This is a genomic window from Pseudomonas sp. D3, assembly GCF_029320995.1.
Classification (GTDB): domain Bacteria; phylum Pseudomonadota; class Gammaproteobacteria; order Pseudomonadales; family Pseudomonadaceae; genus Aquipseudomonas; species Aquipseudomonas paraveronii.
Genome location: NZ_CP119772.1, coordinates 5,991,348 through 6,048,166, shown reverse-complemented (window position 1 = coordinate 6,048,166; position 56,819 = coordinate 5,991,348). Strand labels below are relative to the sequence as shown.

52 protein-coding genes and 1 pseudogene (2 of these 53 cut by a window edge) are annotated in these 56,819 nt (G+C 61.9%); 31 read left to right on the top strand and 22 right to left on the bottom strand.

Features of this window, described 5'->3' with window-relative positions; genetic code table 11:
• A protein-coding gene (locus P3S72_RS28095) for an NAD(P)/FAD-dependent oxidoreductase (protein ID WP_276195213.1) crosses the window boundary here: on the top strand, window positions 1–1,749 show its 3' portion. Its footprint begins 69 nt before the window's first position; the window shows 1,749 of its 1,818 coding nt (coding positions 70–1,818); its start codon lies off the left edge, out of view; its stop codon occupies window positions 1,747–1,749.
• Between the two features lie 115 nt (window positions 1,750–1,864).
• Here the strand turns inward: P3S72_RS28095 and P3S72_RS28090 are convergent, their stop codons facing one another.
• Window positions 1,865–2,905 (bottom strand): low specificity L-threonine aldolase, encoded by a 1,041-nt coding sequence (locus tag P3S72_RS28090; RefSeq protein WP_276195212.1) that lies wholly within the window; start codon window positions 2,903–2,905, stop codon window positions 1,865–1,867.
• A 90-nt stretch (window positions 2,906–2,995) separates the two neighbouring features.
• Here P3S72_RS28090 and P3S72_RS28085 point away from each other — a divergent pair, with 90 nt between their 5' ends.
• The 12 genes and pseudogenes from P3S72_RS28085 (at window position 2,996) to fdhA (ending at window position 17,185) form a co-directional block, all read left to right on the top strand.
• On the top strand, window positions 2,996–3,733 hold the full coding sequence (locus P3S72_RS28085; RefSeq protein ID WP_276195211.1) for a TraX family protein: 738 nt from the start codon (window positions 2,996–2,998) through the stop codon (window positions 3,731–3,733).
• 197 nt (window positions 3,734–3,930) lie between these two features.
• Entirely contained in the window at window positions 3,931–7,227 is a 3,297-nt protein-coding gene (locus tag P3S72_RS28080; protein WP_276195210.1) for an RHS repeat-associated core domain-containing protein, read from the top strand.
• A gap of 22 nt (window positions 7,228–7,249) precedes the next feature.
• Entirely contained in the window at window positions 7,250–7,444 is a 195-nt protein-coding gene (locus tag P3S72_RS28075) for a hypothetical protein (protein WP_276195209.1), read from the top strand.
• Between the two features lie 56 nt (window positions 7,445–7,500).
• The gene (locus P3S72_RS28070) at window positions 7,501–7,692 is read left to right on the top strand and encodes a hypothetical protein (RefSeq protein WP_276195208.1); all 192 of its coding nucleotides are present in this window, start codon (window positions 7,501–7,503) and stop codon (window positions 7,690–7,692) included.
• A gap of 57 nt (window positions 7,693–7,749) precedes the next feature.
• Window positions 7,750–7,905: pseudogene (locus tag P3S72_RS28065) on the top strand (hypothetical protein); the annotation flags it as partial.
• A 413-nt stretch (window positions 7,906–8,318) separates the two neighbouring features.
• Window positions 8,319–9,572 (top strand): serine hydroxymethyltransferase, encoded by a 1,254-nt coding sequence (locus P3S72_RS28060; protein WP_247403722.1) that lies wholly within the window; start codon window positions 8,319–8,321, stop codon window positions 9,570–9,572.
• 22 nt (window positions 9,573–9,594) lie between these two features.
• Entirely contained in the window at window positions 9,595–10,845 is a 1,251-nt protein-coding gene (locus P3S72_RS28055; protein WP_003176546.1) for a sarcosine oxidase subunit beta, read from the top strand.
• Between the two features lie 15 nt (window positions 10,846–10,860).
• Entirely contained in the window at window positions 10,861–11,163 is a 303-nt protein-coding gene (locus P3S72_RS28050) for a sarcosine oxidase subunit delta (RefSeq protein WP_276195207.1), read from the top strand.
• Window positions 11,160–14,177, top strand: a complete 3,018-nt coding sequence (locus P3S72_RS28045) for a sarcosine oxidase subunit alpha (protein ID WP_276195206.1) — start codon at window positions 11,160–11,162, stop codon at window positions 14,175–14,177. The genes P3S72_RS28050 and P3S72_RS28045 overlap by 4 nt, the downstream gene beginning before the upstream one ends.
• A 122-nt stretch (window positions 14,178–14,299) precedes the next feature.
• Entirely contained in the window at window positions 14,300–14,932 is a 633-nt protein-coding gene (soxG, locus tag P3S72_RS28040; RefSeq protein WP_276195205.1) for a sarcosine oxidase subunit gamma family protein, read from the top strand.
• Window positions 14,933–14,942: 10 nt separating this feature from the next.
• Entirely contained in the window at window positions 14,943–15,800 is an 858-nt protein-coding gene (purU, locus tag P3S72_RS28035; protein ID WP_276195204.1) for a formyltetrahydrofolate deformylase, read from the top strand.
• Between the two features lie 185 nt (window positions 15,801–15,985).
• Window positions 15,986–17,185, top strand: a complete 1,200-nt coding sequence (gene fdhA / locus P3S72_RS28030) for a formaldehyde dehydrogenase, glutathione-independent (protein WP_048722231.1) — start codon at window positions 15,986–15,988, stop codon at window positions 17,183–17,185.
• 46 nt (window positions 17,186–17,231) lie between these two features.
• On the opposite strand, the gene P3S72_RS28025 is transcribed toward fdhA, so the two are convergent.
• The 4 genes from P3S72_RS28025 to P3S72_RS28010 form a co-directional block, all read right to left on the bottom strand.
• Window positions 17,232–17,648 (bottom strand): hypothetical protein, encoded by a 417-nt coding sequence (locus P3S72_RS28025; RefSeq protein ID WP_276195203.1) that lies wholly within the window; start codon window positions 17,646–17,648, stop codon window positions 17,232–17,234.
• 186 nt (window positions 17,649–17,834) lie between these two features.
• Window positions 17,835–18,197, bottom strand: coding sequence for a hypothetical protein (locus P3S72_RS28020; protein ID WP_276195202.1), 363 nt, complete (start codon window positions 18,195–18,197; stop codon window positions 17,835–17,837).
• 137 nt (window positions 18,198–18,334) lie between these two features.
• Window positions 18,335–18,595 (bottom strand): hypothetical protein, encoded by a 261-nt coding sequence (locus tag P3S72_RS28015; RefSeq protein WP_247404332.1) that lies wholly within the window; start codon window positions 18,593–18,595, stop codon window positions 18,335–18,337.
• A gap of 411 nt (window positions 18,596–19,006) precedes the next feature.
• Window positions 19,007–19,465, bottom strand: coding sequence for an anti-sigma factor (locus P3S72_RS28010; protein ID WP_276195201.1), 459 nt, complete (start codon window positions 19,463–19,465; stop codon window positions 19,007–19,009).
• Between the two features lie 136 nt (window positions 19,466–19,601).
• Between P3S72_RS28010 and P3S72_RS28005 the strand changes: the two genes are divergently transcribed.
• On the top strand, window positions 19,602–20,174 hold the full coding sequence (locus P3S72_RS28005; protein WP_276195200.1) for a DUF2780 domain-containing protein: 573 nt from the start codon (window positions 19,602–19,604) through the stop codon (window positions 20,172–20,174).
• 154 nt (window positions 20,175–20,328) lie between these two features.
• Complete coding sequence (locus tag P3S72_RS28000; protein ID WP_276195199.1) at window positions 20,329–20,535, top strand: hypothetical protein; 207 nt, start codon at window positions 20,329–20,331, stop codon at window positions 20,533–20,535.
• A gap of 15 nt (window positions 20,536–20,550) precedes the next feature.
• On the opposite strand, the gene P3S72_RS27995 is transcribed toward P3S72_RS28000, so the two are convergent.
• Window positions 20,551–21,444 carry an acyltransferase gene (locus tag P3S72_RS27995; protein ID WP_276195198.1) on the bottom strand — a complete coding sequence of 298 codons (894 nt, stop codon included), beginning with the start codon at window positions 21,442–21,444 and terminating at the stop codon, window positions 20,551–20,553.
• A gap of 172 nt (window positions 21,445–21,616) precedes the next feature.
• Between P3S72_RS27995 and P3S72_RS27990 the strand changes: the two genes are divergently transcribed.
• From P3S72_RS27990 to creD, 4 genes are read left to right on the top strand one after another with little or no spacing between them, the layout of a single operon-like run.
• Complete coding sequence (locus P3S72_RS27990; RefSeq protein ID WP_276195197.1) at window positions 21,617–22,117, top strand: ATP-dependent zinc protease; 501 nt, start codon at window positions 21,617–21,619, stop codon at window positions 22,115–22,117.
• Window positions 22,118–22,126: 9 nt separating this feature from the next.
• On the top strand, window positions 22,127–22,795 hold the full coding sequence (gene creB / locus P3S72_RS27985) for a two-component system response regulator CreB (protein WP_276195196.1): 669 nt from the start codon (window positions 22,127–22,129) through the stop codon (window positions 22,793–22,795).
• A complete protein-coding gene (gene creC / locus P3S72_RS27980; protein ID WP_276195195.1) occupies window positions 22,795–24,234 on the top strand; it encodes a two-component system sensor histidine kinase CreC in 1,440 nt (479 codons plus the stop codon). The genes creB and creC overlap by 1 nt, the downstream gene beginning before the upstream one ends.
• Before the next feature lie 51 nt (window positions 24,235–24,285).
• Window positions 24,286–25,659 carry a cell envelope integrity protein CreD gene (gene creD / locus P3S72_RS27975; protein WP_276195194.1) on the top strand — a complete coding sequence of 458 codons (1,374 nt, stop codon included), beginning with the start codon at window positions 24,286–24,288 and terminating at the stop codon, window positions 25,657–25,659.
• Between the two features lie 153 nt (window positions 25,660–25,812).
• On the opposite strand, the gene P3S72_RS27970 is transcribed toward creD, so the two are convergent.
• From P3S72_RS27970 to P3S72_RS27925, 10 genes are all read right to left on the bottom strand, one after another.
• Entirely contained in the window at window positions 25,813–26,442 is a 630-nt protein-coding gene (locus P3S72_RS27970) for a glutathione S-transferase (RefSeq protein WP_276195193.1), read from the bottom strand.
• Window positions 26,443–26,616: 174 nt separating this feature from the next.
• A complete protein-coding gene (locus P3S72_RS27965) occupies window positions 26,617–26,799 on the bottom strand; it encodes a hypothetical protein (RefSeq protein WP_276195192.1) in 183 nt (60 codons plus the stop codon).
• A gap of 203 nt (window positions 26,800–27,002) precedes the next feature.
• A complete protein-coding gene (locus P3S72_RS27960; protein WP_276195192.1) occupies window positions 27,003–27,185 on the bottom strand; it encodes a hypothetical protein in 183 nt (60 codons plus the stop codon).
• A gap of 203 nt (window positions 27,186–27,388) precedes the next feature.
• Window positions 27,389–27,571, bottom strand: a complete 183-nt coding sequence (locus P3S72_RS27955) for a hypothetical protein (protein ID WP_276195192.1) — start codon at window positions 27,569–27,571, stop codon at window positions 27,389–27,391.
• Window positions 27,568–28,671, bottom strand: coding sequence for a PepSY-associated TM helix domain-containing protein (locus tag P3S72_RS27950; protein ID WP_276195191.1), 1,104 nt, complete (start codon window positions 28,669–28,671; stop codon window positions 27,568–27,570). The genes P3S72_RS27955 and P3S72_RS27950 overlap by 4 nt, the downstream gene beginning before the upstream one ends.
• Before the next feature lie 62 nt (window positions 28,672–28,733).
• Window positions 28,734–31,160: a TonB-dependent siderophore receptor gene (locus P3S72_RS27945; protein ID WP_276195190.1), complete on the bottom strand. Its 2,427-nt coding sequence runs from the start codon at window positions 31,158–31,160 to the stop codon at window positions 28,734–28,736.
• 228 nt (window positions 31,161–31,388) lie between these two features.
• Complete coding sequence (locus P3S72_RS27940) at window positions 31,389–32,357, bottom strand: FecR family protein (protein WP_276195189.1); 969 nt, start codon at window positions 32,355–32,357, stop codon at window positions 31,389–31,391.
• Window positions 32,354–32,872, bottom strand: a complete 519-nt coding sequence (locus tag P3S72_RS27935) for an RNA polymerase sigma factor (RefSeq protein ID WP_253399741.1) — start codon at window positions 32,870–32,872, stop codon at window positions 32,354–32,356. The genes P3S72_RS27940 and P3S72_RS27935 overlap by 4 nt, the downstream gene beginning before the upstream one ends.
• Before the next feature lie 97 nt (window positions 32,873–32,969).
• Window positions 32,970–33,677 carry a 3'-5' exonuclease gene (locus tag P3S72_RS27930; protein WP_276195188.1) on the bottom strand — a complete coding sequence of 236 codons (708 nt, stop codon included), beginning with the start codon at window positions 33,675–33,677 and terminating at the stop codon, window positions 32,970–32,972.
• On the bottom strand, window positions 33,674–35,596 hold the full coding sequence (locus tag P3S72_RS27925; RefSeq protein WP_276195187.1) for a DUF294 nucleotidyltransferase-like domain-containing protein: 1,923 nt from the start codon (window positions 35,594–35,596) through the stop codon (window positions 33,674–33,676). The genes P3S72_RS27930 and P3S72_RS27925 overlap by 4 nt, the downstream gene beginning before the upstream one ends.
• Window positions 35,597–35,843: 247 nt before the next feature.
• Here P3S72_RS27925 and P3S72_RS27920 point away from each other — a divergent pair, with 247 nt between their 5' ends.
• Window positions 35,844–36,290, top strand: coding sequence for a response regulator (locus P3S72_RS27920; protein WP_247403154.1), 447 nt, complete (start codon window positions 35,844–35,846; stop codon window positions 36,288–36,290).
• Between the two features lie 174 nt (window positions 36,291–36,464).
• Here the strand turns inward: P3S72_RS27920 and P3S72_RS27915 are convergent, their stop codons facing one another.
• Window positions 36,465–38,642: a malate synthase G gene (locus P3S72_RS27915; protein WP_276195186.1), complete on the bottom strand. Its 2,178-nt coding sequence runs from the start codon at window positions 38,640–38,642 to the stop codon at window positions 36,465–36,467.
• A gap of 389 nt (window positions 38,643–39,031) precedes the next feature.
• On the opposite strand from P3S72_RS27915, the gene P3S72_RS27910 reads away from it, so the two are divergent.
• Window positions 39,032–39,550: an ACT domain-containing protein gene (locus tag P3S72_RS27910; RefSeq protein ID WP_276195185.1), complete on the top strand. Its 519-nt coding sequence runs from the start codon at window positions 39,032–39,034 to the stop codon at window positions 39,548–39,550.
• Window positions 39,551–39,772: 222 nt separating this feature from the next.
• Here P3S72_RS27910 and rarD read toward each other — a convergent pair whose 3' ends face one another.
• From rarD to P3S72_RS27885, 5 genes are all read right to left on the bottom strand, one after another.
• Window positions 39,773–40,657, bottom strand: a complete 885-nt coding sequence (gene rarD, locus P3S72_RS27905) for an EamA family transporter RarD (RefSeq protein WP_276195184.1) — start codon at window positions 40,655–40,657, stop codon at window positions 39,773–39,775.
• A 180-nt stretch (window positions 40,658–40,837) separates the two neighbouring features.
• The gene (locus P3S72_RS27900; protein WP_276195183.1) at window positions 40,838–41,812 is read right to left on the bottom strand and encodes a serine/threonine protein kinase; all 975 of its coding nucleotides are present in this window, start codon (window positions 41,810–41,812) and stop codon (window positions 40,838–40,840) included.
• Window positions 41,813–41,980: 168 nt separating this feature from the next.
• Window positions 41,981–43,879, bottom strand: a complete 1,899-nt coding sequence (locus P3S72_RS27895) for a PhoX family phosphatase (RefSeq protein WP_276195182.1) — start codon at window positions 43,877–43,879, stop codon at window positions 41,981–41,983.
• A 90-nt stretch (window positions 43,880–43,969) separates the two neighbouring features.
• Entirely contained in the window at window positions 43,970–44,734 is a 765-nt protein-coding gene (locus P3S72_RS27890) for a TOBE domain-containing protein (RefSeq protein ID WP_276195181.1), read from the bottom strand.
• 58 nt (window positions 44,735–44,792) lie between these two features.
• On the bottom strand, window positions 44,793–45,530 hold the full coding sequence (locus P3S72_RS27885) for a ComF family protein (RefSeq protein WP_276195180.1): 738 nt from the start codon (window positions 45,528–45,530) through the stop codon (window positions 44,793–44,795).
• A gap of 92 nt (window positions 45,531–45,622) precedes the next feature.
• Between P3S72_RS27885 and bioB the strand changes: the two genes are divergently transcribed.
• The 10 genes from bioB to P3S72_RS27835 all read left to right on the top strand — a co-directional run.
• Window positions 45,623–46,678 carry a biotin synthase BioB gene (bioB, locus tag P3S72_RS27880; protein WP_276195179.1) on the top strand — a complete coding sequence of 352 codons (1,056 nt, stop codon included), beginning with the start codon at window positions 45,623–45,625 and terminating at the stop codon, window positions 46,676–46,678.
• A gap of 144 nt (window positions 46,679–46,822) precedes the next feature.
• Complete coding sequence (gene bioF, locus P3S72_RS27875; protein WP_276195178.1) at window positions 46,823–48,004, top strand: 8-amino-7-oxononanoate synthase; 1,182 nt, start codon at window positions 46,823–46,825, stop codon at window positions 48,002–48,004.
• On the top strand, window positions 47,997–48,728 hold the full coding sequence (locus P3S72_RS27870) for an alpha/beta fold hydrolase (protein WP_276195177.1): 732 nt from the start codon (window positions 47,997–47,999) through the stop codon (window positions 48,726–48,728). The genes bioF and P3S72_RS27870 overlap by 8 nt, the downstream gene beginning before the upstream one ends.
• Window positions 48,721–49,533, top strand: a complete 813-nt coding sequence (bioC, locus tag P3S72_RS27865) for a malonyl-ACP O-methyltransferase BioC (protein ID WP_276195176.1) — start codon at window positions 48,721–48,723, stop codon at window positions 49,531–49,533. The genes P3S72_RS27870 and bioC overlap by 8 nt, the downstream gene beginning before the upstream one ends.
• A complete protein-coding gene (gene bioD / locus P3S72_RS27860; RefSeq protein ID WP_276195175.1) occupies window positions 49,530–50,210 on the top strand; it encodes a dethiobiotin synthase in 681 nt (226 codons plus the stop codon). Before bioC ends, bioD begins: the two co-directional genes overlap by 4 nt.
• A gap of 104 nt (window positions 50,211–50,314) precedes the next feature.
• A complete protein-coding gene (locus P3S72_RS27855; RefSeq protein ID WP_276195174.1) occupies window positions 50,315–50,596 on the top strand; it encodes a pyrroloquinoline quinone biosynthesis protein PqqE in 282 nt (93 codons plus the stop codon).
• Between the two features lie 249 nt (window positions 50,597–50,845).
• A complete protein-coding gene (locus P3S72_RS27850; protein WP_276195173.1) occupies window positions 50,846–52,651 on the top strand; it encodes a phenylacyl-CoA dehydrogenase in 1,806 nt (601 codons plus the stop codon).
• A 204-nt stretch (window positions 52,652–52,855) separates the two neighbouring features.
• Window positions 52,856–54,145 (top strand): GGDEF domain-containing protein, encoded by a 1,290-nt coding sequence (locus P3S72_RS27845; protein WP_276195172.1) that lies wholly within the window; start codon window positions 52,856–52,858, stop codon window positions 54,143–54,145.
• Between the two features lie 90 nt (window positions 54,146–54,235).
• A complete protein-coding gene (locus P3S72_RS27840) occupies window positions 54,236–56,005 on the top strand; it encodes an acyl-CoA dehydrogenase C-terminal domain-containing protein (RefSeq protein ID WP_276195171.1) in 1,770 nt (589 codons plus the stop codon).
• 122 nt (window positions 56,006–56,127) lie between these two features.
• On the top strand, window positions 56,128–56,819 hold the beginning of the coding sequence (locus P3S72_RS27835) for an acyl-CoA dehydrogenase C-terminal domain-containing protein (protein WP_276195170.1). The gene runs 1,087 nt beyond the window's last position; 692 of the gene's 1,779 nt are visible here — the first part of the coding sequence; it begins with the start codon at window positions 56,128–56,130; its stop codon lies beyond the right edge, outside the window.

Sequence of the window (56,819 nt, the reverse complement as noted above, 5' to 3'; positions counted from 1 at the left end):
CCAGACTTTCCTTTTCATTACGCCCGGTTTCTCGATACGGCCGCCCGTAACGGCACGCCGTTGGCGCAGGTATCCCGCCTGGCATATGGCAGCCAGGTATTGATCGTCGGCGCCGGAGTCGCTGGAATGGTGGCGGCGTATGAAGCCATGCGCATGGGGTTGCACCCGGTGGTGGTAGAGGCCAGTGACCGCATCGGTGGGCGACTGTATTCCTATGTGGTGGGTGATCCGCAAGATTCTACGAACAGTGTTATCTGCGAAATGGGTGCCATGCGCTTTCCTGTTTCAGGCAAGGCGTTGATGCACTATTTCGACAAAGTTGGCATGCGGGAAAACTCGACGGAGTTTCCCAATCCGGGGTCGCCTTCTACCCCCAGCACGGTCGTCGACTACCAGCAAAAACAGGTTTATTACGAAGGCGATAATCTGCCGGTTGATTACGCTGAGATCGAGCGCAAGCTATTCGAAGTATTTCTTGAGCAGGACCCGATCAAGTTCACCGAGATGGAAGCGGCAATGTCCGAGGGCAGCCTTGATCAGGCCCGGATCAAAGCCTTGTGGAACGCGATCCTTGATGCGGGTTGGGACAACCTCAGTTTTTTTGCCGCGATGGTCGAGCAGGCGGGTTGGAGTCGCGAAGATATCGATCTGTTCGGCCAGATCGGCTTCGGCACTGGCGGTTGGAACACCGATTACCCGAACTGCTTCCTGGAGGTGTTACGGGTGCTGTATACCGGGTTGGATACCAACCACAAGCTGATGTATGACGGTTCCAGCGAGCTGCCAAACCGGCTGTGGACGCGTGCCCCGGATATCTTCGGCGACGCGATGGTCCATTGGCCTGCGGGCACCACCGTCCAAGGCCTGACTACCCAGGTCATCGCTCAGCCTTTGAAGCAGGAAGTGCGGCAGATCCTGCGGCGGCCGGATGGCGAGTTCGACGTGTGGGTGTTTGATCACAACCTGGGAAGCGACCGCCAATACACCTTTCCTGCCGTGGTCTATACCCCGCACAAACGGGTCCTCGACAAATTCCGTTATATGGATGGCGCTGCCCGCTTCAACGCGATGAATGACCTGTTATCCGGCAAGGAATGGGAAGCGGTGATGTACACCCATTACATGCAGTCGGCAAAAATCTTCGCGCAAACCAAACGACCGTTCTGGACCGACAGGGAGGCTGATTCGCAGTACAGGATGAGTGTGACGTTGTCGGATCGAATCACCCGCGGCACCTACCTGCTGGACTATGGCGATAGCCCGGGACCTCACAACGGCAGTGGCCTGTTTTTGTCTTACACCTGGAATGATGACGCCCTCAAATTCCTGGGTGATCGCAGTGCGCCGCTGCCGTCCCACGTGCAGTTATGCACAACCCTGCTGGATAGCGTGTATGCCCCTCATCAGTTGAATCTGGCCGCTGAGTTCGGCATGACCAACCCGTTTGTTGAAATCAACTGGGAAGAGCAGCCGTTTTTCCTGTGCGCGTTCAAAATGAACCTGCCGGGACAGTACGAGTACCAGCGCTTGTTGTTTTCTCAGTTCATGAACGGTGTGTCGAGCGCGAACCCCGATGGCTTCATTCTCGCGGGTGACGACGTTTCGTGGACGGGAGGCTGGGCGGAAGGGGCGGTGACGACGGCCTTGAACGCCGTCAATAAACTGGCGGTGAAATTCAACGGCGGGACCCATCTCACCAACCGCGGCCCCATTGATGAATGGCAAGCGCTTCAGCCGAAGGCCTTGTGAACATACGTGGGTGAGCCAGATGCGCGAGCGGTAGGCGTTGGGCGTTAAATCATGCGCCAGCCAGTTGCTGCAGGCCCGCGTCGCAGGTCATGAGCCTGCGACGCGGGCCGTCGTTTCAGGCGCCCATCACTTCACGAATATCCGCCGCCAGTTCGCGCACGCGTTCTTCCTCGGTGTCCCACGCACACATGAAGCGCGCGCCGCCTTTGCCGATGAAGGTGTAGAAGCGCCAGCCCTTGGCCGTCAGCGCGGCAATGGCCGGCTCCGAGAGTTGCAGGAACACGCCGTTGGCCTGCACCGGAAACATCAACTCGACCCCTGGAATATCCGCCACCAGGCTGCTCAACAACTGCGCGCAGTGGTTGGCGTGGCGCGCGTGTTTGAGCCAGGCGTCGTTTTCCAGCAGGCCCACCCACGGGGCCGAGAGGAAGCGCATCTTCGACGCGAGCTGGCCGGCCTGTTTGCAGCGGTAGTCGAAGTCTTCGGCCAGGGCGTGGTTGAAGAACAGGATCGCTTCGCCCACGGCCATGCCGTTTTTCGTGCCGCCAAAGCACAGCACGTCCACCCCGGCTTTCCAGGTCAGGTCGGCCGGTGAACAGCCGAGGAACGCGCAGGCGTTGGCAAAGCGCGCGCCGTCCATGTGCAGGTTCAGGCCGAGCTCTTTGCAGGTGGCGCTGATGGCGCGGATTTCTTCCGGGGTGTACACGCTGCCGACTTCAGTGGCCTGGGTGAGGGTCACCACGCGGGGTTTGGGGTAGTGGATATCCTGACGCTTGAGGGCGATCTCGCGGATCGACTCCGGGGTCAGCTTGCCGTTTTCGGTGCGTGCGGTGAGCAGCTTGGAGCCGTTGGAGAAAAACTCCGGCGCGCCGCATTCGTCGGTTTCGACGTGGGCGGTTTCCGAGCAAATCACGCTATGGTAGCTCTGGCACAACGAGGACAGCGCCAGCGAGTTGGCGGCGGTGCCGTTGAAGGCGAAGAACACTTCGCAGTCGGTCTCGAACAGGTTGCGGAAACCGTCGGCGGCGCGGTGGGTCCATTCATCATCGCCATAGGCGCGTTGATGGCCGTGGTTGGCTTGTTCCATGGCGGCCCAGGCTTCCGGGCAGATGCCGGAATAGTTATCGCTGGCGAATTGTTGGCTCTTGTCGGTCATGGCCCATTCCTGTGGTCGATGTTGGTGCGCACTGTAACCAAGATTGTCGGGCGTGCGCACGCACTGTAAATGCAAAGTCACTGGGGAATTATGCACGGTACTGAAACGTTTCCTGTCGGACGCGTCCGCGATGGCGCTTTGGATTTGCTTAAGTGGCTGGCGCTGCTGAGCATGGTACTGGACCACTTGCGTTATGTCGGGTTGAGCCTGGACGGCCTGTATGTGCCGGGACGCCTGGCGTTCCCGTGGTTTTGCCTGGCGATTGCGGCGAATGTGCATCGGATGCGCAACGTAGCGCTCACCGGCCAATGGCGTTACCTGGGCTGGCTGGTGCTGTTCAGCGTGATCAGCGAAGTGCCGTACCGGCTGTTTATCGACGATGCCGATACGTTGAACGTGTTGCCCACATTGGCGCTGGGCCTGCTGGTTGCCCGAGGATGGCAGCAGAAGGCGCTTGTTGATCGAGGATTGGCACTGATTGCCCTGGCGATAGGCGCTGTATTTTCCACGCAGCTGATGTTCGGTTTCTTTGGTGTGTTGCTGCCGTTGGCGATGCTGGTGGTGTTTCGTCGGCCATGGTATTTCAGCGTGTTGCCGGGGCTGCTGTGTGTGGCTGCCAATCAATGGCAAATCCTGCTCGATAGCGGCACGCCGGTGGCGCTGATGGGATTGAGCGCCTGCCTGCTCGCGCCGCTGCTCGGCCTGGTCCTGTTGCGACACACCCAAAACACCTCGCCACCGGCCATGCGCCGCTGGGCGTATGCCTTGTATCCCGCACATTTCCTGCTGTTGCTACTGGTCCGCGAAGCCATAGCCAACCCCTTTTAGGGATCAACCCAATGCTCTATGAGCATCAAAAATCTCATGGGGCATCTGATTTCTGTCCTCGACTGGAAACGTGTTCATTTTCTTTTATGGCTATCTGCATTGGGAAAGTTCTTACGAGAATCTCGGAAAGTCTCACCTGAGCAATACCGTCACTGCGTGATTTGATCCGAGTTTTTTTCAGACACGGATCGTTACGCATGACTGACACGCCTTGGGCTGCCCGCGAGGGCGATGCGCTTCTGCACAGTTCCATGCTGGCCGACGTTTTAGGTGGAGTCCTGGAGATTGCCGCCAACGTGGCCGTGACGGCCTTGGCGACAGCGGCGGTGGTTGCGGCGGCGGGTGTCACCGTGGCGACTGGCGGTCTCGGCTGCGTGGTACTCGGCGCTGTGGTGGGTGCGGTGGTCGGCGTCGGCATGAGCAAAAACGGCGCGGATAAAGGCCTCTCGCGATTATGTGAGTATTTCGCCAATGCCCTGTTTCCTCCCGTCATCGACGCCTTCATCAGCAGCGGTTCGCCCAACGTATTCATCAACGGTAAACCCGCTGCGCGGGCGGCTGGCAAAATCTCGGATGTAATCGCAGCGCCAGGTGGTGAGCCTGCTTATCTGGATATCGCTGAAGGGTTTTTCTCTCAGCTATGGCGCCCGACTGCCGCTACTCCGGTGGCGGGCGCGGTGCCTTGTCCTGGCGATAAAGTCGACTGCCATAAACACCCGCCGATGCCAGAGCAATACATGGCCGAGGGTTCCAGTCGCGTATTTATCAACGGCCAGCCCGCCGTGCGCAGTGGGGATCGGAGCACCTGCGAGGCCAAGGTTGGGACGGTACAGATTTCGCCGAATGTGATCATCGGCGGAGCGCCCGTGGTGGTTCGCGAGATTCGCAGCGGCAAGACGCCCGGTGTCGGGCTGGCGGTGACGGCGCTGCTGACGTTGCGCGGCGGTGGCGCGAAGTTCTTCAGCACGTTGCCGTGCATGGCCGTGGGCGGGCTGGCGTCGTGGGGCAGCGGCCAGGTGAGCAATGCGTTGACCGCTGCGGCCGCAGGTTCGCCCAACCCGGTACACAGCGCCACGGGCGCGAAAGTTCTCGACGGTGAAGACGACGTGGACTTCGCCCTGCCGGGCCTGTTGCCGATCGAGTGGCAGCGTTACTACAGCAGTCGGGATGAACGCCGCGATGGCCTGTTCGGCGCCGGTTGGAGTGTGATCTACGAAGTCTTCGTCGAGACGGGTGGGCTTCCTGAGGGCGGCGAGCGCCTGGTCTACACCGACGAGCAGGCCCGGCAGATCGACATGGGCGTGATCCCCTTGGGCGGCGCGGTGTTCAGCGCGGGCGAAGGCCTGAGCGTGCGGCGCCATGCCAATGGCCAGTTGCTGATTGAGAGCGTCGACGGGCTCTATCGGCTGTTCGAACCAACGCCCGGCAACCCGTCGCACCTGCGCCTGAGCCAGTTAGGGGACCGCAACGACAACCGCATCCTCCTCGACTATGACGCCCAAGGTCGGCTGAGCCGGTTACGCGATTCCTTCAATGATGTGCGAATCGAATTGGGCTACAGCCGTCAATGGACCGGGCGCGTGGAACAGATCGAACGGCTGTTCCCCGATCAAAGCCGCGAAGTGTTAGCCAGCTACCACTACGATGCCGCTGGCGACCTGGCCGAAGTTCGCGATGCAATTGGGCATGTGCAGCGCCGCTTTGCCTACGACAGCGGCCAGCGCATGGTCGAGCACCAACGACCTACCGGTCTGCGTTGCTATTACCAATGGGCCTGTGTGGACGACTACGAATGGCGCGTAGTCCGACACTGGACCGACGAGGGCGACGACTACCAGTTCGACTATGACCTACACGCTGGGATCACGCGGATTACCGATGGTTTGCAACGGGTCAGCACCCGCCAATGTAATGACGCCCTTGGCCAGTTGCTTGCCGAACGGAGTTCAGCGGGCAATTTGCACCACCACTACGACGAACTCGGCAACCTGATCCAAACGCAACTGCCCGACGGCCGCTGGCTCAATCGCCTGTACTACGGCAGCGGCCACCTGCACCAGCTCAACCTCGACGGCCACGTCATCAGCGACTTTGAACGCGACCGTCTACACCGCGAAGTGCTGCGCACCCAAGGCCAACTCAGCACCCGCAGCGAATACGACCGCAGCGGCCGCCTGCGCGCACGCCAGCGCCGCCACGCCAGCCAGCCCTCGTTGATGCCGGCGGCCGCGCAAAAGCACTTCGAGTACGACCCCGCCGACAACCTGACCGGCAAACTCGACCAGCAACCCGCCGCGCAACACCGCCAACTGCTGCACTACGACGCCACCGGCCGCATCATCGCGACCCAGGACAACGTACAAGGCCAGCGCGAAACCTTCGCCTACGACGCCGCCGCCAACCTGCTCGACGGCCCGCAAACCTCAGGCGGCTTGGTGCGCCATAACCGATTGCTGACCTATCAGGACAAACGTTACCGCTACGACGGCTTTGGCCGAATGATCGAAAAACGCAGTGCTGCGCGAGGTGTGCAGCATTTCGCCTACGACGCTGAACACCGCTTGATCCAAGTGCGCAGCCAAAAAGGCGAGCGAGAAACGGTCGTGAACATGACCTACGACCCGCTCGGCCGACGCATCGCCAAAACCGAACACGACAGCCGAGGTTATGCGCTGGGCGAAACCCGCTTCACCTGGGATGGCCTGCGCCTGCTGCAGGAGCATCGGCATAGTCAAACCAGCCTGTATCTCTATGAGGACGATGGCTATACGCCGCTGGCCCGGGTTGATGGCGTGGGCGAACACCAGAGCGTGCGCTACTACCACAACGACTTGAACGGCTTGCCGGAGCAGTTGACCGAAGCCGACGGGCACAACGTCTGGCGCGCGACTTATTGGGTGTGGGGGAACAGGCTGGAGGAGGTGCGCGAAGCGTATTTTATTGAAGAGCAGAACCTGCGGTTTCAGGGGCAGTATCTGGATCGGGAAATCGGGCTGCACTACAACACGTTTCGATTTTACGATCCGGATATGGGGCGGTTTACGACGCCGGATCCGATTGGTCTGGCGGGCGGTCTGAGCCTATACCAATTTGCATCGAACCCAGTTGGCTGGGCTGATCCTTGGGGATGGAAGTGCTGGAGTACTGCTAGGAAAGACCACTGGAAAGAAGGGGCACGTACAGCTCCTAAGGGTAAGTACTCTGCTAAGAATCTGGCGCGGATGTCGGAAGGAAAAGCGCCCAGGATGAAAGTGGAGATCCGTTACCGTGACAGCGCGAGGAATCGAAGACTCAAGCGTGTCGGCACGAAGAGGGAGATAGATATATCGATGGAGCTGAACCATCAATACATTCCTCAGCGCTCCGGCTCGAAGGTCGCTCATGAGGATTGGAATTTGACCAAAACCCCACCTTGGGGGCATGAGTCGATGGACAAGTATCGCCATACTGGTTGGGATGTGGTGAGAGTTGTAAAAACAACCGGGCAATGGTGATACGGAACTTATAGGAGAGAACATGAATGAGTTGACGGATTTTCACGTTTTTTGGGGCGCTGCAATGGGGGGCGCACAAAAGCAATCCGCTTCCATGGATGCCGATGGCGCAGAGGAATTTGCTCGATCGTTGTATGACGATTATGTAGAGCAAGGCGCTCCAAAAAATAAAAAAAATGGCTGTCTGAGCGCCTTAAAAGTGAGTTTCTTTGTTTGAAAGAAAAACCCGTATGGGTAGGAGAGCCCGCCTGGTTGTATCACCAGGGGCGCCCCATGGCCTTTCTACATCAATTTTTAATATCACCTTCGGCGCTGCACTTAGGAGAAAAAATGTCATTGGGCGATACCGTCTATGTGTTTGGCTCAAAACACATCGTCGAAAAATCGAAAGAGAGTGGCTGGACAGTAATCTATCGAATAGCTGTGCAAACATTTGAGGGTGAAACGGTAACGGAAATTTCATAAGTTCAGTTTTGGAAAGGGAATTAAATGAACTTGTTTAATAACTCCCTATGCACAACTGGCACGCCGGCCAACTTCAATGAAATCCGCATGGAGGACAAGAAGGGGTTGGAACAGGTGTATATCCATACCGAGAGGAATCAGGGCATCGTGGTTGAGGTGGATGAGAGCCACTCCGTCGGGCATGACCGGAACAAGCATATTAGGCATGACGAGGTGGGTGAACACCTGCGACTGGTGTGCGGCAGGAGCGTGCTGGAGCTTAATGCCAGCGGGCAGATCAACCTGACGGGAGTGTAGATCAATGCCTACTCTGAGGGGAGCGCTCAAGTGAATACCTGGGGCTAGTTGAACATCAACATCGGAGGTAAAGAGCGCACGAGCCCGATGGACCAAGGGGTTAGATAGCGGTGTGTCTGCCACGGCATGTGCAAGCTGATCCACCGCTATCGGGGGCAAGTCGAACCGTCGCACCGCCCCTTCCACATTTGTTCGGCGTTGTTGTCGCCATGTCGTAAACGCACCTTTGCGTGGCGTCCGTAGGCATTTGACCTATCGGCGCCAGCCCTACCATCGCATCAAAGGGCTCTGCATGGGCCTTAACAATACGAAAAGCTGGGAGAGACGCGATGTTCAGCAAACAAGACCAGATCCAGGGATATGACGACGCACTGCTCGCGGCCATGAATGCTGAGGAGCAGCGGCAGGAAGATCATATCGAGCTGATCGCGTCGGAGAACTACACCAGCAAACGCGTGATGCAAGCCCAGGGCAGCGGCCTGACCAACAAATACGCCGAAGGCTACCCGGGCAAGCGCTACTACGGTGGCTGCGAGCACGTGGACAAGGTCGAAGCCCTGGCCATCGAACGCGCCAAGCAGTTGTTCGGCGCCGATTACGCCAACGTGCAACCGCACTCCGGCTCCTCCGCCAACAGCGCGGTGTACCTGGCGCTGTTGAACGCCGGTGACACCATCCTCGGCATGAGCCTGGCCCACGGCGGTCACCTGACCCACGGCGCTAAAGTGTCGTCCTCGGGCAAGCTGTACAACGCGGTGCAATACGGCATCAACACCGACACCGGCCTGATCGACTACGACGAAGTCGAGCGCCTGGCCGTGGAGCACCAGCCGAAGATGGTGGTGGCCGGTTTCTCCGCCTACTCAAAAACCCTGGATTTCCCACGCTTTCGTCAGATCGCCGACAAGGTCGGTGCGCTGCTGTTCGTCGACATGGCCCACGTCGCCGGCCTGGTGGCTGCCGGTTTGTACCCGAACCCGCTGCCCTACGCCGACGTGGTCACCACCACCACCCACAAGACCCTGCGCGGTCCGCGTGGCGGCCTGATTCTGGCGCGTGCCAACGAGACGATTGAAAAGAAACTCAACGCCGCCGTATTCCCCGGCGCCCAGGGCGGCCCGCTGATGCACGTCATCGCCGGCAAGGCGGTGTGCTTCAAGGAAGCCCAGGAGCCGGGCTTCAAGGTCTACCAGCAACACGTGATCGACAACGCCCAGGCCATGGCCAGCGTGTTTATCAAACGCGGCTACGATGTAGTGTCGGGCGGCACCGATAACCACCTGTTCCTGGTCAGCCTGATTCGCCAGGGCCTCACCGGTAAAGAGGCGGACGCCGCCCTCGGTCGCGCCCACATCACCGTCAACAAGAACGCCGTGCCGAATGACCCGCAGTCGCCGTTCGTGACCTCGGGCCTGCGCATCGGCACCCCGGCGGTGACCACGCGCGGTTTCAAAGTGCCGCAATGCATCGAACTGGCTGGCTGGATCTGCGACATCCTCGACAACCTCGGCGACGCCGATGTCGAGGCCGACGTGGCCAAGCACGTGTCTGCCCTGTGCGCTGATTTCCCGGTTTATCGCTGAGCGCGGTTTTGGAGTAATGACTATGCAACGCTACTCGGGCTTCGGCCTCTTCAAGCACTCACTCAGCCACCACGAAAACTGGCAGAAGATGTGGCGCACGCCGACGCCTAAAAAGGTCTACGACGTGGTCATCGTCGGCGGTGGCGGGCATGGTCTGGCGACCGCCTACTACCTGGCCAAGGAGCACGGCATCACCAACGTGGCCGTGGTCGAGAAAGGCTGGTTAGGCGGCGGTAACACCGCACGCAACACCACCATCGTGCGTTCCAACTACCTGTGGGACGAGTCGGCGCACCTGTACGAACACGCGATGAAACTGTGGGAAGGCCTGTCCCAGGACCTGAACTACAACGTGATGTTCTCCCAGCGCGGCGTCTACAACCTGTGCCACACCCTGCAGGACATCCGCGATTCCGAGCGTCGCGTCAGCGCCAACCGCCTCAACGGCGTGGACGGCGAGTTGCTCAACGCGCAACAAGTGGCAGACGAAATTCCGTACCTCGATTGCTCGAAGAACACCCGCTACCCGGTGCTCGGCGCCACCGTGCAACGGCGCGGCGGCGTAGCCCGTCACGACGCCGTGGCCTGGGGCTTTGCCCGCGCCGCCGACGCACTCGGGGTGGATTTGATCCAGCAAACCGAAGTGATCGGCTTCCGTAAGGAAAACGGCGTGTGCATCGGCGTGGAAACCAACAAGGGCTTTATCGGCGCCAAGCGCGTCGGCGTGGTCACGGCCGGTAACTCCGGGCACATGGCCTCGCTTGCCGGTTTCCGCCTGCCGATCGAATCCCACCCGCTGCAAGCGCTGGTGTCGGAGCCGATCAAGCCAATTATCGACAGCGTGATCATGTCCAACGCTGTACACGGCTACATCAGCCAGTCCGACAAGGGCGACCTGGTGATCGGCGCCGGTATTGACGGCTACAACGGCTACGGCCAGCGCGGCTCGTACCCGGTGATCGAACACACCATCCAGGCCATCGTCGAGATGTTCCCGGTGTTGTCGCGCGTGCGCATGAACCGCCAGTGGGGCGGCATCGTCGACACCACGCCGGACGCCTGCCCGATCATCTCCAAGACCCCAGTGCCGAACATGTTCTTCAACTGCGGTTGGGGCACCGGTGGCTTCAAGGCCACTCCGGGTTCAGGCAACGTATTTGCCGCGAGCCTGGCCAAGGGTGAAATGCACCCGTTGGCCGCACCTTTTTCCATCGACCGGTTCCACAACGGTGCGTTGATCGACGAACACGGCGCCGCGGCCGTCGCCCACTAACAGGAGAAATTTCCTATGTTGCATATCTTCTGTCCTCACTGTGGCGAACTACGCTCCGAAGAGGAATTCCACGCGTCCGGCCAAGCGCACATCCCGCGCCCGCTGGACCCGAACGCCTGCACCGATGAAGAGTGGGGCGACTACATGTTCTTTCGCGACAACCCCCGTGGCCTGCACCACGAGCTGTGGATTCACGCCGCCGGTTGCCGTCAGTACTTCAACGCGACCCGCGACACCGTGACTTACGAAATTCTTGAAACCTACAAGATCGGCACCACGCCGCAATTCACCGCCAAGGCTGCTGGAGCGAAGGTATGAGCCAGATCAATCGCCTGTCCAACGGTGGTCGGATCGACCGTAACAAAGTCCTGACCTTTAGCTTCAACGGCCAGAGCTACAAAGGCTTCGAAGGCGACACCCTGGCCGCCGCGCTGCTGGCCAACGGTGTCGACATCATCGGCCGCAGCTTCAAGTACTCGCGCCCCCGCGGCATCTTTGCCGCCGGTGCCGAAGAGCCGAACGCGGTGCTGCAGATCGGCGCCACCGAAGCCACCCAGATTCCCAACGTGCGCGCCACGCAACAAGCGTTGTACCAGGGGTTGGTCGCCACCAGCACCAACGGCTGGCCGAGCGTGAACAACGACGTGATGGGCATTCTCGGCAAAGTCGGCGGCAAGCTGATGCCGCCGGGTTTCTACTACAAAACCTTCATGTACCCGCAGTCGTTCTGGATGACTTACGAGAAGTACATCCGCAAGGCCGCTGGCCTGGGCCGCTCGCCGACCGAAAACGACCCGGACACCTACGACAACTTCAACCGTCACTGCGACGTGCTGGTGGTGGGCGCAGGCCCGGCTGGCCTGGCTGCCGCATTGGCCGCCGCGCGCAGCGGTGCCCGCGTGATCATCGCCGATGAACAGGAAGAGTTCGGTGGCTCGTTGCTCGATTCCCGCGAAAGCCTCGACGGCAAGCCTGCGGATCAATGGGTCGCCAGCGTGATTGCCGAACTCAAAGCCCTGCCGGACGTGGTGCTGCTGCCCCGCGCCACGGTCAACGGCTACCACGACCATAACTTCCTGACCATTCACGAGCGCCTCACCGATCACCTCGGCGACCGCGCCCCGATCGGCCAGGTGCGCCAGCGTATCCACCGCGTGCGTGCCAAGCGCGTGGTGCTGGCGACCGGTGCGTGCGAGCGTCCGCTGGTGTACGGCAACAACGACGTGCCGGGCAATATGCTCGCCGGTGCGGTCTCGACTTACGTGCGCCGTTACGGCGTGGCACCGGGTCAAAAGCTGCTGCTGTCGACCAACAACGACCACGCCTACCGCGTCGCGCTGGACTGGTTAGAGGCCGGCCTGAAGGTGGTGGCCGTGGCCGATGCCCGTCACAACCCACGCGGCGCGCTGGTGGAAGAAGCCCGCGCCAAAGGCATTCGTATCCTCACCGGCAGCGCCGTGATCGAAGCCCGTGGCAGCAAACACGTGACCGGCGCCCGCGTTGCCGCGATCGATGTCAAAGCGCATACCGTCACCAGCCCCGGCGAGTGGTTGGACTGCGATCTGGTCGCCAGCTCCGGCGGCTACAGCCCGGTGGTCCACCTGGCGTCGCACTTGGGCGGCAAGCCGACCTGGCGCGAAGACATCCTCGGTTTTGTACCGGGTGAAGCACCGCAAAAGCGCGTGTGCGTCGGCGGTATCAACGGCGTCTACGGCCTTGGCGATTCCCTGGCGGATGGTTTTGAAGGCGGCGTGCGCGCCGCCAGCGAAGCCGGTTTCGCGCCGGTGCAAGGCACGCTGCCAAAAGCCTTGAACCGCCTGGAAGAACCGACCCTGGCGCTGTTCCAGGTGCCTCACGAAAAAGCCACCGCACGGGCGCCCAAGCAATTTGTCGACCTGCAGAACGACGTCACCGCCGCGGCCATCGAGCTCGCCACCCGCGAAGGTTTCGAGTCGGTGGAGCACGTCAAACGCTACACCGCGCTGGGCTTCGGCACCGACCAGGGCAAGCTGGGTAACGTCAACGGCCTAGCCATTGCCGCGCGCTCGCTGAACGTGACCATCCCGCAGATGGGCACCACCATGTTCCGCCCCAACTACACGCCGGTGACCTTCGGCGCGGTCGCGGGCCGGCACTGTGGGCATATCTTCGAGCCCGTTCGCTACACCGCGCTGCACGCCTGGCATGTGAAGAACGGCGCCGAGTTTGAAGACGTCGGTCAGTGGAAACGCCCGTGGTACTTCCCGCGCAATGGTGAAGACCTGCACGCGGCGGTCAAACGCGAATGCCTGGCGGTGCGCGACAGCGTCGGCCTGCTGGATGCGTCGACCCTCGGCAAGATCGACATTCAAGGCCCGGATGCCCGCGAGTTCCTCAACCGCATCTACAGCAACGCCTGGACCAAGCTCGACGTGGGCAAGGCGCGCTACGGCCTGATGTGCAAGGAAGACGGCATGGTCTTCGACGACGGCGTGACCGCGTGCCTGGCCGACAACCACTTCCTGATGACCACCACCACCGGCGGCGCCGCCCGTGTGCTGCAGTGGCTGGAAATCTACCAACAGACCGAATGGCCAGACCTCAAGGTCTACTTCACCTCGGTCACCGACCACTGGGCGACCATGACCCTGTCCGGCCCCAACAGCCGCAAGCTGCTGGCCGAAGTCACCGACATCGACCTGGACAAGGACGGCTTCCCGTTCATGACCTGGAAAGAAGGCCTGGTCGGCGGTGTGCCGGCGCGGGTGTTCCGCATCTCGTTTACCGGCGAGCTGTCGTATGAAGTCAACGTGCAGGCCGACTACGCCATGGGCGTGCTCGAACAAATCGTCGCGGCGGGCAAGCAGTACAACCTGACCCCGTATGGCACTGAAACCATGCACGTATTGCGGGCCGAGAAGGGCTTCATCATCGTCGGCCAGGATACCGATGGCTCGATGACCCCGGACGACTTGAACATGGGCTGGTGCGTCGGCCGCACCAAACCGTTCTCGTGGATCGGCTGGCGCGGCATGAACCGTGAAGACTGCGTGCGCGAAGAGCGTAAGCAACTGGTGGGCTTGAAGCCGATCGATCCGACGGTGTGGCTACCAGAAGGCGCGCAACTGGTGTTCGACGCCAAGCAGACGATCCCGATGAAGATGGTCGGCCACGTCACTTCCAGCTATGCGCATAACTCCCTGGGTTATTCGTTTGCGATGGCGGTGGTCAAGGGCGGCTTGAAGCGCATCGGCGAGCGGGTGTTTTCGCCCCAGGCCGATGGCAGCGTGATCGAGGCGGAGATTGTGTCTTCGGTGTTCTTCGATCCGAAAGGCGAGCGGCAGAACATCTGACGGACCGAGTCGCCTGCATCGGGGGCAAGCCCCTCCCACATTTTGAAATGCATTCCCCTGTGGGAGGGGGCTTGCCCCCGATGAGGCCAGAACAGTCACCACAGAATTCAAACAGGTGCTTTATGACAGCAGCCAACGTTTACCCACAACGCCCCACCACCGGCGCCAAGGCCGAGTCGTCGCTGCACCATGCCGACCTCGCCAGCCTGATCGGCAAGGGCCGCAAGAATGCCGGCGTGACCGTGCGTGAAAAGAAACTCCTCGGCCACCTGACTATCCGTGGCGACGGCCATGACGCCGCGTTTGCAGCAGGCGTCCACAAAGCCCTGGGCATCGAACTGCCCGGCGCCCTGAGCGTGATCGTCAAGGGCGACACCAGCCTGCAATGGCTCGGCCCGGATGAGTGGTTGCTGGTGGTGCCGAGCGGTGAAGAATTCGCCGCCGAACAAAACCTGCGCGCCGCCCTGGGCGATCTGCACATCCAGATCGTCAACGTCAGCGGCGGTCAGCAGATCCTCGAACTGCGCGGCCCGAACGTGCGCGACGTGCTGATGAAGTCCACCAGTTATGACGTACACCCCGACAACTTCCCGGTGGGCAAGGCGGTGGGCACGGTGTTCGCCAAGTCGCAATTGGTGATCCGCCATACCGCTGAAGACACCTGGGAGCTGGTGATTCGTCGCAGCTTCTCGGATTACTGGTGGTTGTGGTTGCAGGATGCCTCGGCCGAATTCGGCCTGAGCGTTCAAGCCTGAGGAGTGACCCATGAGCCGCGCACCCGATACATGGATTTTGACCGCCGACTGCCCCAGCGTGCTCGGCACGGTGGACGCGGTCACCCGCTACCTGTTCGAGCAGGGGTGCTACGTCACTGAGCACCACTCGTTCGATGACCGGTTGTCAGCGCGCTTTTTTATCCGCGTGGAGTTTCGCCAGCCGGACGGTTTCGATGAACAAGCGTTCCGCGACGGCCTGGCCGCGCGCGGGCAAGCGTTTGGGATGATCTTCGAGCTGACGGCGCCGAACTACCGGCCCAAAGTGGTGATCATGGTGTCGAAGGCTGATCACTGCCTGAACGACTTGCTGTATCGCCAGCGTATCGGCCAACTGTCGATGGACGTGGTCGCGGTGGTGTCCAACCACGCCGATCTGAAGCCGTTGGCCGACTGGCACCAGATTCCCTACCACCACTTCGCCCTAGACCCCCACGACAAACCGTCCCAGGAGCGTCAGGTGTGGCAAGTGATTGAACAGACCGGCGCCGAACTGGTGATTCTTGCGCGCTACATGCAAGTGCTGTCGCCGGAGCTGTGCCGCAAGCTCGATGGCAAGGCGATCAATATCCACCACTCATTGTTGCCGGGGTTCAAGGGCGCCAAGCCGTATCACCAGGCGTACAACAAGGGCGTGAAGCTGGTCGGCGCGACGGCGCATTACATCAACAACGACCTGGATGAAGGCCCGATCATCGCCCAGGGTGTGGAGGTGGTGGATCACAGTCACTATCCCGAGGACTTGATTGCCAAGGGGCGCGATATTGAAGGGCTGACCCTGGCCAGGGCGGTGGGGTATCACATTGAGCTGCGGGTGTTTTTGAATGCCAATCGAACGGTGGTGCTCTGACTGACGCCATCGGGAGCAAGCCCCCTCCCACATTTTGATTTGTGAACACATTCAACTGTGGGAGGGGGCTTGCTCCCGATAGGGCCATTACTAACAACGCAAAAACAGCATCTGTACCCGAGCACTCAACGCGCTGCCCACCCACGGGCAACGCGCTTCCATAAAAACAACAGCGAGGTGAAAGCATGTCTGGTAATCGTGGTGTCGTGTATCTCGGCAACGGCAAGGTCGAAGTACAGAAAATCGACTATCCCAAAATGCAGGACCCGCGTGGCAGGAAGATTGAACACGGCGTCATCCTGCGCGTGGTCTCCACCAACATCTGCGGCTCCGATCAACACATGGTGCGCGGCCGCACCACCGCCCAGACCGGCCTGGTGCTCGGTCACGAGATCACCGGTGAAGTGATCGAGAAGGGCAGCGACGTCGAGAACCTGAAAATCGGCGATCTGGTGTCCGTGCCCTTCAACGTCGCCTGCGGCCGCTGCCGCTCCTGCAAAGAGCAACACACCGGCGTGTGCCTCACCGTCAACCCGGCCCGTGCCGGTGGCGCTTACGGCTATGTCGACATGGGCGACTGGACCGGCGGCCAGGCCGAATACGTGCTGGTGCCTTACGCCGACTTCAACCTGTTGAAACTGCCGGACCGCGACAAGGCCATGGAGAAAATCCGCGACCTGACCTGCCTCTCCGACATCCTGCCCACCGGCTACCACGGCGCCGTCACTGCCGGCGTTGGCCCAGGCAGCACCGTGTACATCGCCGGTGCCGGCCCGGTCGGCCTGGCCGCTGCCGCCTCCGCGCGCCTGCTGGGCGCGGCGGTGGTGATCATCGGCGACGTCAATTCCATCCGCCTGGCCCACGCCAAGGCGCAAGGGTTTGAAGTGGTCGACCTGTCTACCGACACCCCGCTGCACGAACAAATCGCCGCCCTGCTCGGTGAGCCGGAAGTGGACTGCGCGGTCGACTGCGTGGGCTTCGAAGCACGCGGCCACGGGCATGACGGCGCCAAGGCGGAGGCCCCGGCCACCGTGCTCAACTCACTGATGGGCGTGGTGCGCGTGGCGGGCAAGATCGGCATCCCCGGGCTGTACGTCACCGAAGACCCAGGCGCCGTCGACGCCGCTGCGAAAATGGGCAGCCTGAGCATCCGCTTTGGTTTGGGCTGGGCCAAATCCCACAGCTTCCACACCGGGCAGACGCCGGTGATGAAGTACAACCGCCAACTGATGCAGGCGATCATGTGGGACCGTATTCACATTGCCGACATCGTGGGGGTTGAGGTGATCAGCCTGGATGACGCGCCGCGTGGGTATGGCGAGTTTGATGCGGGTGTGCCGAAGAAGTTTGTGATTGATCCGCATAAGTTGTTCAGCGCGGCGTAAATGCCAGAGCAAAAAATAAGGGCGCCCCGACGGGCGCCCTTATCAATTAGAGTGGGGTCGAGAGTCTAAGGTTAGCGGTCGATTTTATAGTTTCTGGCTCGCCCTTCTCATTTGTCCACGGTACTTCAATTGTTTTTCCGCCGTAGTTGCAGAATAGTTTTCCGTTAGCCTCCTGAGCAGTCTCTGCTTTTAGTTCGTACTTGTCTTCAAGGTAAGTGTCGTTGGAACCGTGTACTTCACCTGTCCATTGTTTTCCGCCAGAGGAGGCTTTGTATTTAAATGCATTGGCAAATTCTCCTCTTACGGCGTCTTTGACTTTCTCAGTCGCGACGACGGGGTCAGTGTCTTTGAAAGGAACTGCCGTTATGTCCTCGACTTTTGGGCAGATACTGATATCCGCAGCATAAGCGCTCCCAGTAAAAGCCATGATGGCCAACATTCCCAACGTAAGTTTAGAGTTCATCTCGATGTCCCGGATTGATTTGGGAACTCAATTCTAGATAGACGGGTTGGCTGTTGATACTGTGAGAGTTGACAGTTGGCTATGGCTTTTTTGCATGGGGGATATTTCTTTTTGTTTGGTTGTATCTGTTGTTGGCGTTTCAGGCATGGGCTAAATAACTCCAGGCGGACGCTGACAATACGTTAGTCATTTGAGCGTTGTGAGGCGCAGGTGGGGGTCGACCCCCTCGCCGTTTTTTATCAAGCGCTTTGCACCGTAATCACAATGAACCTTGTCGTCCCGTTCGTTGATGGCTTCTGCCTTTAGTGCATATTCTGAGTCCAGATAGTCATCGTTGGTCCCTGCCGTTTGCCCCGACCACGTTTTGCCATTGGCATTGGCGGTGTATTGATAGCCTTCGCCATACGGTGGGGGCAGGGCGGGGTCTGTGTAGGCTTTGGATTGGATGTTGCTGGGGGCGGGGCACTGGTCTATATCGGCGGGTGTGTGTTTTTGCTGTGCGCTGAAGAGGTCGAAGCCTGAGAAAAGGTTGGGTATCAATCCGATCATGATCGTTACAGCTCCTGTCTGGGTGAGCCTGTGAGAGGCTGTTTTGAATGAGCTGTCACGATGTTCAGGTTTCGTCGAGTTGCTTACCCTAGGCAGGAGAACGGGCGACAGGGCGTCGCCCCTTTTGCCTCTGGTGTTTAAGCCTGCAAGCGCCGGCTGATCACATCCAGCAAATCGCACCCATCGCGCAACGGAATGGCACAAAGCAGGGCGAAGTCCTGTAGGACGATCGTGTCGGTTTGCAGGCCTTCGCGAAACGCCAGGTTTTCCATGACTTGGGTCACTGCGCGGATGCGGTAGACGGCGGCGTCGTGGAGGACGTCGAGGGGGACTTGGGTGTCAATGAGCAGGGAAGGGGTGGTGCTGTCGTGGCCGGTGAGCGGCATGTATCGGTTCATGTTTTAACCTTCATTTCAGAGAATGGGGCTACCACTCACACGTCGCCAAACGAATGGGTGGCAGCTGTACGCAGGTTGGCGAACCGGTGAAATGAGGCAAAGCCGGCAGACCCGAGGGTCTCCCACGCACAGCCGCCATAAAGGACAGCATCGCGGGTGCAAAAAAACCTGCAAAGGAGCAGGTGCTTTTGCATGCCTTACTTCAATCGAGTCGCCAAACCCGTATCGCCATGTGGACGACCGCCGAACTATAAGCGCCATCCTTCGCCGGGAGCAAGTCGCCTGGGCGCCGAAGATCAAATGTGGGAGTGGGCTTGCCCGCGATAGCGGTGTGACAGTCCCTGCAACATTGACTGAAACTCCGCTATCGCGGGCAAGCCCACTCCCACAGGGTTTTGTGGTGCCTGTGGCTTAGCGAGTCGCCAGCGCGCCTTGATACACCGTCGGCCCGGTCGGTTGCTTGCTCACCGACCCACCCTTGGTTTCCGAACTCACCATCAAGTCCACCGGTTTGCTGATGGACTCCTGCTGGCGTGGGTTCAAGCCGATGATGCCTTTGCCATCTTCGGGCAACAGGCCGAGGGACACCGGTGCGCCGTCTTCGGGAATCGCCCACAGTTCCAGGCTTTGATCAGGAGCGGGCGCCGTCGAGGCGATCGGCTGCACTTCCAGGTAGTCCTTGTGGGCCATGATCTGCGCCGCCGGCTGCTGGGTGGTGGTCACCAGCGTGGCGGCGGATTTGATGGTGTCCTGGGTGTAGAGCGCGGCGCCGATGCCGGCAGCCACTACCGCGCAGGCGCCGATGAACAGGCGCGGGCGGCTCCAGAATGAAGGCTTGTGATCAATCACTTGGGGTTGGATCGCAGTCATAAGTCGCTTCCTGACAAATTATGTAGTCAGTTCATGGACCGGCGTATCACAGTTGGGTTCCTGAGCGGGTTTGGAACAAGTGACGCAAAGGCCAGTCAAACGCCTGCTTTTACCCCTACATCCTGAGGTTGTTTCGATGAAGATTTCACGCGGTTTCGCCCTTTTCTGCCTGATGACCCTGGCAGCCGGCCCGGTGTTCGCCGCCGGATTCAGCCTTGGCGACGCGGCCAATGCGATTTCCGGTATGCAAGGCGGTAACAACAAAGCCGCTGCCGCCGCGCCGTCGTCCGAGACGGCCGGTTTGCTGAGTGCCCTGACCTCACAATTGAATGTCACCCCCGAGCAAGCCGTCGGCGGCACCGGTGCCATGCTCGGCCTGGCCAAGAACCAACTGAGTGGCTCCGACTATTCGCAACTGGGCAAAAGCGTGCCGGGCCTCGATCAACTGTCGGGCAGCAATGCGTTGGGCAGCCTCGGCGCCTTGAGTGGGATGCTTGGCCAGAGCGGTGGCAGCAAGACCAGCGGCTTGGACGGCCTGCTGGGTAACGTGAAGAACACCAACGACCTGAACACCGCGTTCAGCGCGCTGGGCATGGACAGCGGCATGGTCGGCCAATTTGCCCCGGTGATCCTGCAATACCTGGGCGGCCAGGGTGCCAACAGTTCGCTGCTGGGCAAACTGGCCCAGGCTTGGGGCACCGGTAGCTAAGGGCGTTGCCCGCATTTGGTCAGCACCTTTTTGGCAATACGACGCAACATCTCTCGAGGAACCGTGTGGGACGTTTCGCCACCTACGCAGACCGCTCCAGGAAAATTAACCCTCTTGGAGTGGATTCTTCAATCCAGTTAGGTAGGAATCGTCCATGAACATCGTTAACACCTTCAGCACTCTCGCTAACGCTGCATATCTCCAAGCAACTACCCATAAGCCCGCTGCTGCAGAGCAAGAAAAAGCGCCTGTCCACGCGAGCCAGGAGCAGGCTGATGCGGTGAACAATCACGACACCATCGAAAGACAGCACCAATGGCGTACCGGCGATAATTCGGCCACGTGGCCTAAACGTTCGTAACGGTTACGTTGGCAATCAGGCTTCAGCAGTTGTGCTTCGCAGTTGCTGAATCCGCTGATCCTTCTCCCTCCAGAGCTGGTTGACCCAGTTCTGCACGGCCTGGCGAAACGCCGGGTCGTTTTCGTAGTCCCCCTGCCATAACGCCGGGTCCAGTTCACGGGTGCGGATGTCGATGATCACCTTCGGCACCGCGCCGCTGATCAAGTCCCAGAACCCCGGAATCTTCGCTTGCGGATAGACCACGGTGACGTCGAGCACCGCGTCCAGTTGTTCGCCCAGCGCCGCCAATACGAACGCCACGCCACCGGCCTTGGGCTTGAGCAGGCGGGTAAACGGTGAGTGTTGCTGGGCATGCTTGGTCGCGCTGAAGCGTGTGCCTTCCAGATAGTTGACCACCGTCACTGGCTGGCGCTTGAACAGCTCGCAGGCCTGCCGGGTGATCTTCAGGTCCTGGCCCGCCAGTTCCGGGTGCTTGGCCAGGAACGCCTTGCTGTAGCGCTTCATGAACGGATAATCCAGCGCCCACCAGGCCAGGCCCAGGAAGGGTACCCAGATCAGTTCTTTCTTCAGGAAAAACTTGAAGAACGGCGTGCGGCGGTTGAGGGCCTGGATCAGCGCGGGGATATCGACCCAGGATTGGTGATTGCTGATCACCAGATAGGAGGTGTCACGACGCAGGTCGTCTGCGCCGCGAATGTCCCATTGGGTCGGGATGCACAGCGCGAAGATCAGTTTGTCGATTTCGGCCCAGGTCTCGGCGATCCACATCACGGCCCATGACGCGTCATCGCGATAGCGCCCGGGGGCGACCAGTTTGAGCAGGGCCAACACCGTCAGCGGTCCGATCAGGACCAGGGTGTTGAGCAGGAGCAGCAGTGAGACGAAACAGCCGGTGAGCAGGCGGCGCATAAGTAACTCTTGGAATCCTGTGGGCAGGCCATGATAAGAGAGCGGCGTCTAGAGGCCAAATCGCAAATCGCCCCACGAATGTTTCACAATGTGCCGGGTATGGTTGCAGAACTAACTAAGTGCTGCCTTTGCGGTCTAGAATTCGCCCACTTCTTTCCGAGGAAATCACTTCGTGAAACTGCTCCTTGCCTCGCTCGCCCTGGCGGCCTTGCCGGTCATGGCCGCCGAACCGACCCTTTACGGTCGCTACGAATACATCCAGTTGCCGGAGATCGGCGAAACCTTCAAGGCCAAGATGGACACCGGCGCGCTGACCGCCTCGCTGTCGGCCCGTGACATCGAGACCTTCACCCGTGACGGCGACGACTGGGTGCGCTTTCGCGTTGGCGGCAAGGACGCTGGCAACAAAGTCTACGAACACAAGGTGGCGCGTATCAGCAAAATCAAGAGCCGCGCCGACGAAGACGAGGACAAGGAAGAAGCCACCGTGGTCAAGCGCCCGGTGATCGACCTGGAAATGTGCCTGGGCAACGTCAAGCGCACCGTCGAGGTCAACCTCACCGACCGCAGCAGCTTCAACTACCCGCTGCTGATCGGCGCCAAGGCCCTGCGTGAGTTCGGCGCAGCGGTGAACCCGGCGCGTCGCTACACCGCTGACAAACCGGACTGCTGACGGACCGCCATGCCGCACATCCTGATTGTCGAAGACGAAGCGGCGATAGCCGACACGCTGGTCTTCGCCCTGCAAGGCGAAGGCTTCACCACCACTTGGCTGAGCCTTGGCCAGGAGGCGCTGGCCCACCAGCGCCAGACGCCGGCCGACCTGATCATCCTCGACATCGGCCTGCCCGACATCAGCGGCTTTGAAACCTGCAAGCAACTGCGGCGTTTCAGTGAAGTGCCGGTGATGTTTCTCAGTGCCCGCGATAGCGAGATCGACCGCGTGGTCGGGCTGGAAATCGGTGCCGACGATTATGTGGTCAAGCCGTTCAGCCCGCGCGAAGTGGCGGCGCGGGTCAGGGCGATCCTCAAGCGTGTCGGCCAAGGCGTCGCACCGGCGGTGTTCCAGGTCGACCTGGAGCGCATGCAGATCAGCTACCGGGGCCTGGCACTGAGCCTGACCCGCCATGAGTTCCGCCTGCTGCAAAGCCTGCTGGAGCAGCCCGAGCGTGTGTTCAGCCGCGAACAACTGCTGGACGCGGTCGGCGTGCCGGCCGATGCAGGTTACGAGCGCAATATCGACAGCCATATCAAAAGCCTGCGCAGCAAACTACGCAGCGTGGCGGCGCAGGCCGAACCGATCCAGACCCATCGCGGCCTGGGCTACAGCTACAGCCCGAGCCACAGCTGATGCGCCTGGGGCTGCGGATTTTCCTGGTCTACGCGCTGTTTATCGGCCTCACCGGTTACTTCGTGCTGAGCACCGTGATGAAGGAAATCCGCCCCGGCGTGCGCCAGTCCACCGAGGAAACCCTGGTGGACACCGCCAACCTGCTGGCGGAAATCCTGCGCAATGACGTCAAGCACGGCACCCTCGGCCAAAGCCACTGGCCGGAGCTGCTCAAGGCCTACGGCACCCGCCAGCCGGGCGCGACCATCTGGGGCCTGCCGAAAAACCAGGTCAACCACCGCATCTACGTGACCGACGCCAACGGCACGGTGTTGCTCGACTCCAGCGGCGAAGCCGTGGGCCAGGACTATTCCAAATGGAACGACGTGTACCTGACCCTGCGCGGCGAATACGGCGCACGTTCCACCCGCAGCGCACCGGATGACCCAGCCTCGTCGGTGATGCACGTGGGCGCGCCGATTCGCGACAACGGCCAGATCATCGGCGTGGTCACGGTGGCCAAGCCGAATAGCTCGTTGCAGCCCTATGTCGACCGCACTGAGCGGCGTTTGCTGTGGTACGGCACCGGGCTGGTGATCCTCGGCCTGCTGCTCGGCGCGCTGTTGTCATGGTGGTTGAGCGTGGCACTGCGTCGGCTCACCGCGTATGCCGAGGCGGTCAGCGAGGGTCGACGCGCCGAATTGCCCCATTACCGTGGCGGCGAGCTGAAGCAGTTGTCCACCGCCGTGGAGCACATGCGCACGCAACTGGAGGGCAAGGCCTACGTCGAGCATTACGTACACACCCTGACCCACGAATTGAAGAGCCCGCTGGCGGCGATTCGCGGCGCGGCGGAGCTGTTGCAGGGCGACATGAGCCGTGAGCAGCAACAGCGCTTTGTCGCCAATATCGACACTGAAAGTAAGCGCCTGCAGCAGTTGATCGAGCGCTTGCTGAACCTGGCGCAAGTCGAGCAACGTCAGGGCTTGGAGGCGCAGGCGAGTCTGTCGCTGGCCGCGTTGGTCGACGATGTGCTCAAGGCCCAATGCGCGCGCATCGAAGGCGCCGGCTTACACGTCGAACACATGATCGGCGCTGAGGTGGCGGTCTTCGGCGAACCCTTCCTGCTGCGCCAGGCCCTGGGCAACCTGCTCGACAACGCCCTGGACTTCACACCGGCGGGCGGGGTGTTGCGGTTCAGCGCACAGACCCTCCATAACGCTGTGCAGTTCACGCTGTTCAACCAGGCCGCGCCGATCCCCGACTACGCCTTGCCGCGCCTGAGCGAGCGCTTTTACTCGCTGCCCCGCCCGGCCAGCGGGCGCAAGAGCACCGGGCTGGGCCTCAACTTTGTCGAGGAAGTGATGAAGCTGCACGGCGGCACCTTGCAGATCGGCAATGTGCAAGGTGGCGTGCAAGTGGTGCTGCATCTCCATACAGTCTCCACAGTGCCCACATAAATCCCCCACACGCGCGGCTCACGCTCTGCCCATCCAAACAGGGAGAGTCCCATGAACCGCAGCCTGCTTTTCAAACTGGGCGCGATTGCGCTATTGATCCTGCTATTGCTGATTCCATTGCTGATGATCAACGGCATCATCGCCGACCGCCAATACACTCGCGACAGTGTCCTGATGGACATCGCCCGCAGCTCCAGCTACAGCCAGCGCCTCACCGGCCCGGTGATGGTGGTGCCGTACCGCAAGACCGTCCGTGAGTGGAAGCTCAATGAAAAACTCAACAAGCGCTACGAGGAAACGCGTGAAGTGCGCGGTCGTCTGTATTTCCTGCCGGAGCATTTTGAACTCGACGGCCGGGTGCAAACCGAACTGCGCGCGCGTGGCATCTACCAGGCACGGCTGTTCCACGCCGACAACCGCATCAGCGGACGCTTTGCGTTGCCCGAGCAATGGGGGATCAAGGAGGATTTCGCCGATTATCGCTTTGAGCCGGCGTTTCTGGCGGTGGGTATCAGCGATATTCGCGGCATCGAAAACGCGCTGACACTGGAGCTGGGCAGCCAGCGTCTAGAGTTCTCGCCAGGCACCCAGGTGGAGTGGCTGGGCGAGGGCGTGCATGTGGCGCTCCCCGAGCAGGACAGCAAAAAACCGGCCGCGCTGGACTTCGCCTTCGACCTGCGCCTGCAAGGCACCGAGCAACTGCAAGTGGTGCCGGTGGGCAAGACCAGCCAGGTTGCACTCGCCTCCAATTGGCCGCACCCGAGCTTTATCGGCAACTTCCTGCCGGTGCAGCGGGAAGTCACCGACAAGGGCTTCAGTGCCAACTGGCAGACCTCATTTTTCTCCACCAACCTCGAAGAGGCCCTACGCAGTTGCCTGACCGAGCGAGGCTGTGACGACTTCAACAACCGCAGCTTCGGGGTGAACTTCATCGACCCGGTGGACCAGTACCTCAAGAGCGACCGCGCGATCAAATACGCGCTGCTGTTCATCGCCCTGACCTTTGCCGGTTTCTTCCTGTTCGAAGTGCTCAAGGGCTTGGCGGTGCATCCGATCCAGTACGCCCTGGTGGGGGTTGCCCTGGCGTTTTTCTACCTGCTGTTGTTGTCGTTGTCCGAGCACCTGGGCTTTGCCTTGGCGTACCTGATCTCCGCCAGTGCCTGTGTGTTGTTGATTGGTTTCTACGTGTGCCATGTGCTGCGCAGCGTCGTCCATGGCCTGGGGTTCTCGGCAGGGTTGGCGGCGTTGTATGGCTTGTTGTACGGGCTGTTGAGTGCCGAGGACTACGCGCTGCTGATGGGCTCGCTGCTGCTGTTCGGCCTGCTGGGCACGGTGATGGTGCTGACACGCAAACTGGATTGGTACGGCGTGGGCAAGCGCAAGGCGGTCGAGCCGTTGGCATTTGATCTGGAGGCGGTGCAATGATCGGGTTGCGTGAGGATCAGCGGGCGCGAGCAGAACTGGTCGTGCGGATTAACCAGTTGTTTTGTGTGGCGAGGGCGCTTGCTCCCGTTGGACTGCAGGGGCGCTTCGCGCCCAAGCGGGAGCAAGCGCCCTCGCCACACTAGACTCGCGCAATCACACGGGTGGCTGTGTCTCAAGCATCGAAGGCCGCTGGCTGACTTCGGCGTACCAGGCGGCAAGCCGGGGGTTGGCGTCGCGCCATTGCAGGTCCGGGTGACGGAAGTCCAGGTAACCCAAGGCGCAGGCCACGCTGATCGCGGCGATATCGAAGTGGCTGGCCAGTTCGGCAATCGCATCCGCTTCCAGCTCCGCCAGGCTACGGCGGATCTTGTTGCGCTGTTCGTCGAGCCACGGGGCCCAGTGTTTTTCCGGCGGGCGCAGGGCGCTCTCGTAACGCACCAGCACGGCGGCATCCATGATGCCGTCGGCCATCGAGGCCAGGGTCAGGCGGCGCCAGCGGGCCGAGCCGTCACGGGGGATCAGCGGGTTGCCGACGTGCTGGTGGTCGAGGTAATCGAGGATCACCCGGCTGTCGTGCAGCACCGTGCCATCGGGCAGGCGCAGGGCCGGGATCTTGCCCACCGGGTTTTCGTTGACCAGTTGTACGTCCGGGTTGACGGGTGTCGGCATGCAGAGCTGCAGGGCCACACGGTCCTGCTGGCCGGTTTCAGCCAGCAACACGCGGACTTTGCGCACGAACGGCGAAGCGGGGTTGTGGAACAGGGTCATGCTGGGAGCGGACATGGGCATTCCTCTGGATGGGCAGGCGCTAGCCTAGAGGGTTGCGCCGTGGCTGGCGAGGGGGATTTTTGGGGTTCTTGAGGGCCTCATCGGGGGCAAGCCCCCTCCCACAGTTGACCGAGTTCTGCCTTTGAAATGCGGTCGAATGTGGGAGGGGGCTTGCCCCCGATGGCGTCCTCAACCGCGCCGCCTGAACAACCCCCAAGCCCCAATGACCGCAGGAACACCCAACCCGACCCAGCTCAGCGCATCCCACCACCCATCCCCCAGCAGCGCGGCAAACAAACCGGCCGCGCTGAGCAGGCCGATCCCCAGGGGAATGCCAAACACCTTCCAGAAACTCGACTGACGCGGCTTCATGCCTTGCCTGCCTTGCGTCTGACGACCCACAGGTAAACACCGCTGCCGAGCACGCTAGCCCAGAGGGTTGCGCAGTGGCTGGCGAGGGGGATTTTTGGGGTTCTTGAGGGCCTCATCGGGGGCAAGCCCCCTCCCACAGTTGACCGAGTTCTGCCTTTGAAATGCGGTCGAATGTGGGAGGGGGCTTGCCCCCGATGGCGTCCTCAACCGCGCCGCCTGAACAACCCCCAAGCCCCAATGACCGCAGGAACACCCAACCCGACCCAGCTCAGCGCATCCCACCACCCATCCCCCAGCAGCGCGGCAAACAAACCGGCCGCGCTGAGCAGGCCGATCCCCAGGGGAATGCCAAACACCTTCCAGAAACTCGACTGACGCGGCTTCATGCCTTGCCTGCCTTGCGTCTGACGACCCACAGGTAAACACCGCTGCCGAGCACGCTAGCCCAGAGGGTTGCGCAGTGGCTGGCGAGGGGGATTTTTGGGGTTCTTGAGGGCCTCATCGGGGGCAAGCCCCCTCCCACAGTTGACCGAGTTCTGCCTTTGAAATGCGGTCGAATGTGGGAGGGGGCTTGCCCCCGATGGCGTCCTCAACCGCGCCGCCTGAACAACCCCCAAGCCCCAATGACCGCAGGAACACCCAACCCGACCCAGCTCAGCGCATCCCACCACCCATCCCCCAGCAGCGCGGCAAACAAACCGGCCGCGCTGAGCAGGCCGATCCCCAGGGGAATGCCAAACACCTTCCAGAAACTCGACTGACGCGGCTTCATGCCTTGCCTGCCTTGCGTCTGACGACCCACAGGTAAACACCGCTGCCGAGCACGATGAGGGTCAGCCCATCCAGCACCGCCCAGAGGATTTTCATCGGCATGCCGCCGTAGTCGCCGAAATGCAGCGGCTGAGACATGCCCATGGCGTCCATGTACCACGGCCGTTTGGCGATGGCGGTGACGGCGAGCGTGCTGGCGTCGATCAGCACGGGGGTGAGCAGGTGCGCGGTCAGGTGCGTGCTGCCCTTCATGAACACGGCGTAATGGTATTCGCTGGAAAAGCGTGTGCCGGGAAAGGCGATGAAGTCCGGCTGCATGCCGGGCGCGGCCTCAGCGGCGATCTTGAGCAGATCGCTGGCCGGTGCGCGCTGGGTCAGCGGCGGGGCGTGCTTGTACGGTTCGACCATCGCGCTGAGGCTGTCGGTGCGCCAGGCGGCGATGATCAGGTCGGCACAGGCGCTGATCACGCCGGTCACGCCGACCACCAGCGCCCAGGTCAGGGTGACCACGCCGATGAGGTTATGCAGGTCGAGCCAGCGCAGGCGGGTGGACTTGTCCTGGCGCACGGTGGCGAATTTCAAGCGGCGCATGAACGGCAGGTACAGCACCGTGCCCGAGACAATCGCGAGCACAAACAGAAGGCCCATGAACGCCAGCAGCCACTTGCCCGGCAGGCCGGCGAACATATCCACATGCAGGCGCAGCAGGAACAGCGTAAAGCCGCCGTTGGCCGACGGCATCGCGACCGCTTCACCGGTGCGTGCATCGAGCATGAAGGTGTGGGAGGCGTTGGGTTCGGTGCCGGCGGTGGCGGCCATGATTGCGATCACGCCGTTTTTGTCGTCGTCGTCCCAGGCCAGGTACTGCATGGCTTCGCCGGGGCGATGGGCCTGGGCCTTGGCCACCAGTTGTTCAAGGTTCAGCAGTGGCGTATCGGCGGGCAGCTGCGCCAGTTGTGGCTCGTTGCCCAGCAGGTGATCGATCTCGTGGTGGAAAATCAACGGCAGGCCAGTGAGGGCGAGCAGCAGCAGGAACACCGTGCAGATCAGGCTGGCCCAGGTGTGGATAAAGGACCAGCGGCGGATGGTGGTGCTTTTCATGTTCTAGCCTTCGGACACGCCAAGGCCGCCCCTTGGGGCGGCCGGGTGGTTAACCCAGTCGGTTACCACTGGTAGGTGGCACTGGCGACGACGCTGCGTTGGTCGCCGAAGTAGCAGTAGCTGCCATCGCAGGTCGACAGGTAGTCCTTGTTGAACAGGTTGGTGGCGTTCAACTTCACCGAGGCACCTTTCAGGCTGTTGTCCAGGCGGCCCAGGTCGTAATGCACCGCGCCGTCGAACACCGTGTAGGCATTGGCCTTGCCCAGCCAGGTGTTGGCCTGGTCGCCATAGGTATTGCCGGTGTAACGGGCACCGAAGCCGATGCCGAAACCGTCGAGCACACCGGTGTGCCAGGTGTAATCGGTCCACAGCGAGGCTTGCTGATTGGGCATCAGTTGCAGGCGGTTGCCTTTGTAGATGCCTGTTTGCACCTCGGATTTGGCCAGGGTATAGGCGGCGATGACCTTGAGGTTCTCGGTCACGTCAGACACCGCTTCCAGCTCCAAGCCCTTGACCTTCACTTCGCCGGCCTGGTCGGTGATCGACTGGTTGCCCGAGCCGATTCGGGTCACCAGCACGTTTTTCTGGGTCAGGTCATAGACCGCCGCACTCAGCAGCGTCGTGGAGCCGGGCGGCTGGTACTTGATCCCCAGTTCCCATTGCTGGCCTTCGGTGGGCTTGTACGACTTGACCGGGTCGACGCTGGCGTTGCTCGCCGGCTGGAAGGATTCGGCGTAGGACAGGTACGGCACAAAGCCGGAATCGAACACATAGCTCAGCGCCGCGTTGCCGCTGAAATTCTTGCTGCGATCCGTGTTGGTCGCATCCAGTTTGTTGAAGTAGGTGGTGCCCTGGTGCACCCAGTCTTCGCGTCCGCCGAGGGTCAGGCGCCAGTTGTCCAGGGCCATCTGGTCTTGCGCGTAGAGGCCGGTCTGTACGGTTTTCTGGTTGTAGTCGTAATACGCATCGCCGGTCGGGCGGACCGTGGGCACGGTGTTGACCGGGTTGAAAATGTTGATGCTCGACGCCGTACCGTAGATCGTCCGGAAGGAGGTATCGGTGCGCTGGTGATCCAGGCCGAGCAACACGGTGTGGGTCACGTCGCCGGTGGCGAAGTCAGCCTGGAAGTGGTTGTCCAGCGCAAGCTGACCGATGTTCTCGTCAACGTTGGTGGTCGAGCGCGTGATGGTGCCTGTCGCGTCAGCCGGGGAGTAGGCATAGGAACCCACGGTCAGTTGCTGGAACGACAACTGCGACTTGGTGTAGCGCAGGTTCTGCTTGAACTGCCAGGTGTCGTTGAAGCGATGCTCGAAGGCATAGCCCAGTGCGTAGTAGGTGCGGTCGTAGAACTCGTAGTCCGGATCGCCGAGGTTCTTGTGGTGGGAGATTTCGCCCAGCGGCGATTTGATCTTGGTGCCCTGGATCGGCAGGAACTGGCTGGTGGTGCCGGTATCGTCGCGGGTGAACTGCGAGAGCAGGGTCAGCTGGGTGTCGGTGTCGATGTTCCAGGTCAGGCTGGGAGCGATGTTGTAGCGCTTGTTGTCGATATGGTCGACCTGGGTGCCGGCATCCCGTACCACGCCGCTGACGCCGTAAAGGAACTGGCCTTCATCATCGACCTTGCCGGTGCTGGCGAAATTGATCTGGCGATAGTTGTCACTGCCGTATTGCACTTGAATGGCATGGCTCGATTCCGCGCTGGGACGCCGGCTGACCATGTCCAGCAGGCCGCCCGGCGGTGTCTGGCCATACACCGACGACGCCGGGCCGCGCAGCAGGGCGATGCGGTCGAGGTTCCAGGTTTCGGCTTTCGGGTTGGCGTACACGCCGCGTGGCAACGGCAGACCGTCGAGGAATTGGGTGGGCTCGAAGCCACGCACGCGCATCCAGTCGTAGCGGGTGTCGCTGCCGTAGCTGGCGGACACGATGCCGGGCATGTATTTGACCGCGTCATCCAGGTTCTGCACGTTGCGGTCCTGCATCTGCTCGCGGGTGGCGACGGAGATCGAGCGCGGCGCTTCGACCAGCGCGGTGTCGGTCTTGGTGCCGGCGGCGGTACGCGTCGCCAGGTAGCCTTGCACCGGGCCCCAGGCACTTTCAGCGTTGCCTTGGGCAACGATGGTGGTCTGCGGCAACGCCACGACCCCTTCCGCAATCGCTACCAGCGTGTAAGTCCCCGCGCTGCTCTGCTCCACTTGCAACCCGGTGCCGCGCAGTGCCTCGCTCAGTGCGCCTTGCGCGTCGAACTGGCCCTGCACCGGCGCGGAGGTTTTGCCTGCAGCCAGTGCCGGGCTGAGGGTCAGCGCGAGGCCGGCCTGGCTGGCGATCTGGTTCAGGGTGGTGGCCAATGGCGCGGCGGGCAGGTTGTAGGCGCGCACGTTGGACGCTTGCTCGGCGGCGATCAGCACGGTGCTGGCCAGCGGGGTGCTGAGGGCAATAGCCACGGCTAACAGGCTGGGGCGCAACAAGGTGTCTAGCGTGCGGGACATGGGGCGGCTCCTGAATGGAAGTAATTCGCAATTACCCCTGTGCCGAGCGAGATTCGAAAAGTGATAGGGCCAGATGAAAATAATGTTTGCCTGGGGCTATTCGGTGTTCTTGAGGGCCTCATCGCGAGCAAGCCCGCTCCGACCTTTGATCGCGTTATGTCTGGCTGAACGCGGTCGAAGGTGGGAGCGGGCTTGCTCGCGATAGCAATCGCTCAGACACCGCTGGACCTAGGGCTTGCCCTTCACCGTCACCCACCACGGCGTGCGCTGCTCGATCTGCACCGGCAGGGTCGGCAGCAGGGCATTCAGCGCCAGAGTGGTGTCGTGCAGCGGGAAGCTGCCAGTGATGCGCAGGTCGGCCACCCGGTTATCCACACCCAGGTGGCCACGGCGATAACGGCTCAGTTCCTCGACCACATCGCCCAGGCGGGCGTTGTCCACCACCAGCATGCCGCGGGTCCAGGCGTCGGTGGCGGGGGTGACGGCCAGCAGCGGGCCGAGGCTGTCGCTGCGCATCAGCACTTGCTGGCCGGCCTTGAAGACCTGCGCCTGATGCAACGCCTCGGGTTGGGCGGCCACCGCCGATTGCAGCACGCTCAGGCGCGTGGCGTCGTCCTCGCGCTTGACGATAAACCGCGTGCCCAGCGCGCGCAGGCTGCCGTCGCGGGTTTGCACATAGAACGGGCGCGCATCGTTGTGGCCGGTTTCGACGAGGATTTCGCCTTCCTGCAACACGATCAGCCGGCGCGTTTCATCGAAACGCACATCGATGGCGCTGTGGGTGTTGAGGTTGATCTGCGTGCCGTCCGCCAGTGTCAGCGTGCGTTGCTCGCCGGTGGCGGTGCGTTGATCGGCCAGCCAATAGTCGAGCGGCCCATAACGTTCAGCGGCAAACAAGGCCAGGCCGCACACCAGCGCGATACTCGCCAGGCCGCTGCCGAGTTTGCGCACACGCTGGCGAATGCCCTCGCGTGACTGCAACAACGCCGCGCGCGCTGGGCCCGAGGCCACGCTGAAACGCTGGTCGAGCAGGCCCAGTTGGTGCCAGGCGCGGGCATGTTCGGCATCGCTGGCCAGCCACTTGGCGAATCCTTCCTGTTCCACGGCGCTGCCGTCGCCTGAGTCGAGGGACAGTTGCCAGGCAATCGCCGCATCCAGCACCCGGGCCGCCACCGGTTTGCAATTGACCGCGCTCATAACGGCTCGCCATACAGCGCGATGTAGCACTGGCGGATGCCCTGGGCCAGGTACTGGCGCACGCGCGGCACCGACACGCCGAGGCGCCGGGCGATGTCGGCGTGGCCCAGGCCGTCGATACGGTTGTAGAGGAACGCGGCGCGGGCCTTGCTCGACAGTGTGCCGAGCAGGCGGTCGATGGCCTTGAGGTCTTCGAGGATCAGTTGCTGGTCTTCTGGCGACGGGTGTTCGCTTTCCGGGATCAGCATCAATTCGCTGAGGTAGGCCTGTTCCAGGGCGGCGCGGCGGAAGTAGTCGAACAACAAGCCCTTGGCGATCGCCACCAGAAAGGCGCGCGGCTCGCGGGGTTCGCGCAACCCGTCGCGGCCGAGCAGGCGCATGAAGGTGTCCTGGCTCAGGTCTTCGGCGCGGCTCGGGCAGGCCACGTTGCGTCGCAGCCACGCCAGCAGCCAGCCGCGATGGTCGCGATACAACGCGCCAACAAGCTCACTGTGGGGGGGCTGGACCGACGACAAGGCATCACCGAATAAACAAGTTTAAAATAACGAGAATTATTCGCGATTGTGTCAGAGGCGTGGAGCCGGCGCAATTGGCGTCTGTCGGGAGATGCTATTAAAACGAGGGCGCTTGTTTACGCCGTTTCCATTGGCTCAAACGTGCTTGCAGGGCGCGTGGCGTGTCGATGTGCTGCTGGCGCGCGCGGCTGAGCAGGATGAGCATCAGTTCCGCCGTGGCCAGGGCGTCGGCGCTGGCGTGGTGGCGTTCGCCCACCTGCAGGTGGAAGTAGTTGATCCAGTCATCCAACCCGGCTTCGCGGATCGGCGCCTCGGGGCACAGCAGCGGGGCGATGTCGGCCACGTCGAGGAACGAATGGGCCAGGCGATAACCCAGGCTGTCCTTGAGCGCCCGGCCCAGCATGTGTTGATCGAACGGCGCATGGAAGGCCAGCAAGGGGCTGTCGCCGACGAAGTCCATGAAATCCAGCAGCGCGTCCACTGGGTCACTGCCGGCGGCGATTGCACTGGGGCCGAGGCCGTGGATCAGCACGGCGGGGTTCAGTTTTGTTTCGGCGCGTTGCAGCGTGCGCTCGAACATTTGCGAAAAGTCCACCGCGCCGTCCTCGATCACCACGGCACCGATGGATAACACTTGGTCGCGGTTCAGGTTCAGGCCGCTGGTTTCCAGGTCCAGCACCACCCAGCGCTGGCTGCGCAAGGCAACGTCGCCCAGCGCGATAGGCAGGGGCAATTGCTCCAGGCGCTGGCGTTGCGTTGCGTCGAGATGGGGTTTGGCCGTGCGCAACCAACCAAACAGGCTCACAACTGATACCGCACGGTCAGGCTGCTTTGCAGGCGCTGGGCCTGGCGCAGGGATTCACGCAGGATGCGCCGGTCCAGGTGGTTGAGGCTCTCGGGGTCGACGCGGTTGGAATACGGCAGGTTTTCCCGGGTTTGCAACTGGTGCTGTTGCATGCGGGTTTGCTGGATAAAGTGATACGCCTCTTCATAAGCGGCGCCATCCAGCGGCTCGATCACCTCCTTGACCACCAACTGGCGCAAGCGCTCCAGGGTGTTGATGGCGTGGACGTCGTTGGCCAGGGCCAGCAGGCGCGCGCCGTCGACAAAGGGCGTCAGGCCTTGCACCTTGAGGTCGAGGGTGGCTTTTTCGCTGCCTTTGCGCGTCAGCACGAACTCGCGGAAGCGTCCCACCGGCGGGCGTTGGCGCAAGGCGTTCTCCGCCAGCATGCGCTGGAACAGGCGGTTATCCGCGACCTGATCGAGAATGCCCTGGCGCAGTTGTTCACAACCCTGCTCATCGCCCCACACTACCCGCAGGTCGAAATAGATGGTCGACGCCAGCAGGTTGTCCGGCGTCGCTTCGCGTATAAACGCCGCAAACCGTCGCGCCCATTCGGCCCGCGACAGGCACAGCTCGGGGTTGCCGGCCATGATGTTGCCTTTGCACAGGGTGAAGCCGCACTGTGCCAGGCTCTGGTTGATCTGCTGCGCGAGGGGCAGCAGGCGCGCGCGAATCTCAGCCGCTTCGGCGGCGTCCTTGGCGTCGAACAGGATGCCGTTGTCCTGGTCGGTGTAGAGCGTCTGCTCGCGGCGGCCTTCGCTGCCGAAACACAGCCAGGTGAACGGCACGCCGGGGTCGCCTTTGTCGGCGAGGGTCAACTCGATGACCCGGCACACGGTGTGATCGTTGAGCAGCGTAATAATGTGGGTGATCTGGGTCGACGACGCGCCATGGGCGAGCATGCGCTCCACCAACTGGCCGATCTCGCCGCGTATCGCCACCAGGTTTTCCACCTTGGGCGCATTGCGGATGGTGCGGGCCAGGTGGACCAAGTCCACACGCTGCAGGGAAAACAGGTCGCGCTCGGACACCACGCCGCACAGGCGATGGTCTTTGACCAGGCACACGTGGGCGATATGCCGCTCGGTCATGGCGATGGCAGCATCGAAGGCGCTGTGGTCCGGCGTGAGGAAGAACGGCGCAGGGGTCATGTGCGCGTCGATCGCGAGGGTGAAATCGCTGGTGCCGTCGGCCACCACTTGGCGCAGATCGCGCAGGGTGAAAATCCCCAGGGGCGCCTTGTGCTCATCCACGATCACAATGCTGCCGACCTGTTGCTCGTGCATCAGCGTCACCGCTTCGCGCAGCGGCGTATCCGGGCCGCACATCACCGGGTGGCGCATGGCCAACTCGCCCAGGCGGGTATTCAAGGAGTATTGGGTGCCGAGGGTTTCCACGGCCTTTTGCTGCACTTGCTGGTTGATCTGATCGAGCAGGCTGCTGACGCCGCGCAAAGCGAAATCGCGGAACTCGCTGGACAGCGCGAACAGCTTGATAAACGCCGGCTTGTTCAGTTGCAGGCAGAAGGTGTCTTCGGCGGCCTTGTGCTCGGTGCGCGTCGCGCGTTCGCCCAGCAGTGCCGCGAGGGGGAAGCACTCGCCGGTGGCAATCTCAAAGGTGGTTTCGGCCGAATCCGGCCGCTCGCCGACAACCCGCCCCTGCTTGACGATATAGAAGTGCTCCACCGGCCCATCCGACGGCTTGAGGATGCTGTCGCCGGGGCCGTAAAAGCGCAATTGGCACTGCTCTACCAGGAACGCGAGGTGCGCGTTTTCCATTTGGTTGAACGGTGGGAAGCGTTGCAGGAACTGCAAGGTGCCGTGGATGTTCTGCAACACCGCAGTTTTCCCCGCCTGGTCGAATGCATCAGCTTTACTCATAACTAGGACCGCGATGTTTTTGTCGTTATCGTTCTGCATGGTCGACTCCTGCACGGCGGGTGCCCATTGGACGTAAGTCTAGGTCGATGAAAACGGCGCATAACTAGGGAAAAACCTTACATGACTATCGTCCAAACCCCGTAGAACGCCCACTAGGCAAACTTTCCGACGAAGTGCACATTGTTCGGCCTTCCGCAGATGTCTGACGAGTGTGCAGGGAGATTGATGAGAGCTAGCTGAGAACCGTATGTCCGACCACGATATTTTGAGTGATGCCGAGCGCGAGGCGCTGAGCGCCGTGATGCTGGAGCCTGATTTACCGCCACAACGCGTGTTGATTGTCGACGACGACAAGGACGCGCGCGAACTGCTGGCGGAGATCCTGGGCCTGGACGGTATTCGCTGCATGACCGCTGAGAGTGGTGAAACGGCGTGGAAACTGCTGGAGTCGAGCAGTTCCATTGGCTTGCTGATCACCGACCTGCGCATGGCGCCGAGCAATGGCCTCCAGTTGATTCGCCAGGTGCGCAGTTCTACCCGAGCGGCGTTGCCGATCATCATCATGTCCGGGGACGCCGAAGCGCCAGATGTGATCGATGCGATGCATTTGAGCGTGGTGGACTTTTTGCTCAAACCGATTGATAGCGTGAAGTTGGCGAAGTTGGTGAAGCGGGAGTTGGGGATGGCTTCCTGATTTTTGCGGTGTATGTAAAGGCCTCATCGGGGGCAAGCCCCCTCCCACAGTTAGCTGCATTCCTACAGGATGTACGCGGTCAACTGTGGGAGGGGGCTTGCCCCCGATAGCGCCATTGCGGTCACCACAAGCCTCAAAGAAAAAGCCCTGATCGCAAGATCAGGGCTTTTTCATTTACAGGCCGTTTTTAGCCTTGAACTCCCGACGCCTGCGGTGCAACACCGGCTCGGTATAACCATTGGGTTGCTGGGTCCCTTCAATCACCAACTCCACCGCCGCCTGGAACGCGATGTTGCTGTCGAAATCCGGTGCCAGCGGACGGTACAGCGCATCCCCGGCATTCTGACGGTCCACCACCGGCGCCATGCGCTTGAGGCTTTCCATCACCTGGTCCTGAGTGACAACGCCGTGGCGCAGCCAGTTGGCGATGTGCTGGCTGGAGATGCGCAGTGTGGCGCGGTCTTCCATCAGGCCGATGTCGTTGATGTCCGGCACTTTCGAGCAGCCGACGCCCTGGTCGATCCAGCGCACCACATAGCCGAGGATGCCCTGGGCGTTGTTGTCCAGCTCGTTGCGGATTTCTTCGTCCGACCAGTTGGGGTTGCTGGCCAATGGGATGGTCAGGATATCGTCCAGCGACGCACGCTCGCGCTTGGCCAGTTCGGCCTGGCGCGCGAACACGTCGACCTTGTGGTAGTGCAACGCGTGCAGCGCCGCCGCTGTCGGCGATGGCACCCAGGCGGTGTTGGCGCCGGCCAGTGGGTGGGCGATTTTCTGTTCGAGCATCGCCGCCATCAGGTCAGGCATGGCCCACATGCCTTTACCGATCTGCGCACGGCCTTGCAGGCCGGTGGCCAGGCCGATATCGACGTTCCAGTTTTCGTAGGCGCTGATCCATTTTTCCGTCTTCATCGCGGCCTTGCGCACCATCGCGCCGGCTTCCATGGAGGTGTGGATTTCATCGCCGGTGCGGTCGAGGAAGCCGGTGTTGATAAACACCACGCGCTCGCTGGCGGCCTTGATGCAGGCCTTGAGGTTGACCGTAGTGCGGCGTTCCTCGTCCATGATCCCGACTTTGAGCGTGTTGCGCGGCAGGTTCAGCACGTCTTCGATGCGGCCGAACAGTTCGTTGGTGAACGCGGCTTCTTCCGGGCCGTGCATCTTCGGTTTCACGATGTACACGGAACCGGTGCGGCTGTTCTTGCGGCTGCTGTTGCCGTTGAGGCTGTGGATCGCGGCCAGGCTGGTGAGCAGGCCGTCGAGAATGCCTTCGGGTACTTCGTTGCCGTTTTTGTCGAGGATCGCGTCGATGGTCATCAAGTGGCCAACGTTGCGCACGAACAGCAGCGAGCGACCGTGCAGCGTTACGTCCTGGCCATCCACGCCGGTGTAGACGCGGTCGGCGTTCATGGTGCGGGTGAAGGTCTTGCCGCCCTTGGCCATTTCTTCGGCCAGGTCGCCTTTCATCAGGCCGAGCCAGTTGCGGTAGATCACCACTTTGTCATCGGCATCGACGGCGGCGACGGAGTCTTCGCAGTCCATGATGGTGGTCAGCGCGGCTTCCATCAGCACGTCTTTGACGCCGGCCGCGTCGGTCTGGCCGACCGGGGTGCTGGCATCGATCTGGATTTCGAAATGCAGGCCGTTGTGTTTGAGCAGGACTGCAATCGGTTGGGCGCTGTCGCCCTGGAAGCCGATCAACTGGGCATCGTCGCGCAGGCCGCTGTTGCTGCCGCCTTTGAGGCTGACCACGAGTTTGCCGTCAACGATCTTGTAGCCGGTGGAATCGACGTGGCTGCCGGCGCTGAGCGGTGCGGCTTCGTCGAGGAAGGCGCGGGCGAAGGCGATGACCTTGTCGCCGCGCACCTTGTTGTAGCCCTGGCCCTTTTCGGCGCCGTCGGCTTCGCTGATGGCGTCGGTGCCATACAGCGCGTCATACAACGAGCCCCAGCGCGCATTGGAGGCGTTGAGGGCGAAACGGGCGTTCATCACCGGCACGACCAGCTGGGGGCCGGCCATGCGGGCGATTTCGTCATCGACGTTTTGGGTCGAGGCCTGGAAGTCTGCGGCTTCTGGCAGCAGGTATCCGATATCTTGCAGGAAGGCTTTGTAGGCCACCGGGTCATGCGCCTGGCCAGCGTGAGTCTGGTGCCAGGTGTCGATCCGCGCTTGGAAATCGTCGCGTTTGGCGAGTAGGGCTTTGTTCTTCGGTGCCAGGTCGTGGATGACCTTGTCGGCGCCGGCCCAGAACTGGTCGGCAGTGACGCCGGTACCGGGAATGGCTTCGTTGTTCACGAAGTCGAACAGGACTTTGGCGACCTGCAGGCCACCGACTTGAACGTGTTCAGTCATTGCTTGCCTCACTCTACGGAGCTTATGCGCTTTTCAGCTTTTCAATTTACCAATGAAGCCTCTGGCCATTTAAACCGCAGGCACGCTGCGCCGGTACATGCCTATGAAGGCGGCTGGGCAGGCTGTGTCGCGGAGCAAGGTTGCCGTGGCAGACATCGACCCAACGTTTATGTAGTGCGCGATTGCGCATACTACATGATGACTTGCGGTTGTGAAAATTAGACTAAATACGTCGTTTAGCGACCCACTTTGGTCGTATGGTCACAGTGGGGTATCGGATGTTCTCAAGAAAGCGATAGATTGTTCCAGATAAATATAAAAATGGTACACGATTTGTCTTCGTGGGCATCTGCGTCCACCTTGTAGATTGAATTCCAGAGGGCTTCGCCATGGACCATCTTGTACTCACTATCATTGCCGCCGACAAACCCGGCCTGGTTGAACGCATCGCGCAGAACATTGCGGCCCACGGCGGCAACTGGCTGGAGAGCCGCATGGCGCACATGGCCGGGCAGTTTGCCGGGATTCTGCGGGTCAGTGTCCCCGCCGAGAACCGTCAGGCCCTGGTGAATGCACTGGAGGACTTATCCACACACGGCATCCGTGTGCTCGTGGGTGATAGCAGCGCCGGGCAGGCGGCGGCGTCCAAACCGATCACCATGACGCTGGTGGGCAACGACCGGCCGGGGATCGTGCGTGAGATCACCGCGTTGTTGAGCAAGCAGGGGGTCAACCTCGAACGCCTGAGCACCGACGTGCGTCCGGCGCCGATGAGCGGCGACCCGCTGTTCCACGCCGATGCGTCACTGGCCGTGCCGGCGGGCCTGGCGCTGGACACCCTGCAAGCGGCCCTGGAAACCCTGGCCGACGACTTGATGGTGGAGTTGGAACTGCGCAGCGAGGAATAACCACCCACACGGTTATGCATGGAAATCTTGCATGAGCCTGTGGATAACCTGTAGAGACCCGGCGCCAGGCCACGCCGGCCGTGCTTCTCCGTCAACTGAGCAAAAAACGAGCAGTTTCAAGGGCTTGTACACAAATGGCGGGGATCAGGCTGTGGATAACCTTGGGGTGGATGTCTGCAAGCCAGGCAGGCTGTGGCTTGCAGAGTTTTGTACGTTATTTGATCAGCGTTTGCGCACCGTCAGCCACGCGTCCAGGCTGTAGACCACCAGGCCGGCCCAGATAAAGGCGAAGGCGATCAGTGTGCTGGGCGCCAGTTGTTCACCAAACAGCAGCACCGCTTCGAGCAGCACCAGGGTCGGCGCCACGTACTGCAAAAAGCCCAGGGCGGTGTAGGGCAAGTGCCGCGCAGCGGCGTTGAAACACACCAGCGGGATCAGCGTCACCGGGCCGGCGGCCACCAGCCACCAGGCTTCGGACGTACTCCAGAATGCCAGTTGCGCGCTGTGTGCCGAGGGGTTGAACAGCAACCAGGCGACAGCGATCGGTACCAGCATCCAGGTTTCCACCACCAGCCCCGGCAGCGCCTTGACCGGCGCCTGCTTGCGGATCAGGCCATAGAAGCCGAAGGTCAGCGCCAGCACCAGCGACACCCACGGCAAACTGCCCACCTGCCACACCTGCTGCGCCACACCCACCGCTGCCAGCCCGACGGCGACCCATTGCAGGCGGCGCAGGCGTTCGCCGAGGAGCAGCATGCCGAGCAACACGTTCACCAGTGGGTTGATGTAGTAACCCAGGCTGGCCTCGAGCATGCGTCCGCTGTTCACCGACCACACATAGGTCAGCCAGTTAGCCGCAATCAACGAGCCGCTGAGGGCCAGGATCGCCAGGCGCTGGGGGTTATCGCGCAGTTCGCGGAACCAGCCGGGGTGTTTCCAGACCATCAGCAGCAGCGTGCCGAACAGCGCTGACCACAGCACGCGATGCACGATGATTTCGGCGGCGGGGACACTGGCGATAGCTTTGAAGTAGAGCGGGAAGAGACCCCAGATGACATAGGCACTCAGGCCCAGGATGTACCCCTTGCGGGGGTTGGCGGCGTGCATTGCAGAATCCTTGCTTAGGCAGCTAACAAAGCGCGATTGTAAGGATATTTTTCCGCTCGTGGGGCCTGCAGTGTTTTATGTGGGCGGGGGCTTGCTCCCGATAGCGGTATATCAGTCGGCTCATCCGATACTGACACACCGTTATCGGGAGCAAGCCCCCTCCCACAGGAAGCAACGCCGTCAGAACAGTTTCAGCGGTTCTTCGTTGAGCGCCGACAACTGTTCGCGCAACGCCAGCACCTGATCACCCCAATACCGCTCGCTGCCGAACCACGGAAAGCTGTGCGGGAACGCCGGGTCATCCCAGCGCCGTGCCAGCCAGGCGCTGTAGTGCATCAGGCGCAAGGCGCGCAGCGGTTCGATCAGCGCCAGTTCACGCGGGTCGAAATCGTGGAATTCCTGGTAGCCGTCCATCAACTCCGACAACTGGCCCAGGCATTCCTGACGGTCGCCGGCAAGCATCATCCACAGGTCCTGCACGGCGGGGCCCATGCGGCAGTCATCGAGGTCGACGATGTGGAACATCTCATCGCGGCACATCATGTTGCCGGGGTGGCAATCGCCGTGCATGCGGATGTTCTTGTGCGGCGTGGCCTTGTACACCTCTTCCACGCGCTTGAGCAGGTCGCGGGCCACGGACTCGTAGGCCGGCAGCAGGCTTTTGGGAATGAAGTTGCCTTCGAGCAGGGTGGCCAGGGAATCGTGACCGAAGTTCTTCACACCCAGGGCTTCGCGGTGTTCGAACGGACGGGTCGCGCCGACCGCGTGCAAGCGCCCGAGTAACTGGCCAAGGCGATAGAGCTGGTCCAGATTGCCCGGCTCCGGCGCCCGGCCGCCACGGCGCGGAAACAGGGCGAAGCGGAACCCGGCGTGTTCGAACAGGCTGGCGCCGTTATGGATCATCGGCGCGACCACCGGCACATCGCACTCGGCCAGCTCGAAGGTAAAGCTGTGTTCTTCGAGGATCGCCTCGTTGGTCCAGCGCTGTGGCCGGTAGAACTTGGCGATCAGCGGTTCTGAGTCTTCGATGCCCACCTGATACACACGGTTTTCGTAGCTGTTGAGCGCCAATACGCGCGCATCGCTGAGGAAGCCGATACTTTCGACAGCGTCGAGCACCAGATCGGGGGTGAGTGTTTCAAACGGATGGGCCATGCAAACTCCTGCGCGCAGCAGGGCGCCGCGTCCGACCCGGTATGGTAACGCACCGGGCTTGAGATAGGGGGCAGCTGTGCCATTGCTATCGGGAGCAAGCCCCCTCCCACATTTTGATTTGTGAATACCTTCAACTGTGGGAGGGGGCTTGCCCCCGATGACGGTCTATCAGGCCCCGACAATCCCACCATCATCCCGCCGAATCGCCATCACCGACGACCGCGGCTTGCCATTGGGCAGATGCTCCGGCCAGGTCGAACCACCGGTTTCCCCTGGATGCTGAATCCCCACGAACAAGGTCTTCTGATCCGGCGAGAAGCTGATCCCGGTCACCTCGCACGCCACCGGCCCGACCATGAAGCGACGGATTTCCCCGGTGCTCGGGTCGGCGCAGAGCATCTGGTTATTGCCCATGCCGGCGAAGTCGCCGCTGTTGCTGTAGTCGCCGTCGGTCAGGATCCACAGGCGCCCGGCGTTGTCGAAACCCAGGCCGTCGGGGCTGTTGAACATGTTCTGCGGGTTGATGTTGGACGAGCCGCCCTTCGGCGTACCGGCATGCACGCCGGGATTGCCGGCGACCACAAACAGATCCCAGGTGAAATCGGCGGCGCCGTGGTTATCCGCGTTGGCCTTCCAGCGCAGGATCTGGCCGTAGACGTTTTTCTCGCGTGGGTTGGGGCCGCCGACGGGCTGGCCGTCTTCGCCACGCTTGGCGTTGTTGGTCAGGGTGCAATAGACCTGGCCGTCGGTGGGGCTGACCACGATCCATTCCGGGCGGTCCATGCGCGTGGCTTTCACCACACTGGCTGCCTGGCGTGCGTGGATCAGCACTTCGGCCTGGCTGGCAAAACCTGTGCTGGCGTCGATGCCGTTTTTGCCATGGGTCAGCTCGACCCACTGGCCTTTGCCCTTGGGGTGGTCGGCGTTGCCGTCGCCCGCGTCGAAGATCGCAACAAACAGGGTGCCGTGGTCGAGCAGGTCTTTGTTGGCCTTGGGGTTCTGGTGATTGATCGGGTCGCGGCTGACGAACTTGTAGATGAACTCGCCGCGCTCGTCGTCGCCCATGTACACCACGGCGCGGCCGTCGCGGGTTTCCGCTAGGGCGGCGTTTTCATGCTTGAAGCGGCCGAGGGCGGTGCGTTTGGCGGGCGTGGACTGTGGGTCGAACGGGTCGATTTCCACCACCCAGCCATGGCGATTGAGCTCGTTGGGGTGCTTGGCCATATCGAAACGCGGGTCGTGTAGGTGCCAGTTGATGTCTTTGCTGGCCGCGACCACGCCGTAGCGCTTTTGCCCGGCGTCGAAGGCTTGCTGTGGGTTGCTGCTGCCGAAACAGTCGGTGAAGTTCTCTTCGCACGTCAGATAAGTGCCCCACGGCGTCTTGCCGTTGGCGCAGTTCTGGAAGGTGCCGAGGGCTTTCTTGCCGGATTTGTCGGCGCTGGTTTTCAGCCAATCATGGCCGGCCGCCGGGCCGCTGAGGCGGATCGGCGAGTTACCGTGGATGCGCCGGTTGTAGCGCGAGTCCTGGACGAACTGCCAGGTGTCGCCCTGGCGGCGCACTTCGATCACCGACACGCCTTCGCTGGCCTGGGCCTTGCGCACGTCTTCGGCCGATTGCGGCGCGCCGCCGTGGGCGAAGAGGTAGCGGTAGTTGGTGTATTCGTTGTTGATCGCCATCAGCGCGCGGTTGTCGTCACCGGGGAAGGCGAACAGGCTCATGCCGTCGTTGTTGTCACCGAACTGCTGCTCCTGGGCCTTGGCCGTGCCGTTGCCGGACGGGTCGAACGCCGGGGCGTTCTTGTGCAGCGGCTGGCCCCAACTGATCAGCACCGAGGCGCTGTAGCCGGGCGGCAGGGTAATGCTGTCGCTGGTGGCGGCGGCGATGCTGGCGAACCCCAGCAGCGGGCTGGCGTTGGCGGCATTCACGGCCAGGGCGCTGCGGCTCAGCAGGTTGCCGCCGAGGAACATTGCGGCACCGCACAGGGCACCGGCGCCGATGAAGCGGCGGCGGGTGAGGCCGACCATCTGTTCGAGGTCGGTGGCTTGGTTTTCTTCTAATAGGCTCATGTCAGGCTCCCTGCGGTTTTTGCAAACACCTTAAGGAGCGGGCGTGACGAAATTGTTGCAGTTTAAAGGTGGGCGCAGCCGGGCCACCGCCTAGACGGGTGTGCCGAGCAACACATTGCTCGGCGCGAATTGCACCTGGATCGGTTGGCCTTCGGCGGCGCCCAGGGTCTTGAGCGCGTGGGGCTGGGCCAGGGCGCAAAGCACCTGGCCGTTGGGCAGGGCAATCCGCACCTCGCTGGGGCCGTCCTCGGCGTCGAGAATGGCGTCGACGCTGCCGATCAGGCAATTGTGTCCGGGTGTTTCGGGGTGCTCGCTGGCGCACACTTCCAGCCAGCCGGCCTTGATCAGGGCGACCACTTCAACGCCGGCTTCCAGCTCCAGCCGTTGCGTGCTGTCGTGGGTGATCTGCGCGTCCAGCGCCAGGCCGCCGGCCAGTTGCAGGCGGATCAGATCATTGCGGCCGTGGCGCTCGATGGCGACGACCTGGCCATGCAGTTGGTTGCGCGCACTGGTGCGCAGCATCAAGCGGCCCAGCAGGTTGAAGTCGCTGGCGGCTTCGTCCGAGCCGAGCACTTCGGCCTGTAACACTTGCAGGCGCTGATAGAGGCGCAGCACGCGCTCACCTTCGGCCGTCAGCTTGGCGCCGCCGCCGCCCTTGCCGCCAACGCTGCGTTCCACCAGCGGGTTTTGCGCGAGGTTGTTCAGTTCGTCGATGGCGTCCCAGGCAGCCTTGTAGCTCAAGCCGGCGCTCTTCGCCGCGCGGGTGATCGAACCCTGCTCGGCGATATGCGCCAGCAAGGCGATGCGCTGGGGGCGACGGATGATGTGTTGGCTGAGGGAGGTCGGCAGAGACATGGGACTACGCTTCGATGAGATGAACGGAACGTTGCGGGCAAGGCCGGGCGGAGTCAAGTCAGGCGCCCGGTTTGGGCGTGCGGGCCAGGCAGTACACGTCAACCTGTCGCGCCCCGGCGTCCATCAACAGGCGTGCCAGGCTGTGGGCGGTCGCGCCGGTGGTGAGCACGTCGTCGACCAGCGCAAAGTGGCGGTCGTGTACCGGTATGTCGCGCGCCAGGGCGAAGGCGCCGCGCAGGTTGCGTTGGCGGGTCTTGGCGTCGAGCGCCTGCTGCGCGACGGTTTCATGCGGGCGTAACAACAGGTGTTCATCGTAGGCAATGTGCAGCTCGGCGCTGAGCCAGCGCGCCAGCATCAGCGCCTGGTTATAGCCGCGCTCGCGCAGGCGTTTGCGCGCCATGGGCACCGGCAACAGGCAGTCGGGGCGCGGCAGTTCGGCATTGTCGAAGCGGTGTTGCAGGTGGCGTCCCAGCAAGCAGCCCAGCAGATGCCCGAGGGGCCAGCGCGCCTGATGCTTGAACCGGCTGATCAGCGTGTCGATGGGGAAGCTGTAGGTCCAGGCGGCGATGACCTGTTTAAAGGCCGGCGGGTGTTTCTGGCACTGGCCGCAGATCAGGCCGTCCATCGGCAAGGGCAGGGCGCAGACTTCGCACTGCTCCATTAGCCAGGGCAGCTCGGTTTCGCAGACGTTGCACACACAATCGGCCGACTCAGTAACTTCGTCGCAGATTAAACAGCGCTGTGTGTTTTTTAACCATATGTAAACTTGGTGTTTGTATCCAGGTTGACAGTGCATGAATCTTCCTTAAATATGCCGAGCATCCGTGTCGCGTCTGTGGGTATTGCCCTTCCCGCAGCGCTTGCCAAAGCATAATCAAGGAATCGCCCATGAGCGCCCGCACCACTGCCACCCTGCGTCACGATTGGTCTTTAGCTGAAGTCAAAGCACTGTTCGTGCAGCCGTTCAATGACCTGTTGTTCCAGGCGCAGACCGTGCACCGCGCGCATTTCGATGCGAACCGTGTGCAGGTGTCGACGCTGCTGTCGATCAAAACCGGCGCCTGCCCGGAAGATTGCAAATATTGTCCGCAGTCGGGCCACTACAACACCGGCCTGGAAAAAGAAAAGCTGATGGAAGTGCAGAAGGTCCTCGAAGAGGCAGCCCGCGCCAAGGCCATCGGTTCGACCCGCTTCTGCATGGGCGCGGCGTGGAAACATCCGTCGGCCAAAGACATGCCCTATGTGCTGCAGATGGTCGAAGGCGTGAAGGCCATGGGCCTGGAAACCTGCATGACCCTCGGCCGTCTCGACCAGGACCAGACCGAAGCCCTGGCCCAGGCCGGCCTCGACTACTACAACCACAACCTCGATACGTCGCCGGAATTCTACGGTTCGATCATCACTACCCGCACCTATGCCGAGCGTCTGCAAACCCTGGCCTACGTGCGTGATTCGGGGATGAAGATCTGCTCCGGCGGCATTCTCGGCATGGGCGAGTCCCTCGACGACCGCGCCAACCTGCTGATCCAACTGGCCAACCTGCCGGAGCATCCGGAGTCGGTGCCGATCAACATGCTGGTGAAGGTGGCCGGGACGCCGCTGGAAAACGCCGAGGACATCGACCCGTTCGACTTCATCCGCATGCTGGCGGTGGCGCGCATCCTGATGCCGCAATCGCATGTGCGCCTGTCGGCCGGCCGTGAGGCGATGAACGAGCAAATGCAGGCCCTGGCGTTCTTTGCCGGCGCCAACTCGATCTTCTACGGCGACAAACTGCTGACCACCGCCAACCCGCAGGCCGACAAGGACATGCAACTGTTCTCGCGCCTGGGCATCCTGCCGGAAGCGCGTGAAGAGCACGCCGATGAAGTGCACCAGGCGGCGATCGAGCAAGCGTTGGTTGAGCAGAAAAGCAGCGAGCAGTTCTACAACGCCGCAGTTTGATCCAAATGCGATCCAAATGTGGGAGGGAGCTTGCTCCCGATAGCGGTGGGTCAGTTAATGCATTTCATACTGATACGCCGCCATCGGGAGCAAGCTCCCTCGCACATTTTCTGACCGAGTTGAACCTGCCAATCCGAGGCCTGCATGTCTTTCGATCTCGCCGCGCGTCTCGCTGCCCGTCGTGCCGAACACCTTTACCGCCACCGCCCACTGCTGGACAGCCCGCAAGGCCCGGAAGTGGTGGTGGACGGTCAACCGTTACTGGCGTTCTGCAATAACGATTACCTGGGCCTGGCCAATCACCCGCAGGTGATCGAGGCCTGGCGTGCCGGTGCGTCCCGTTGGGGCGTGGGCGGTGGCGCTTCGCACTTGGTGGTCGGGCATGCCACGCCGCACCATGAACTGGAAGAAGCCCTGGCCGACCTTACCGGGCGCCCGCGCGCGTTGCTGTTTACCACCGGCTACATGGCCAACCTCGGCGCGGTCACGGCGTTGGTGGGGCAGGGCGATACGGTGCTGGAAGACCGTCTCAACCATGCCTCATTGCTGGATGCCGGCCTGTTGTCCGGGGCGCGCTTCAATCGCTACCTGCACAACGACGCCGCCAGCCTGGCCAAGCGCCTGGAGAAAGCCACCGGCAATACCCTGGTGGTCACCGATGGCGTGTTCAGCATGGACGGCAACCTGGCCGACTTGCCGGCGCTGGCCCGTGAAACGCGGGCCAAAGGCGCCTGGTTGATGGTGGACGACGCCCATGGCTTCGGCCCGCTGGGCGCGAACGGCGGCGGCATCGTCGAGCATTTTGGCTTGAGCCAGGAAGACGTGCCGGTGCTGGTCGGCACCCTGGGCAAAGCGTTCGGCACTGCCGGCGCTTTTGTCGCGGGCAGTGAGGAGTTGATCGAAAGCCTGATCCAGTTCGCCCGGCCCTACATCTATACCACCAGCCAACCCCCGGCCCTGGCCTGCGCCACCCTGAAAAGCCTGGAGCTGCTACGCACCGAGCATTGGCGACGCGAGCACCTCAACAGCCTGATCCGCCAGTTCCGCCAGGGCGCCGAGCAGATCGGCCTGAGGCTGATGGACAGCTTTACGCCGATTCAGCCGATCCTCATCGGCGAGAGTGCCAAGGCCATGGCGTTGTCGCGGATGTTGCGCGAGCGCGGCTTGATGGTCACGGCGATCCGCCCGCCCACCGTGCCCGCCGGCAGCGCCCGTTTGCGCGTGACGCTGACGGCGGCCCACAGCGCGGCGCAGGTGCAGCTATTGTTGAACGCATTGGAAGAGTGTTTCCGCTTGTCAGGTGCCACGGAGCCCGACCATGCGTGATCGACTGATATTGCTGCCCGGCTGGGGCCTTGGCGTTTCGCCGCTGGAGCCCTTGGCCGCCGCACTGCATGGCCTGAACGAACACCTGCGCGTACAGATCGAGCCGTTGCCAGCGTTGGGCTCCAGCGACCTGGGCGAATGGCTCGACGAACTCGACGCGACGCTGCCGGACAACGCTTGGCTCGGCGGCTGGTCTCTGGGCGGCATGCTCGCTTCCGAGCTGGCCGCACGGCGCGGCGAGCGTTGTTGTGGGTTGCTGACCCTGGCGAGCAACCCGTGTTTCGTCGCCCATGATGGCTGGCCGAACGCGATGCCTGGCGAAACCTTCGATGCGTTCCTTACCGGTTGCCATGCCGACTCCCAGGTCACCCTCAAGCGTTTCGGCCTGTTGTGTGCCAAAGGCGCCGCAGACCCGCGCGGGCTGGCGCGTTTGCTGGTCAGTGGGGCGCCGAATACGCCGTCGAACGTGTTGATGAGCGGCCTTGAGCTGCTGGCTCAACTGGACACCCGCGACGCCTTGGTGGCCTATCGCGGCCCGCAATTGCATCTGTTCGCGGGCCTGGATGAGTTGGTGCCCGCCGAAGCCGCCAGCGACCTGCTGAGCCTGCTTCCGGATGTCGAAATCGGTCTGATTGAACAGGCCGGTCACGCTTTTCTCCTGGAGGACCCCCACGGTGTAGCGGGGGCCATCCAGGCTTTTTTGCACGAGTGCGTTGATGACTGATTTAGCCCATGCCTGCCTGCCGGGCGGGTTGCCGGACAAGCGCCAGGTGGCGGCATCGTTTTCCCGTGCCGCCGCCAGTTACGACAGCGTGGCCGAGTTGCAGCGGGCGGTGGGGCATGAACTGCTGGCCCGTCTGCCGGCGGCCTGCACCGCGCAACGCTGGTTGGACATGGGCTGTGGCACCGGTTATTTCAGCCGCGTGCTGGGCGATCGGCTGCCTGCCGGCCAAGGTGTGGCGCTGGATATTGCCCAAGGCATGCTCAACCATGCGCGGCCGTTGGGCGGCGCGCAGCATTTCATCGCCGGTGATGCCGAGCGCCTGCCGTTGCAGGCGGCCAGTTGCGGGCTGATCTTCTCCAGCCTGGCGGTGCAATGGTGCGCGGATTTCGCGGCGGTGCTCAGCGAAGCCTATCGCGTGCTGCAACCGGGCGGCGTGCTGGCCTTCGCCAGCTTGTGCGTGGGCACATTGGACGAGTTGCGCGAAAGCTGGCGGGCGGCGGATGGGCTGGTCCACGTCAACCGCTTCCGCACCTTCGAGGCCTATCAACAGCTGTGCGCGGCCAGCGGCTTCCAGGTGCTGAGCCTGGAGCGGCGCGCCCATGTGTTGCATTACCCGGATGTGCGCAGCCTGACCCATGAATTGAAGGCGCTCGGTGCGCACAATCTCAACCCGGGGCGGCCGGGCGGGTTGACCGGCCGTGCGCGGGTTGTTGCATTGATCGACGCCTACGAGCAGTTCCGTCAGGCCCAGGGCCTGCCGGCCACCTACCAAGTGGTGTACGCCGTGCTGGAGAAACCGCTATGAGCGCGGCTTATTTCATCACCGGCACCGATACCGATGTCGGCAAGACCACCATCGCCGCCGGCCTGCTGCATGCCGCGCGCCTGGCCGGCAAAAGCACCGCCGCCGGCAAGCCGGTTGCCTCGGGCTGCCAGGTCACCGCCAAAGGCTTGCGCAACGCCGATGCGCTGGCGCTGCTGGCCGAGTGTTCGTTGCCGTTGAGCTACGCCGAGGTCAACCCGGTGGCGTTCGAGCCGGCCATCGCGCCGCACCTGGCTGCGCGCGAGGCGGGCGTTGCGCTGACGGTGCAATCGCTGCTCAAACCGATGCAGCAGATCCTCGACCGAAAAGCCGATTTCACCCTGATCGAAGGCGCGGGCGGCTGGCGTGTGCCGTTGGCCGATCAGGACAACCTGTCCGACCTGGCCATGGCGCTGCAATTGCCGGTGATCCTGGTGGTGGGTGTGCGCCTGGGTTGCATCAGCCATGCGCTGCTCACGGCCGAAGCCATCGCCCGCGACGGCCTGCCGCTGGCCGGTTGGGTGGCGAATATCATCGACCCGAATACCTCTCGTCTGGAAGAAAACCTCGCCACCCTGGCCGAACGCTTGCCCGCGCCGTGCCTGGGCCGGGTGCCCAAACTCAAGCACGCCGGCAGCAAAGCGGTGGCCGAGTACCTGCACTTGGACCTGCTTGACTGATTTTGGCTATCGACAAGGCATTGTGCCATTAGTGTTTTTGACGGGCCTTTTGCCAGAATGTCTGCTTCAATTCAACTTCACGATTCTCTCAGCAGGTCCACGCCATGGAAATCTCTGGCAGCAGCGCGTTTTATTCAGGCTTGAGTACGATTCAAGCCGGGCAGAGCCGCGTCGACCAGGCCGCAGGCAGGATTGCCAGCGCCGTCACTACCCAGCCGTCGGACGCCCAGAGCGACCTGCTGCGGGCCAATGACCGCGCCCAGCCTTCCAACTCGGCGAGCAATATGGTCGAAATGGCCCAAGGTAAATTTCAGGTGGAACTGGGCGCGAAAGTCGCCAAGGCTTCCGACGAAATGCTCGGCACGTTGATCGACACCTTCGCCTGACCTCCCTATGGCAATGCGGTGTACCCGGTACACCGCTAGCGCCTACATCGTCTGTTTTTTCCGATAACCCTTGTGGCACCTCGCCGCAGGCATTGTCGTGCGCGCTGTTGACCCGCGTCATGACAAACGGCAGCGGGACGACGCTTGACATCCCCAGGTCGTAAACGTATGTTTCAAACACCTGTTTGACCGCAACAACAAATCCCACGCGGTTGTTCATCCCAGATACATCAGCAGAGGTTTATCGCTATGCCTGACTACAAGGCCCCCTTGCGTGATATTCGCTTCGTTCGTGACGAACTGCTCGGCTATGAAGCGCACTATCAGAGCCTGCCGGCTTGCCAGGACGCTACTCCGGACATGGTTGACGCCATTCTCGAAGAAGGCGCCAAGTTCTGTGAGCAAGTACTGGCACCGTTGAACCGTGTGGGTGACATCGAAGGGTGTACCTGGAGCGAGTCAGGCGTTAAGACCCCTACTGGTTTCAAAGAAGCCTACAAGCAGTTCGTCGAAGGTGGCTGGCCGAGCCTGGCCCACGACGTGGAGCACGGTGGCCAAGGCCTGCCGGAATCCCTGGGCCTGGCAGTCAGCGAAATGGTCGGCGAAGCCAACTGGTCGTGGGGTATGTACCCAGGCCTGTCCCATGGTGCGATGAACACCATCTCCGAGCACGGCACCCCCGAGCAGCAAGAGGCCTACCTGACCAAACTGGTGTCGGGCGAATGGACCGGCACCATGTGCCTGACCGAGCCACACTGCGGCACCGACCTGGGCATGCTGCGCACCAAGGCCGAACCTCAGGCCGACGGTACCTATAAAGTCTCCGGCACCAAGATCTTCATCTCGGCCGGCGAACACGACATGGCCGATAACATCGTCCACATCGTATTGGCCCGCCTGCCGGACGCACCGGCCGGCACCAAAGGTATCTCGCTGTTTATCGTGCCTAAATTCCTGCCGAACGCCGATGGCTCGATCGGTGCGCGCAACGCGGTGACCTGTGGTTCCCTGGAACACAAGATGGGCATCCACGGTAACGCCACCTGCGTGATGAACTTCGACGCGGCCACCGGTTTTCTGATCGGCCCGGCGAACAAAGGCCTGAACTGCATGTTCACCTTTATGAACACCGCTCGCCTGGGCACCGCGCTGCAAGGCCTGGCCCACGCTGAAATCGGCTTCCAGGGCGGCCTGAAATATGCGCGTGACCGCCTGCAAATGCGTTCCCTGACTGGCCCGAAAGCGCCGGACAAGGCCGCCGACCCGATCATCGTCCACCCCGACGTGCGCCGCATGCTGCTGACCATGAAAGCCTTCGCTGAAGGTAACCGTGCGATGGTGTACTTCACCGCCAAGCAAGTGGACATCGTCAAGTACGGCACCGACGACGAAGCCAAGAAACAGGCCGATGGCCTGCTGGCATTCATGACCCCGATCGCCAAGGCGTTCATGACCGAAGTCGGTTTTGAATCCGCCAACCACGGCGTGCAGATCTACGGCGGTCACGGCTTCATCGCCGAGTGGGGCATGGAGCAGAACGTGCGCGACAGCCGCATTTCGATGCTGTACGAAGGCACCACCGGCATCCAGGCGCTGGACCTGCTCGGCCGTAAAGTGCTGATGACCCAAGGCGAAGCGCTCAAGGGCTTCACCAAGATCGTGCACAAGTTCTGCCAGGCCAACGAAGGCAACGAAGCGGTCCAAGAGTTCGTGACGCCGCTGGCTGCGCTGAACAAAGAGTGGGGCGAGTTGACCATGAAGGTCGGCATGGCGGCGATGAAAGACCGTGAAGAAGTCGGTGCCGCTTCGGTGGACTACCTGATGTACTCCGGTTATGCCTGCCTGGCTTACTTCTGGGCCGACATGGCGCGCCTGGCGGCCGAGAAACTGGCAGCCGGCACCAGCGAAGCGGCGTTCTACACCGCCAAGCTGCAGACCGCGCGCTTCTACTTCCAGCGCATCCTGCCGCGTACCCGTACTCACGTGGTCACCATGCTGTCGGGCGCCAACAACCTGATGGACATGAAAGAAGAGGACTTCGGCCTGGCTTACTAAGCCTCACCGAGCCCACTTGAAAAACCGTCGCTCCTTCTCGGGGCGGCGGTTTTTTTTGCGCGATAAAAAACACAGCGCAGCGCTCAGGGATTGCGATGGTCTGCCGTTACAGTGATGGCAATGTGATACAAGCCGGGCAGGGTATGTTTAACTGCCTGAACTGTGGCACAGTGCCATCATTCCTGGCGGGTCGGAGTTTTACCCTTGTCACGCGCGTCCGCTTTACGTTTCAGTCATTTCCTACCTTCACTGCTGCTGTTACTGGCCGGGCTCTCGGCTGCGTATGTCAAAGATCTCAACGTCTTCTTTACCTCGCTGTTCAACGTGTTGCCGACCCTGGTGCTGTTGCTCGGCGGTTCGTATTGCGCGGTCTATCGTCGCCAGCGCGAACTGTTCCTGATGATCACGGTGTATATCGCCTACTTCCTGCTCGATACCCAGACCGACTTCTACCGCGACAACGGCCGCGTGCGCGAAGACGCCGCCGTGGTGTTCCACTTGTGTTGCCTGTTGCTGCCGCTGCTGTTCAGCATCTATGCGCTGTGGCAGGAAAAAACCCACTTGTTCCGTGATTTTGTCGCGCGCTGTGCGGTGCTGCTGGCGATCGGCAGCGTGGCGTTGGCCCTGGAGCAAAGTTATCCCCAGGCGCTGCTGAACTGGCTGGCGGAAATCCGCTGGCCGGCGCTGCATGGCACCTGGATGAGCCTGATCCAGCTGTCATACCCGATGTTCCTGATCGGTTTTCTGACCTTGGCGGCGCAGTACTGGTACCAACCGCGTCCGTTGCACGCGGCGCAGATGGTGGGGTTGATCGGGCTGTTCTGGATGTTGCCGCAGACGTTTATCCTGCCGTTCACCCTGAACATCATGTGCAGCCAGGTGATGCTGACGATTGCGGCCGCGGTGGCTCACGAGGCGTATCAAATGGCGTTTCGCGACGAGCTGACCGGCCTGCCTGGGCGGCGCGCGCTCAACGAGCGCATGCAGCGGCTGGGACGCAACTATGTGCTCGCGATGAGCGACGTCGACCACTTCAAACGCTTCAACGACACCCATGGTCACGACGTAGGGGACCAAGTGCTGCGCCTGGTGGCCAGCAAGCTGTCGAAGGTCAATGGCGGCGGACGCGCCTACCGTTATGGCGGTGAAGAGTTCGCCGTGGTGTTTGCCGGCAAGACCCTGGATGAGTGCATGCCGCACTTGGAAGAACTCCGCGAGATCATCGCCAACTACGACATCAAGCTGCGCAACCCGGACCGCCCGCAGGATGACCTGCAAGGCCGCCAGCGGCGCGCGGGCAGCGGTGCGTCGAGTGTGTCGGTGACCGTCAGCATCGGCGTGGCCGAGCGCCAGGCCGAGCACCGCACGTCCGAAGAGGTGCTCAAATCCGCCGACCAGGCGCTGTATGCCGCCAAGGGCGCCGGGCGTAACTGCGTGGTCGCGGCCGGGCAAACCCGCCGTGGCGCGGTGCGCACGCAGAGTGCTGCCGGTTGAGTGATAGCGCTGTATTCAGCGGCTCTACAGTAATTGTTCGCGGCGGCGGCCGGCAGTAGGTTGAAACCATCTGCTGCCGGAGACATTGCCATGCCTGAGTACAAAGCTCCCCTGCGCGACATGCGCTTTCTGATCGACAACGTGTTTGATTTCCACGCTCACTACGCCGCCCTCGGCGCGACAGACGCCAGCCCGGACATGGTCAGCGCGATCCTCGAAGAAGGTGCGAAATTTTGCGAGAACGTACTCGCGCCACTCAACCGCAGCGGCGATGAAGAAGGCTGCCATTTCGACAAAGGTGTGGTGACCACGCCCAAGGGCTTCAAGGAAGCGTTCGCCCAGTATGTGCAAGGTGGCTGGCACGGCGTGGCGGCCGACCCGGCCTACGGTGGCCAAGGCTTGCCGCAATCTCTCGGGCTGGTGCTCAGCGAGATGATCGGCTCCAGCAACACGTCCTGGGGCATGTACCCAGGGCTGACGCACGGCGCGATGTCGGCGATCCACGCCCACGGCACCGACGAACAGAAAGCCACCTACCTGAGCAAACTCACCGCCGGCGAATGGACCGGCACCATGTGCCTGACCGAAGCCCATTGCGGCACCGACCTGGGCCTGATCAAGACCCGCGCCGTGCCCCAGGCGGATGGCAGCTATGCGGTCAGCGGCAGCAAGATCTTCATCTCCGCCGGTGAGCACGACCTGAGCGCCAACATCATCCACCTGGTGCTGGCCAAGCTGCCGGATGCCCCGGCCGGCACCAAAGGCATCTCGCTGTTTATCGTGCCCAAGTTCCATGCGGATTCGGGCGAGCGCAACGCGGTACATTGCGGCTCCATCGAGCACAAGATGGGGATCAAGGCCTCGGCCACCTGCGTGCTGAACTTCGACGCTGCCAAGGGCTTTTTGATCGGCGAGGCGAACAAAGGCCTCAACTGCATGTTCACCATGATGAACCACGCGCGCCTCGGCACCGGGATGCAAGGGCTGTGCAATGGCGAAGCGAGCTTTCAGGGCGCGGTCAAATACGCCAACGACCGCTTGCAAATGCGCGCGCTGACCGGCGCCAAGGCCCCGGAAAAAGCTGCCGACCCGATCATCGTCCACCCCGACGTGCGGCGCATGCTGCTGACCATGAAGGCGTTCAACGAAGGCAACCGGGCGCTGACCTATTTCACCGCGCAACTGCTCGACACCGCGCACTTGAGCCGCGACGCCGGCCAGCGCCAGGAAGCCGAAGACCTGCTGGCGTTCCTTACGCCGATCTGCAAAGCCTTTATGACCGACACCGGGCTGGAGGTGACCAACCACGGCATGCAGGTGTTCGGCGGCCATGGTTTTATTCGCGAGTGGGGCATGGAGCAGTTGGTGCGCGATTGCCGGATTGCGCCGATCTACGAAGGCACCAACGGCATTCAGGCGCTCGACTTGCTGGGGCGCAAGGTGCTGGGCAGCCAGGGCAAGCTGCTGCGCGGTTTTACGCGGATTGTGCATAAGTTCTGCGAGGCGAATGCCGAGCATGCGCAGCTCAAGGCGTATGTGGCGCAACTCGATCAACTGAACCAGCAATGGGGTGAGCTGACAACCAAGGTCGGGCTGGCCGCGATGAAAAACCCTGACGAAGTGGGCGCTGCTGCGGTGGACTACTTGATGTACAGCGGCTACATCATCCTCGCCTATCTGTGGCTGCGCATGGCGATCGCGGCGCAGACGCATGATGATGCCGAGTTTGCCAAGGCCAAGCTGGCCACCTGCGACTTTTACTTCAAGCGCTTATTGCCACGCACCGCCACCCATCGGGCCGCCGTGGAGGCGGGCAGCGAGTGCCTGATGAGTCTGCCCGCGGAGGCATTTGGCTTGTGATGACCTAAAAATACCAATCGGTCACAAGTGGACCCTATGTGTCTGAAAAGTTGTTCGGGTACACTCGGCGCCTGTAAAACCGACCCTATCGAATCACTTTTTACGTTCTCACGAGGTTTGCCATGGCTGATTACAAAGCGCCGCTGCGTGATATGCGCTTCGTCCTCAACGAAGTGTTTGAGGTCGCCACACTTTGGGCCCAATTGCCGGCATTGGCAGACACGGTCGACGTCGAAACCGTTGAGGCAATCCTCGAAGAAGCCGGCAAAGTCACCGCCAAATCCATCGCCCCGCTCAGCCGCAGCGGCGATGAACAGGGCTGCCGCTGGGCAGACACCGTTGTCAGCACCCCGGACGGTTTTCCACAGGCCTACACCACCTACGCCGAAGGCGGTTGGGTGGGCGTGGGCGGTGATCCGGCCTTTGGCGGCATGGGCATGCCCAAGGCGGTCTCGGCGCAGGTTGAAGAGATGATCAACTCGTCGAGCCTGGCCTTCGGCCTGTACCCGATGCTGACCTCCGGCGCTTGTGTATCGATCAACACCCACGCGAGTGAAGTACTCAAGGCAACCTACTTGCCGAATATGTACTCCGGCAAGTGGGCCGGCTCCATGTGCCTGACCGAGGCCCATGCCGGTACTGATCTGGGGATTATCCGCACCAAGGCCGAGCCGCAGGCTGACGGTTCCTACACCATCAGCGGCACCAAGATCTTCATCACCGGCGGTGAACACGACCTCACCGAGAACATCATCCACCTGGTGCTGGCCAAACTGCCGGATGCCCCGGCCGGTCCCAAGGGCATCTCGTTGTT

What these genes read in the sequence shown, in the direction of transcription:
- bioF (WP_276195178.1), top strand. Translation starts at nt 46,823, where the DNA reads ATGTCTTTCGATCTCGCCGCGCGTCTCGCTGCCCGTCGTGCCGAACAC.
- P3S72_RS27840 (WP_276195171.1), top strand. Translation starts at nt 54,236, where the DNA reads ATGCCTGAGTACAAAGCTCCCCTGCGCGACATGCGCTTTCTGATCGAC.
- P3S72_RS27850 (WP_276195173.1), top strand. Translation starts at nt 50,846, where the DNA reads ATGCCTGACTACAAGGCCCCCTTGCGTGATATTCGCTTCGTTCGTGAC.
- creB (WP_276195196.1), top strand. Translation starts at nt 22,127, where the DNA reads ATGCCGCACATCCTGATTGTCGAAGACGAAGCGGCGATAGCCGACACG.
- creC (WP_276195195.1), top strand. Translation starts at nt 22,795, where the DNA reads ATGCGCCTGGGGCTGCGGATTTTCCTGGTCTACGCGCTGTTTATCGGC.
- bioB (WP_276195179.1), top strand. Translation starts at nt 45,623, where the DNA reads ATGAGCGCCCGCACCACTGCCACCCTGCGTCACGATTGGTCTTTAGCT.
- purU (WP_276195204.1), top strand. Translation starts at nt 14,943, where the DNA reads ATGAGCCGCGCACCCGATACATGGATTTTGACCGCCGACTGCCCCAGC.
- P3S72_RS28055 (WP_003176546.1), top strand. Translation starts at nt 9,595, where the DNA reads ATGCAACGCTACTCGGGCTTCGGCCTCTTCAAGCACTCACTCAGCCAC.
- P3S72_RS27855 (WP_276195174.1), top strand. Translation starts at nt 50,315, where the DNA reads ATGGAAATCTCTGGCAGCAGCGCGTTTTATTCAGGCTTGAGTACGATT.
- P3S72_RS28015 (WP_247404332.1), bottom strand. Translation starts at nt 18,595, where the DNA reads ATGAACCGATACATGCCGCTCACCGGCCACGACAGCACCACCCCTTCC.
- P3S72_RS28020 (WP_276195202.1), bottom strand. Translation starts at nt 18,197, where the DNA reads ATGATCGGATTGATACCCAACCTTTTCTCAGGCTTCGACCTCTTCAGC.
- P3S72_RS27920 (WP_247403154.1), top strand. Translation starts at nt 35,844, where the DNA reads ATGTCCGACCACGATATTTTGAGTGATGCCGAGCGCGAGGCGCTGAGC.
- P3S72_RS28075 (WP_276195209.1), top strand. Translation starts at nt 7,250, where the DNA reads ATGAATGAGTTGACGGATTTTCACGTTTTTTGGGGCGCTGCAATGGGG.
- P3S72_RS28025 (WP_276195203.1), bottom strand. Translation starts at nt 17,648, where the DNA reads ATGAACTCTAAACTTACGTTGGGAATGTTGGCCATCATGGCTTTTACT.
- bioD (WP_276195175.1), top strand. Translation starts at nt 49,530, where the DNA reads ATGAGCGCGGCTTATTTCATCACCGGCACCGATACCGATGTCGGCAAG.
- P3S72_RS28010 (WP_276195201.1), bottom strand. Translation starts at nt 19,465, where the DNA reads ATGACTGCGATCCAACCCCAAGTGATTGATCACAAGCCTTCATTCTGG.
- P3S72_RS28060 (WP_247403722.1), top strand. Translation starts at nt 8,319, where the DNA reads ATGTTCAGCAAACAAGACCAGATCCAGGGATATGACGACGCACTGCTC.
- P3S72_RS27955 (WP_276195192.1), bottom strand. Translation starts at nt 27,571, where the DNA reads ATGAAGCCGCGTCAGTCGAGTTTCTGGAAGGTGTTTGGCATTCCCCTG.
- bioC (WP_276195176.1), top strand. Translation starts at nt 48,721, where the DNA reads ATGACTGATTTAGCCCATGCCTGCCTGCCGGGCGGGTTGCCGGACAAG.
- P3S72_RS28070 (WP_276195208.1), top strand. Translation starts at nt 7,501, where the DNA reads ATGGCCTTTCTACATCAATTTTTAATATCACCTTCGGCGCTGCACTTA.
- P3S72_RS27885 (WP_276195180.1), bottom strand. Translation starts at nt 45,530, where the DNA reads ATGCACTGTCAACCTGGATACAAACACCAAGTTTACATATGGTTAAAA.
- rarD (WP_276195184.1), bottom strand. Translation starts at nt 40,657, where the DNA reads ATGCACGCCGCCAACCCCCGCAAGGGGTACATCCTGGGCCTGAGTGCC.
- creD (WP_276195194.1), top strand. Translation starts at nt 24,286, where the DNA reads ATGAACCGCAGCCTGCTTTTCAAACTGGGCGCGATTGCGCTATTGATC.
- P3S72_RS27950 (WP_276195191.1), bottom strand. Translation starts at nt 28,671, where the DNA reads ATGAAAAGCACCACCATCCGCCGCTGGTCCTTTATCCACACCTGGGCC.
- P3S72_RS28045 (WP_276195206.1), top strand. Translation starts at nt 11,160, where the DNA reads ATGAGCCAGATCAATCGCCTGTCCAACGGTGGTCGGATCGACCGTAAC.
- P3S72_RS28005 (WP_276195200.1), top strand. Translation starts at nt 19,602, where the DNA reads ATGAAGATTTCACGCGGTTTCGCCCTTTTCTGCCTGATGACCCTGGCA.
- P3S72_RS28000 (WP_276195199.1), top strand. Translation starts at nt 20,329, where the DNA reads ATGAACATCGTTAACACCTTCAGCACTCTCGCTAACGCTGCATATCTC.
- P3S72_RS27870 (WP_276195177.1), top strand. Translation starts at nt 47,997, where the DNA reads ATGCGTGATCGACTGATATTGCTGCCCGGCTGGGGCCTTGGCGTTTCG.
- P3S72_RS27970 (WP_276195193.1), bottom strand. Translation starts at nt 26,442, where the DNA reads ATGTCCGCTCCCAGCATGACCCTGTTCCACAACCCCGCTTCGCCGTTC.
- P3S72_RS28080 (WP_276195210.1), top strand. Translation starts at nt 3,931, where the DNA reads ATGACTGACACGCCTTGGGCTGCCCGCGAGGGCGATGCGCTTCTGCAC.
- P3S72_RS27895 (WP_276195182.1), bottom strand. Translation starts at nt 43,879, where the DNA reads ATGAGCCTATTAGAAGAAAACCAAGCCACCGACCTCGAACAGATGGTC.
- P3S72_RS27945 (WP_276195190.1), bottom strand. Translation starts at nt 31,160, where the DNA reads ATGTCCCGCACGCTAGACACCTTGTTGCGCCCCAGCCTGTTAGCCGTG.
- soxG (WP_276195205.1), top strand. Translation starts at nt 14,300, where the DNA reads ATGACAGCAGCCAACGTTTACCCACAACGCCCCACCACCGGCGCCAAG.
- P3S72_RS27965 (WP_276195192.1), bottom strand. Translation starts at nt 26,799, where the DNA reads ATGAAGCCGCGTCAGTCGAGTTTCTGGAAGGTGTTTGGCATTCCCCTG.
- P3S72_RS27960 (WP_276195192.1), bottom strand. Translation starts at nt 27,185, where the DNA reads ATGAAGCCGCGTCAGTCGAGTTTCTGGAAGGTGTTTGGCATTCCCCTG.
- P3S72_RS28085 (WP_276195211.1), top strand. Translation starts at nt 2,996, where the DNA reads ATGCACGGTACTGAAACGTTTCCTGTCGGACGCGTCCGCGATGGCGCT.
- P3S72_RS28090 (WP_276195212.1), bottom strand. Translation starts at nt 2,905, where the DNA reads ATGACCGACAAGAGCCAACAATTCGCCAGCGATAACTATTCCGGCATC.
- P3S72_RS27925 (WP_276195187.1), bottom strand. Translation starts at nt 35,596, where the DNA reads ATGAGTAAAGCTGATGCATTCGACCAGGCGGGGAAAACTGCGGTGTTG.
- fdhA (WP_048722231.1), top strand. Translation starts at nt 15,986, where the DNA reads ATGTCTGGTAATCGTGGTGTCGTGTATCTCGGCAACGGCAAGGTCGAA.
- P3S72_RS27890 (WP_276195181.1), bottom strand. Translation starts at nt 44,734, where the DNA reads ATGTCTCTGCCGACCTCCCTCAGCCAACACATCATCCGTCGCCCCCAG.
- P3S72_RS28050 (WP_276195207.1), top strand. Translation starts at nt 10,861, where the DNA reads ATGTTGCATATCTTCTGTCCTCACTGTGGCGAACTACGCTCCGAAGAG.
- P3S72_RS27995 (WP_276195198.1), bottom strand. Translation starts at nt 21,444, where the DNA reads ATGCGCCGCCTGCTCACCGGCTGTTTCGTCTCACTGCTGCTCCTGCTC.
- P3S72_RS27900 (WP_276195183.1), bottom strand. Translation starts at nt 41,812, where the DNA reads ATGGCCCATCCGTTTGAAACACTCACCCCCGATCTGGTGCTCGACGCT.
- P3S72_RS27910 (WP_276195185.1), top strand. Translation starts at nt 39,032, where the DNA reads ATGGACCATCTTGTACTCACTATCATTGCCGCCGACAAACCCGGCCTG.
- P3S72_RS27940 (WP_276195189.1), bottom strand. Translation starts at nt 32,357, where the DNA reads ATGAGCGCGGTCAATTGCAAACCGGTGGCGGCCCGGGTGCTGGATGCG.
- P3S72_RS27915 (WP_276195186.1), bottom strand. Translation starts at nt 38,642, where the DNA reads ATGACTGAACACGTTCAAGTCGGTGGCCTGCAGGTCGCCAAAGTCCTG.